Here is a 57,671-nt window from a genome sequence, read left to right on the forward strand (position 1 = left end):
GACATCATCGGCTTAGCCGCACCCAGCGCCACACCGCCATCATCCTCACGCTTGAAATAGATATTGAAGAACGCGGAGAACCGATGCCAGGCCACACCCCAATTGATGTTGCGGCCGACCACCACGACCCAGACCAGCGCCGCCATCAACTTGAAGAAGGCGAAGACCGATACCAGCGCGGCACTCGAAGGAAGCAGCTCTGCGATATACATACTGACGAAATCGCTGCTGGCATGGTGCTCACCGGTGTAGGCCAGCACCAATGACTTGGCACCCAGCATGCTGATGCCCTCGACGAGCACGATGGACTCGACGAAGTAGGCGGCGAGGAAGTTGGAGCCGGCGAACCGCGAAAGCCGTTCGGGTCGACGCGGGTGGTTCAGCTGCCGGATAACGATCAGCACCACAGCTCCGAGGATCGTGCCCAGGGCCAAGAGCTCATCGAGGAGGTGATAAACGAACGTGTCACCGACCCACGGCCACGTGAAGGTAGGGCTGAAGATTTGCCCCTGGGCCTGGAAGACCGTGACGAATCCGATCAGGAAGCCGACCATGACGAGCCAGTGCGCCCAGCCGACGGTCCGGACCTTCACCATGCGGGTGTGTGCGGCAAATTCCTTGACCATGGTGGCGAATCGAGGCAGGAACGGCTCGAACCGGTCGGGGGCCGGCTGCCCGAGCCGGATGATGCGCACCATCTTGCGGATTGCCAAGACAAACCCGGCCCACGCGGGGACACCGACCAGGATGGAGATGATGCCCAGCGTCATCTGCAGGGTACTCATGCAATGGCCTTTCAGTTAAGAAGGGACGCACTGTCGTTCGTCACTCGAGGAATCATAACCCCACGTAAGTTACTCATGAGTAATGGAGGTCGGGCACACCGCTACCGGGATCGTCGAGCGTAAATCGCCGGATCAATACCGCGCAATCTGCAAGTCTCGGCGAGTTCACCGGTCAGCAGCACATCGGTGTCCGCCAGCGCGCGCACGGTTTCCGCCCCGAGCAGCGTCATGAGTTGCCGGATCTGAATGATCCAGGTGTCGATGGTCGCGATCAGCGCATCGACGCCTGCTGTCTCGAGGATCGACAGGAAGTGTCCGGACACCCCCACCGCCCGGGCCCCGAGTGCAAGCCCACGAACGACATCGAGCGGCGTTCGCACGCCTCCGGAGGCGAGCAGTGTGACGCCTTGCGCCAGAGCAGCTTCGGCCCCGTCGACCAGGCAGGCCGGGGTGGACAAGCCCCAGTCGGCGAGCTGGCCGAAATCGGCTCCTGGTCGCCGCGCGTTCTCGATCAACGCGAAATTCGTTCCGCCGTTGCCGGATACGTCGACGATCCGCACCCCGAGACCGGCCAGCTGCGTAACAGTGTCGGCACTGATCCCGAACCCGACCTCCTTCACGATCACCGGCACGTCGAGCGTCTCAACCAGGCGAGCGATATTGCCCGGCCACGCCGAGAAATCGCGATCCCCCTCCGGCATCACGATCTCCTGGATCGCATTGACATGCACCTGCAGTGCGTCGGCCCGCACCAGTTCCACGGCCCGCGCCGCCATCTCCGGAGTGGTGTTGGCATTGATATTGGCGATGACATAACCCTCCGGGTTCTCGGCGCGCAGGACGCGGTAGGTCGCGGCCACCGAACTGTCCGCCAGGTATGCGCTCATCGAGCCCGACGCGATCGCCACGCCAGTCTCCCGGGCGGCAATCGCCAGCCCCTGGTTCACGGCACCGGTACGGGCACTGCCACCGGTCATCGCGTTGATGTAAAGCGGCACCGACCAGGTCGTGCCGCCCACCTCGGTGGCGAGCGAGACGGCATGATCCGCCGTGCCCCGCATGGCGTGGTGGACGAACGCGACATGGTCGAACGGAGCCGGGCGCTGCCCGGTAATCGACTCACGATGCTGCGCAACGGCCAGACGGACGTGATCGTCCTTGCGGCTGGCATAGCTCAACTGATGCTCTCTTTCCCTATCTCACGACACCTTTCGTACCCGAGGGGATCCCTTCGCGCGATTGCGGACCGATTGACGGAGGCAGATCCTCGGCGTGGTCGGGCAATGACCAGCATCGCCACCGCGGCCCCGGGCAAATTCATGGGACTTCGATTTACGCACATGAAACCCGAAGTAGGCCAAAGCATTACCGCACAAGTCGATGTCCACGACAAGCCCGAATGCGCGTTATCAAGCTCACCTGCTGGGAACCTCGTTTGTGAGCCCGCACGGCCGAACAGGTCCGCGCGCGCACCGAGCACGTCGACCTGCGAAAACTTGCCAAATCATGCTGTGCAACTGCGACTTTCGCTCAGTTGCACAGCCCCGGGGGTGTCCGTACAACCTGTGAATCGACAGAGTCTCGGCGTGGGTGACGATGGGTGATCACAACGACCGCGCCAAACGGTGTCGAGCCCCCTTGCCGGAAGCGTGCCCTGCAGGTAGCTTCAAGTGGTGATCTTGGAAGTCTGGGGGGGACAAGACATTTGGAAAAGTTCTCGAAATTGAACCGCGTAAAAACATCTCTGGCGATTGCATCGCTTGTGACTGTTGGCTCCCCCCGATCCGAGGGCGTAGACCAATCTCACATCGAGCGGCTGGTCGAGGCTGAGTGGCCTTTACCGCCCATCCTCGTTCATCGGCCCACAATGCGAGTGATCGACGGGTTTCACCGCACATTCGTCGCGCGGCTGAAGGGATTCACACATATTGATGCATATCTGGTGGACGGTTCGGAGGAATTGGCATTCACAATCGGAGTCAGGGAGAACACAACTCACGGTCTGCCGCTATCCCTGAACGATCGGCGCACTGCCGCGGAACGCATCATCACGACGCATCCGCACTGGTCGGATCGTTCGATCGCGACCACCGCAGGCCTGTCCGCCAAGACGGTCGCATCGATCCGCGGCCGTATCGACGGCGATCTGCGATCGAGCCATCGACTGGGCAGCGATGGCCGCCTCCGCCCGGTCGACACCAACTCGGCCCGGCGCACCGCCGCCGAGCTGATCATGGCCCGCCCCGGCGCGTCCCTGCGCAGCATCGCCCAGGAGGTGGGCCTGTCCCCGTCCACCGTTCGCGATGTACGTACCAGAATCGCACGCGGGGAAGACCCGGCCCTCCATTCAGTCGAGAACAAGCCCCTCGGCGCCGGACCGGCGCCGGAGAGCAAGCTCTCGCACACCCCTGATCGGCCGGCATCCACCCCCTACCCCGACAAGCCCGCTGATCTCGGTGCCCTGCTGGCCCTGCTGTCCCGGGACCCGGCGCTGCGCATGAGCGCCAGCGGTCGCGACCTCCTGCGCTGGATGCATCAGCGCGCGGTGAAAAGCAATGATGTCGAGAAGATTGCCGAGGCCATTCGGCCCCATACCCTGGACCATATAGTCGAATTTGCGAATCAATGCGCGGCAAATTGGTTGAGTATCGCCCAGGATCTGCAAAATCGTTCACAAAACGGCTCGCCGAATTACAAATCGGCTTGAGACCCGCAATATCCGCCCTCATTTGATTACGGAGTAGTCGGCATGTCGAAAATCGCAGTTCTGACGAGCGGCTTGCAGTACGATATCGTCGGAAAGAATCCGGAGCGTCAGGCGGCGATCGCCGCGGCGACCCTACATGTGACGGGGTTCTTGTCCGCCATGCGGAAACGTGGTCATCCCGTGTTTCACCTGCAGCTCCTCAATGAGCCGGACGATCCCCTCGCCGAGCGGTACGACGGCCGCGTCCCCGCTGTGCGAGGCACCGCGGGCGCCGAGTTGGTTCGCGAATTCCTCGACGACGAGGATATTATTCAGGAGCGCAGCAAAGACAGCGGATTCTATGAAACCGATCTGCACGCCAGGCTCCAGGCAATCGGGGTCGAGACCTTGATCCTCATCGGCCTGCAGACCCAGATCTGCATTCAGACGACGGCAGCCGACGCATTCTTTCGCGGATATATCATCGGGGTGCCGAGCGACTGCGTCTTCTCGGCCCTCGAGGACGACCGCCGGCGCGCACTCGAATGGCTCGAAGGCTACTGCGCTACGGTCGCGGAATCCGGGGAGATCCTTCGAATACTAGACGAGAACGGCGGTCTCCCCCGGAAGGAAACCAAGACACCGTGACTCTCACGACCCAGCGAATCCAACTCGACCACGGGACCGGCGCGACACTGTCGGGCGAGCTGGTGGAGTTTATCGCGCAAACCCTGGGCGATGTCTATGTGGGCGAGATGGAGGACAGCGCCATCCTCCCCGTCGAAGGCACCCACATCGCCATGACCACCGATAGTTTCGTGGTCGACCCGCCGTTCTTCGGCAACGGCGACATCGGAAAGATCGCGGTGTGCGGGACCGTCAACGACCTCGCGGTCTCCGGAGCGTCGCCCCGCTATCTCACGCTCGGATTGATCCTCGAGACAGGACTGCCCTTCGACCATCTGTTCCGTGTGCTGACCTCCGTCCGGGAGACCGCGCGCGAGGCGAATGTACAGATCGTGTGCGGCGATACCAAGGTGGTCCGCGCCGGGGAAGCGGATCAGCTGTACCTCAATACGAGTGGCGTCGGGTTCTTCGCGCGGGAGCCCCTGCGGATGGATTCCGTGCGCCCTGGGGACTCGGTCATCCTCTCCGGCATGCTCGGCAACCACACCGTGCACCTGCTGTCGATCCGGGAGGGCCTCGGCTTCGAAACCCGGATCCTCAGCGACTGCGCGCCACTCAACACCCTGATAGATCGATTGCTCGCCGCGGTGCCCGCCGGGTCGATTCGCTCGATGCGTGATGTCACGCGCGGCGGGCTCTCTGCCGTATTGCACGAGTACGCGGGCAAATTGGACAAAGGCATCGTGATCGAGGAGCCGGCCCTGCCCATCCAGCACGAGACCGCCATGGCGGCGGACATGCTGGGGATCAATCCTTTGCACTGCGCCAACGAGGGCTGCCTGGCGATCTTCATAGATCCCGAGGCGACCGCCGCCGCGCTCGCCGCACTGCGCGAGCACGAGTACGGACGGCACGCCGTGACGATCGGCGAGGTGACCGCCCGAGACGGTGCCGCGGTCATTCTCCGAGACGCCGCGGGTCGCGAATCCATCCTGCAACCTCTGCGCGGCGCAGAGCTGCCCCGGCTGTGCTGAGCCCTCGCCATGGCCGAACAGGCAACCTGGAAAATTAGGGTCACTGGAGTCGTTCAAGGCGTGGGCTATCGCCCGTTCGTCTACAAGCTGGCTCGTGAGCGGCAGTTGACCGGATGGGTTCGCAACGATCCCGAGGGCGTGCTCATCGAGGCCAGCGGCCACGAGTCGACGCTGCGGCTGTTCAGCGAGGAGCTGGCGAGCAAGGCGCCGGAGCTGGCCAGAGTCGAGGGGGTGCGGGCACTTACCAGATCGGCGGGCCCCTCGGCTGCCACCCGCTTCGACATCGTGGAGAGCGAGCACCGCGGGGCGAAAGTCGCTCTGGTACCCGCTGATACGCACGTGTGCGCCGACTGCCTGGCCGAGTTGCGCGATCCCACCGACCGTCGTTATCGGTACCCGTTCGTCAACTGCACGAACTGTGGTCCGCGATATTCGATCGTGCGGGCTCTCCCCTACGACCGCTCGCACACCACGATGGCTTCCTTCGTGATGTGCGAGCGGTGCGACCGCGAGTACCGGGATCCGATGAGCCGACGCTTTCATGCTCAGCCCAATGCCTGTCCGGAGTGTGGACCTCGGCTGTTCCTCGCTGACCGAGATGGAACGGTGTTCGAGGGTGAGCAGGCCTTGCGGCGGTGCGCACTGGAGTTGGTGGCGGGAGGCATCGCGGCGATCAAGAGCGTCGGAGGCTTTCACCTCGCGGTAAATGCGTCCAGCGCAGAGTCGGTGGCCTTGCTGCGCGAGCGCAAACGCCGGGATTCGAAGCCTTTCGCCGTCATGGTCCGGGATCTGACCACCGCGCATCGGATCGTGGAACTGTCCGCGGCGGAGGAAGCACTGCTGCGCTCGCCCGCGCGGCCGATCCTGTTGGCGCGCAAGCGCCCCGGATCGGTCCCGGAGGGCGTCGCTCCGAGGAATCCCAATCTGGGTCTGATGCTGCCCTCGGCGCCGCATCATCACCTGCTCCTCGACGAATCCGGCTTGGACGTGGTGGTCATGACGAGCGGAAACGTCTCGGGCTATCCCATCGTCCATCGAAACCAGGATGCCCTCCGGCAGCTCTTCGACATCGCGGATGTGATCCTCTACCACGACCGCGAGATCGAGATCAGGGTGGACGATTCCGTGGTCCGGTTGTCCGCACATCCCGAATTGCCCGGCCCACTGACGACATTCCTGCGCAGGGGGCGCGGTTACGCGCCGTATCCCGTGGACGTGGGCCGTCCGCTGGCGCCGCTCGTAGCCTATGGTGCCGAACTCAAGACGACGGTGGCGCTGTCCGCCGGTTCGCGGGTCTACCTCAGCCAGCACATCGGCGATCTGAAGAACGACGAAACCTTTGCCTCGCATCGCAAGACCGCGGCCCACCTGGCGTCGCTCTACGACCTGCGCCCCGAGGCCGGGGTTTACGACATGCATCCGCAGTTCCGCACCAGCAGTGCGCGCGAAGGCATCGGCGAACCGGGCGATCCCGTGTTCGTCCAGCATCATCACGCGCATATGGCCGCATGCATGGCGGAGAATCAGCTCGCCGGACAGGCCATCGGTGTGGTCTTCGATGGGGCCGGCTACGGCTCCGACGACACCATATGGGGCGGGGAGTTCCTGGTCGGAGGCTTCGAAAGGTTCGAGCGGGCAACGCATCTGCGGCGGTTGGCGCTGATCGGCGGTGACCGGGCGGTGTACGAACCGATCCGCACCGGGCTGTCGATCGCCGTGGACGCGTTCGGCGATATCGATACGGCCGTCAAGGCCTTCCCGGCGCTCGCCCAGCTCGATCGAGACCGGCGGCACGTGTATTCGACGATGCGGGCGCGAGGCATCAACTCCCCCCAGGTGACGAGCATGGGCCGGCTGTTCGATGGCGTGGCCGCCCTGCTGGACGTGTGCCCGCACGCCGAGTACGAAGCCCAGGGCCCGATCGAGCTGGAGGGCTTGCTCGACCGTGACCTCGACATGGCCGATGGCTACGAATTCGACTACGACACAGCAGAAGTCGACTTCAGACCGGTGATCCGCGCGATCGCGGAGGACCTCGCCGCCGACGTGCCGGTCGCCGAGATCAGCCGCAGGTTCCATTCCGGCGTGGTCACCATGGTGCGACGGCAGTGCACCGCGATCTCCCGCACGACGGGAATACGTCAGGTGGTGCTTTCCGGTGGCGTGTTCCTCAATGAATTCCTTCTGGTCAACTGCCTTGTGATGCTCGAGCGAGACGGATTCGAGGCGTACGGCCACCACCAGGTGCCCCCGAACGACGGAGGCATAGCCCTCGGCCAGGTGATGGTCGCCGCTAGCGGACGACCAGCAACGGCTGGATAGCGGCCGTGTGTGCCCTGTCGAGGGCACAACAACATCGATGCGGACAGCACAGCTGAACCGCTCACCGAAGCAGTGCCACCGCACATTCCGCCGCCCGCACTGGCCGACACGGCCGGTGCGGGCGGAGCGCGTCAGCGAGCGAAGAGTTCGCGTAAGGCTTGGGTGACGGTGGCCGGGGATTCCTCGGCCATGAAGTGGCCGCAGGTGACGGTGGTGTGGTTCAGGTCGGGGGCCCAGGTGCGCCAAAGGGATTCGGCGTCGAAGCCGAGTGCCGCACCCCAATCCTGTTGGAGGACCGACACTGGCATGCGGAGGTGGTTGCCCTCGGTGCGGTCGGCTCGGTCGTGGTCGAGGTCGATGCCTGCGGAGGCTCGGTAGTCGGCGACGATGCTCGGGACCGCGGCGGCGCTGGCCCGCAGGTAGGCGGTGCGGATTTCGGGTGGGATGGCGGCGGGGTCGCGGGTCCAGGTGTCGAGGAAGTGGGCGAAGAAGGCATCGGGGGTGGCGGCGATCATTTGTTCGGGGAGGCCTGGGGGTTGGGCCATCAGGTAGAGGTGGAAGCCGACGGCGGCGGTGACGCCGTGCATGACGTCCCACATGTCGAGGGTGGGTAGGACGTCGAGTGCGGCGAGGTGGGTGATGGTGTCGGGGTGGTCGAGGGCGGCTCGGATGGCGACCAGGGCGCCGCGGTCGTGGCCGGCCAGTGCGAAGCGGTCGTGGCCGAGGGCGCGGGCGGCCGTGATGATGTCGGCGGCCGTCGTGCGCTTGGCGTAGGTGCTGCCGTCGGGGTCGAGCGGCTTGTCGCTGTCGCCGTAGCCACGCAGGTCGGGGCAGATGACGGTGTGGTCGGCGGCCAGGTCGGCCGCGACGTGACGCCACATCAGGTGAGTCTGCGGGAAGCCGTGCAGCAGCACGACGGGGCTGCCCGTGCCGCCGACGGCGACATTGAGTTCGACCTGGTCGGCGACGGGAATCCGCTGATAGGTGAATCCGGTAATCTTCGGTGCCATGAGGTGTCCTTCCGGTGTTCGTGGGTGACGCCAGACAGTCTTTGCGGGTGCACTCAGCAACTGGTCAGCAGCGACTGAGTGCGATGGTGGACGCATGACGCGGTTGCGTTTCGGCGTCCTCGGTCCCATCAGCGCTCAGCGTGACGGGAAAGCACTCCCGTTGAAGGGTCCGCGGCATCGGGCGGTGCTTGCGCGATTGCTTGTCGCACGGGGCCGGATGGTCTCGATGGATCAGTTGATCGATGACCTGTGGGAGCGGCCGCCGCGGGGCGCGGTGGGGGCGATTCAGACGTTCGTCGCCGATCTGCGGCGGGTGCTTGAACCCGATCGTGCGCCCCGCACCCCGGCCGAGGTGCTGGTGACGGTCGCGCCCGGGTATGCGTTGCGCGCCGATACGGTGGACGCGGTCCGGTTCGAGGCCGCGGTGGTGCGTACCGCCGAACTGCTCGCGACCGAACAGTTCGATCGAGCGCTGACGACGATCGATGCGGCATCGGCGCTGTGGCAGGGCCCGGCGTATGCGGAATTCGCCGAACAGGGTTGGGCGCGTGCGGAAGTCGACCGGCTGGACGGGCTGCGCCTGCTGGCCGCCGAGCATCGCGCCGCCGCGCTGATCGACCTCGCGCGACCGGCCGAAGCCGTGCCCGCGCTGAATTCTTTGCTCGCCGAGCATTCTCTGCGTGAACACGCGTGGCAGTTGCTCGCCGTCGCGCTCTACCGATCCGGCAGGCAGGGTGACGCCCTGGCAGCGCTGCGGCGCATCCGTCACCTCTTGCGCACCGAATTGGGCGCCGATCCCGGTCCCGAACTCCAGCGCGTGGAAGCGGACATCCTCGCGCACGCGCCACACCTGTGCTCTGCGGCTCGAACTACGCCGCCTGGAAAGGGTTTCGTCGGGCGTCGATTGGAATTGGCCGCGGTACAGCATGCCGCCAATGACGCTGCCCGACACCGCCGCCTGCGGTTGGCATTGCTGGCGGGCGAGGCAGGAGCTGGCAAAAGCACTCTCGCCGAGGCGATTTCATCGGGGCTGGCCGACAATGGCTGGCTGACCGCGCGCGGCGAAAGTCCGGCTGATCTCGGTGTTCCGCCGGGCTGGGCTTGGACAAGGATGCTCGCGGCACTGGCCGCCGCCGGAGCGCCACCGCCGCAGGCACGCGGTCCTGCCGAGGTCGCAACCACAGATCCCGCCGAGGCGCGATTCCTGTTCCATCGTGCCGCCGCCGAATATCTGGAGTCGGTCTCCCAAAGCACCCCTGTTCTGCTGGTTTTCGACGACATCCACAACGCCGGTGCGGAAACCCTCGACCTGCTCGCCGCTCTCGTCACCGGAAATACGACCGGCCCGGTGCTCATTCTGGCGACGTACCGCAGCACCGAGATCAGCACCGACCTCACCGCCACGCTCGGCAAGGTCGCGCCTTTCGAACCGGTTCGCGTGTACCTGAGCGGTCTATCCGAAGCCGAGACCGCCGCCCTGGTGCGCGAGATCGCCGGGCCGGATATCGCCGAACGCGACGGCCCGCGAATTCATCGGCGTAGCAACGGAAATCCCTTCTTCGCCCGCGAGCTCGCCCGGCTGCTCCGCGATGCGGGACCCGATGCGCTGGACGACATCCCGGCAGGCGTCCGCGAGGTCATCCGACACCGCATGGCCCTGCTGCCGCAGTCCGCGCGGACTTTGGTCCAGCGGGCAGCCGTGCTCGGCGAAGACGTCGATCGCGAGATCCTCATCGACCTCGCGGGCGACCAGAGCCGCGCACTGGACGGCCTCGAAAGCTCGCTCACGGCAGGGTTTTTCACCGAAGATTCCGGCGGATTACTCCGCTTCACCCACACCCTGGTTCGCGACACCGTATACGGCGATATCAGCGGCCCACGCCGCGCCCAGTGGCACGGCGAGATCGGCGCACTACTCGAAACGATCAGTGCCACAGACGTTTCCGTACTCGCACACCATTTCGTCCGAGCGCGGAGCCGCGCCACCGCGGCGAGCGCCGCCCGATACGCCGGGGCCGCGGCACTCGAGGCCGAACGCGGATTCGCGCTCACCGAGGCAGTACGCCAATGGCGCGCGGCACTGGACGCCCTCGACCGAATGCCCGAACCCGATTTGCCCGCGCAACTCGATGCCACCATCGGACTCGCTAGGGCATTGGCGGTCACGGGCGACCTCGCCGAAGCCCGCCATTACCGCGGTTCGGCCATCGCGCAGGCCGGACGGTGCGCCGACGCGACGCAGGCGGCACGTGTGATCAGCGCATTCGATGTCCCCGCCGTGTGGACCACCAACGACGACCCCGAGCTGGCAAACCACGTCGTCACCGCCGCCGAACACACCCTTGCCGTCCTGCCCGCAGTTCACCGCGAGCTGCGCGCGAAGTTATCCACAACGATCGCCCTCGAGCTACGCGGCGCCGCCGATGACCGCGGACTCCGCGCGGCACGGGAAGCCGAGACCATCGCCAGGGAGCTCGATGACCCCGCGCTGCTGGCCTTCGCCCTCAACGGCCGCTTCATGCACACCTTCCAACGCGCAGGCATGAGCGCCGAGCGCGCCCGTATCGGCGACGAACTCATCGCGCTCGGCCAACACCGGCTGGCTACCTTCGAGATTCTCGGCAACCTCATCCGGATTCAATCAGACTGTGCCACTGGCAATTTCACTTCGGCATCGGCCCACGCGGCGGCCGCTGACCAACTGGGCGCCGACTACGAACTCCCGATGGTCGGCGTATTTACCCACTGGTACGCAGCCCTGCGCACCGCGATCACCGGCACCCAGCGCGACGCGGAAGCCGCCTATCGCGCCGCCGCCAAGTTGCTCACCGGCAGCGGGATGCCCGGAGTCGAACAGGGCCTCCTGCCCCTTGCCCTGCTCTGCCTGCGACTGCAACACGGCATGTCCGCCGACGACACCGCCGCGGCGTGGGGACCCTACGAACCATGGGTTCGCCCGATCATCCTGTTGGACAACGAGCTACGCGACGAAGCGGCCACAGCCCTGAAAGACGTGCCCGACTCGCCGCGAGACCTGCTCCTCGAACTACGCACCTGCCTGCTCGCCCGCGCCGCCCTCCGCCTCGCCGATGAACCGACGATGCGCCGCTGCTACAACCAATTACTCCCCGCCGCAACCGAACTGGCTGGAGCAGGCAGCGGCCTGATCACCCTCGAGCCCGTCGCCCACTACCTCGCCGAACTCGCCACTGCCCTCGACCGACCGGACGCCGCCGAACATCGGCAGCAAGCGCTCACCCTCGCCCGCCGAGCACAGTCGACCCACCTCATCGCGGCGCTCACGCCACTGTCATCTCCCCCATCTCGGACCAGCCGTCGCCGTCGATCGTCCGGCTGATGATCTTCGGCGTGGACGCGAGCGCCTGCGGCAACTCGGTCACCGCGGCCTTGAAATGATCGCTACCGACGTGCGCGCCACCTGCCGCCTCATCCCGGAATGCCTCTACCAGAACGAATTCGGCCGGATTGTCGACGCTGCGAGACCAGTCGAACCAGAGGTTCCCCGCTTCCGCGCGCGTGGCGGCGGTGAACGGGCCGACGAGCTCGAGCCACCTGTCCGTCCATTCCGGCTTGGTCGTGAACTTGACGACGATGAAGATCATGGCGCTCCTCCTGCGGTAGTGGGCTGCCGCGACGCCGTCCGGCTCCCCGGCGGGCAGCCGGACGGCGATCGATGCGAACAACCCATTGTCGGACGATCAGTAGCTGATGGCGGCCGAACAAGCCCACCACGCCTAACTCACGGAATGAGCTGCAGCGCTTGCTCGTCCAGTGGGGTACCGGAGTGCCAGGGCACGACCTTGCCGAATTGGATCAACTCGCCGTACTGATCCGGGTCGACGCCCGGCGTCAGCGCCAAATCGACTACGGCACTGGCGGCCTCGGCGGGGGTCTGCGCCTCGCTGTAGTCGCTGAACCACGGGCGGGAGGTCGCGGTGTCGACCATGCCTGGGCAGATCGAGGCGATCAAGGTGCCGGTGGCCAGGTCCTTGGCACGGCGCTCGGCGGCTACCGCGCGCACCGCGGCGACCTGGGCAACCTTCGAGGGGGTGTTCAGCCAGCGGGGCCAGCCCGCCTCTTCCGCCGTCTTCGAATGGATTGCGCTGCGCCAGGATTCGACGGCGTACTCGACCTGGTCCAGGGTGGCGTTGTCGAACAGTGGCTGGAGCTGCTCGGGCAGGTGACCGAGGGTGCCGAGCGAGCTGGCAACAACGAACAGGCGACCGCCGGGGCGCAGGATCGGGGCGAAGGTGCGCAGGATCGTATGGGTCGCGGTGTTGGCGACGTCGATGTACTCGTCGGCCATCGCGGACTGGGACTGATCCGGCAGTACCCGGGTGGTGGCGTTGGAGACGACGATGTCGACTCCGCCATGGCTCTCCCGCAGTTCGGCGGCAAGTGCCGTGATGCTTTCGGCGTCGGCGACGTCGAGGACTCGGCCCCGCACCTGGCTGCGCGTGCCGGGCGCGGCGGCGATCTCGGCCGCGGCGGCGGCGACCCGCTCCGGGTTGCGGCCGGTGAGCAATACCAGATCCGCCGGGTCCATCCGGGCCGCCAGCCCTTCGGCGAGAGCCCGGCCCAAACCTTGATTCGCCCCGGTCACCAGGGCAATGCGTGCGTTGTTCATGACTCGACTGTATGAACGCACCATCTATGAGTCCAGCGATATTTGGACACATATGGTATGCGTAAAAGTCATGGATTTCACCGATGTCTCACTGACCGCACTGCGGGTCTTTCGCGCCGTCGCCGAGCAGGGCACCTTCACCGCGGCGGCGGGCACGCTCGGCTACACACAATCCGCGGTGTCGCGGCAGATCGCGACTATCGAACGGGTGGCGGGCGCGGCGCTGCTGGAGCGGCACCGCGAAGGCGTAAAGCTCACGGCGGCAGGGCATCTCGTGTTGCGGCGGGCGACGGCGGTGCTCGATCAGATCGATGCGACCGCCCGCGAGTTGTCGGGACTGCCCGCACACACGGCGACGGTGCGGGTGGGCTGGTTCCCGAGCGCGGGGGCCGCCTTGCTGCCGAAGGCGATCGCGGCGCTACGCCAGAGCCATCCCGGCATCACCGTGCAGAGCCGGGAGGGCAGCACACCCGCGCTGGCTCGCGCACTCCGTGCAGGCAGCGTCGACCTGGCACTGCTCGCCTCGGAGCCGCCGTTCCGGCCGCCGGACACCGAGTCGCCCGCGCTGATCATGCGCACCCTGACCGAGCGCAGTCTGTGCGTCGCCGTGCCGGCTACCCACCCACTCGCGCGCGGCGACTATATCGACGTCGCCGACCTACACGGGCAGCAATGGATCGCCGGGCCGAACACCAGCGACGACCGGCTGATGGGCGTCTGGCCCGGCTTGGACGAGCGCCCCGAGATCGCGCACACCGCCCGAGACTGGCTGGCCAAACTCCAATTGGTCGCCGCCGGTTGCGGATTGACCACCATCCCGGCCGTGCTCGCCCCCGCCGCCCTCCCCAGCGTGCGCGTGCTTCCGGTCCGCGGCGGCCCGCAGGAGCAACGACGACTCCTACTCGCCCATCTTCCGTCCCCGCTCAGCGAGGCGGCGGCCAGAACCGCCGAAGCGCTGCGAACCGCCGCGATAGGACTGGACGTACCGCAGTAACCGCGCGGAGTGACGCACCCGTCTTCCGCCGATCAGCGCCGACGCGCGGTAGCGTGGGTTTGCTTACAATTCGCCATCGATCGATGTGGTAGATACACAACCGTCCTAAGCTGCCTTCAACTGGACGACCGTCCAGCACCAAGGAGAAGTCTTCGATGCGCGTTATTCGTGGTTGGAAGGGTTCTGTGGCGGTGGCCACGGTCTCGGCAAGTGTCCTACTCGGCCTGCATGCGGCACCGGCGGCCGCGGAAACCCCAGGGATGCTGATCTCGGCGACTCCGCAGGCCGACGGCTGGCGTCCGATGCCGAACGGGTCGGTGATCACCTACTGGATGGCCGGGTCGGATGGCACGCCGCAGCAGGCCAGCGGGGCGCTGTTCATTCCGAACGGCACGCCGCCGCCGGCCGGCTGGCCGGTCATCGCGTTCGATCACGGGACGACCGGGCTCGGGCGCGGCTGCGGTGGTGAATCGGATCCGAGCACGGCGCCGAACTCCCACTGGCATACCGAAGAAGACGACATCATGCTGCGCCTGATCGGGCAGGGCTTCGCGGTGGTGGCGCCGGACTACCTCGGCCTCGGCCTGTTCGATACCGGGCCGCACCCGTACCTGGAGCTGCGGACCGAGGCGACCGCGACCATCGACATGCTGCGCGCCGCGCGCGCCGCCCATCCCGAACTGTCCCGGACCTGGGCCGCGCTCGGCCCCTCACAGGGCGGGCAGGCGGCGCTGGGCACCGGCCACCTGCAGTCGAGTTACGCCCCCGACCTGGACTACCGCGGCACGGTCGCGATCGACCCGGAATCGGATGTCGAAAAGGTGCTGCCCATCGCGAGCCCCGCCATTCCGACGATCCCGGGCACCGCGGAAACGCTCGGCTTCCTGTCGAGCATCTTCGGCGGATTCCGGGCCGCGCGACCCGACATCGACTTCAACCAGTATCTGAGCCCGGCGGGGAGACAGTTGCTCGATGACATCGGCACCCTGTGCAAGCCGGAGATCGAAGCACGGGTGGCAGGCGTCGGCATCGGCGAGCTGCTGTCGAAGCCGTTGTCCGACAGCCGGATTCGCGCCGCGTACGAGTCCTACCTGACGGTGCCGACCACCGGCTACGACGCGCCGATCCTGTTGCTGGTCAACGTCACCGATACAACGGTCCCGTCCCCGTTGCACGCGGCGCTCGCCGCGCAGTTCGCCGCCAACGGCGTCGACTTCCAGACCGTCACGGGCACCGGTACGCACACTCAGCTCAACCCGCAAATGTGGTCTGCCATCGACGCTTTCCTGGCCCGCATCAAGTAGCGGCTCAGTCGCCATTCTTGCGTTTTCGCCTCAACGCGGGGCGTTGGCCGGGTCGGCGAGGGTCGGGGTGCGGCCTTCGCGATTGGCGCGGCGGGCGTCCTCGAAGAACTCACGGGAGAACATCGCGGACAGCACCGCGATGCCGCCGCGGTGCACGCGGAACTCGCTGGTCGTGCTGGTACCGGTGAGCCGGATGACGCGACCTGCGGCGTGCTGCGGGCGGGCGAAGTCCTTGACTCGGCCGCGGCCGGTCCACTGCAGCGCCGACTGGTCGATGACGGCGTCGTCGGGGACGAGCAGCTTGACCATGGCGTGGTCGAGGTTGGCGTGCACCTCGATGTCGCCGTCGCCGGCGAGCTGCGGCGAGCGCAGGTCGATGACGGCGCTGCCGTAGCGAACGGTGACGTCGAAGGCCGCGGCGTCGGTCCAGTCGCCGAGGCGCTTGGTGGTGCCGTGATCGACGTGGATCTGGGCGGGGGTGGTCTTGGTGGTCATGTCTGGAAGTCCTTTCGGGGTGGTTCCTCCTGCTGAAACAATAGTGACATAAGTACTAGTGTCTTGGCAACTAGTTTCTACAACCCTAGTTGTTCGGCAACCATTAGAATGGACTGCATGACGGCATCGGCGCAGTTCAAGCGCTCCCCCCTGGCGATGGTCGTGCTCGGCATCCTGAATCTCGAGCCGATGCACCCGTACGCCATCCAGCGCCGGATCAAGGAGTGGGGCAAGGACAAGGTCGTCAACGTGACCCAGCGCGCCGCGCTCTACAAGACGATCGGCAGGCTGCAGGAGGCCGGGCTGGTCGCGGTTCGCGAGACCGGACGCGATCAGCAGTACCCGGAGCGCACCATCTACGAGATCACCGACGCCGGCCGCGCCGCCTGCACCACCTGGCTGTCCGAGATGATCGCGGTGCCGCGCAACGAGTACCCCGACTTCCCGGCCGCGCTGTCGTTCCTCATGCTGCTCGGCCCGGACGGCGCCCGCACCGAATTGGCCCGCCGGGCAAAGACTTTGCGCGAACAGCTGACCGAGATGGACGCCGATGCCGAGCAGATGGCGACCATGGATCTGCCGCGCGTGGTGATGCTGGAGGACGAATACCTGCGCGCCGTCACCGCGGCCGAATTGCGCTGGGTCGACGGCGTTGTCGACGACCTCGCCGCGGGCACACTGACCTGGTCCTGGGAGTCCCTCGCCGCCTATCGCGGCGAATCCACCGAGGCGCAGTGATCCCCGCGCTGTGAGGTCGCCCAATGGTGGCGGTGTTTGCGGCGGGTGGTGGGGTGGTCGTCGTAAGGTACGGGCATGGTGCCCACCGAGAAGTCCGAGCTGGTGCAGTCGATTGTCGAGTCGTATCTGCTGGACGGGAACCGGCAGTACAGCCGCGCCGATGTGGCCGGGCAGGCGGGGACGAGCACGGCGCTGACCAAGCGATTGTGGACGGCGCTCGGCTTTCCGGCCGGGTTGGACGACGACGCCATCGACTACACCGAGGCCGACATCGCGGCGCTGCGGAACTTCCGCGACCTGAACATCCTGTCCTCCGCCGACGCCAGGCAGCAGGCGGCGACCGCGCGCACCCTCGGCCAGGGCATGGCCCGGCTGGCGGAATGGCAGGTCGACCTGGTGCTCGCCGAGATCGGCGAACGCATCGCCGCGGCCGATCCCGCCGCCGACCCCGAGGAAACCATCCGCACCGCCACCGAGGGCACCATCGCGACGCTCGAACATCTCAACACCTATGCCTGGCGCCGGCACCTCGCCGCCGCGCTGTCGCGGTCCCTCGATCCGGGCACCTCGGCCGGCGAGACCGTGCGCGAGCTGGCGGTCGGCTTCGCGGACATGGTCGGCTACACCCGGCTGACCAGGCACCTGCACCCCGACGAGCTCTCGCTGCTGCTGGAGTCGTTCGAATCCACCACCACCGCGGCGATCACCGAGAACGGCGGCTGGGTGGTCAAGAATGTCGGCGACGAGGTGATGTTCGCCGCGAACAGCGCGGCCAACGCGGCTCGTATCGCGCTGGCCATCCAGGAGTCGACGATGATGGTCGGCGGCACCCCGGAACTGCGCGTCGCCGTGGCATACGGCGAGGTGTTGCAGCGGTTCGGCGATCTGTACGGCTCGGTGGTGAACATCGCGTCCCGCCTCACCGGCGTCGCCCGGCCAGGCACGGTTCTCATCGACGACGAGGCCGCCGTCGCGCTCGACGGCGACCCCGAGTTCATCATCAAGAACCTGCGCAGCGTCCGGGTCCGCGGCTTCAATCGGCTGCGCCCGCACATCCTGCGCCGCAACGAGAAGAACGGCTGAGGCCACCGCGTTCGAGCCTGGCCGCTACCGCGACCTAAGCTCAGCCCAGTGGAAATGGACTGGTCCGAGCTACGCGCGCGATTCCTGGTCGACGAGGACGACGCGATCCTGGCGTTGCACAAGCCCGCCGGAATCTCGGTCACCGGAGAGCGGCACGACGCCGATCTCGTCGAGCTGGCGGCCGCCGCGGGCGAGACGCTATACCCGGTGCACCGGATCGATAAGGTGACCTCCGGGCTGGTGCTGCTCGCCAAGGAGCTCGACGCGCACGGCCAGTTGACCAGGCAGTTCAACAAGCAGACGGCGGCGAAGGCGTATCTGGCCATCGTCGCGGGGAGCGAGCTGCCCGACGCCGGCGTGATCGACCTGCCGCTGAGCGTCGGGCGCAAGAACCGGGTCCGGATCGCGGCGCCGCGGGAGAGCATTCGCCGCGCGGCGGACCGCTGGTTCGTTGAGGACGCCGATCTGCTCGATGCCAAGAACTATCCGTCGCGCACCGACTTCGTGACGGTGCTGCGCCGCGACGAGTACGCGGTGCTCGCACTGCGCCCGATCACCGGGCGCCGCCACCAGATTCGGGTGCAGCTGGCGTGGATCGGCCACCCGATCGTCGGCGATCCACTCTTCGACAAGTCGGGCGCGCACGAGCGGACCTACCTGCACTCGTGGCGACTCGGCCTGACGGCGGACTGGCGCACGCCGCCGGAACTCGCGCTGGCGGCGACGCCCGACGCGGAGTTCTGGCGGCCGATCCAGGCCGAGCCGCGCGAGGCCGACGAATTGCTCCGCCGCGCAGGCGAATTGCTGAACGGTACCGGCTAGCTCAGCGCGTCCACTCCGGCGACCTGCCGAGCATCGCGATGATCTGGTCGAGCCGATCCTCGGTCGAGGACTCCACCTCCGGGCCGAACGCGGCGCCGGGGGCAAGCCGGATGTCGCCACCAGGAACCGCCTGCGCCACCGGGAACGCGGCCTCGACCACGTCGGCGTCGAAATGCACGGGCAGCCCCAAAGTCTTTGCCACATCCCAGGAATGGACGACGTAGTCGATGAAGTGGAAGCTCACCGCCTGCGCACCGGAGAACTCGTAGTCGGCGCTGAACTCCGCCAGCGGGAACTTCCGGTCGAGCACGCCGGGCTCCGCGAACGCCGCGAGGACATGCTCGGCGGCGGCTCGATAGCTCGCCACCGGGTCCGCGCCGAGTGGGCGCGGCTTCCACCGGGTCGGGTCGCCGTCGCCACGGGACGCCGCGGCGAATCCGTAGTGCTGGGCGATCATGTGCGTCAGCAGCCCGTGCAGCGTCCAATCGGCGCACGGCGTCGGCTTGCTCAGGTCCGCGCTGGTCATCTGCTCGACCAGACCGATGCTCGTCTGCACCGCCCGCGCGTTCAGCGCGATGAGGTCGACTGTGCTCTGCAACGTGTCAAGGGTGCGCAGTTCAGCGCTGATATTCGGTTCGGTCGCCATTGTCGGCTTCTCTCTGCTGGATCCCAAATGATAAGTACGAGCCTATCGTATGCATGCGCTTATTATCTATCAAGCAGTATTTTGCTTGCATGCCCGAAGCTCCGCGTCCCGATCTCGCCGCCATGCTGGCGCCGCTCATCCGGGCGCTGATCGCGGCGGAAATGCCTGTGCTCGAACGGCATGAGCTCTCGATGTGGGGCTACTCGGTACTGCTCGGGCTCGGCAAGGAACCGGTGTACACGCAGGCCGCGCTGGCCAAGGCGATCAATGCCGACAAGACCCGGATCATCGGGGTGCTCGACGAGTTGCAGCAGGGCGGGCTGATCCGGCGCGAACCGGATCCGGCGGATCGGCGGGTCAATCTGGTGTCGATCACCCCGGCCGGGCGCAGCCTGCGCGATCGGGTGCAGGCCGACATCCAGCGACAGGAGAATCAGCTGCTCGAGCAGCTCCCGGTGGCGGATCGCCGGGCCTTCCTGCGGTCGTTGCAGACGCTGGCCGCGCAGGCCGGCGAACAAGCCCAGTGAGCGGGCACACAGACCGCCAGGCAGGTTTCCGCTGGTGGTGAGCCTCATGGCGACGCGTAACACGCAGGTCAACTAGCCTTAATAGGTGTCGCGCACGGGAGGCGGGCACACTCTGACGCAATGGAGCGATCCCCCAGAGAAAGCGAATGCCGATGATCCTGGTGGCTCAGGTCAGCGACACACATTTCGATCTCGGCGCCCGCAACGCCGAACGGGTCGAGCGGGTCATGACCTTTCTCGTCGGCTTACGCCGCAGGCCGGACGCGATCCTGGTGACCGGTGACGTCACCGATTCCGGCAAGTCCGAGCAATACGCCGAGGCCAGACTCGCGTTCGACATCGACATTCCGGTGTACGCGATCCCCGGTAATCACGACGATCGCGCCGCGTTTCGCAGCACGCTGCTCGGCGAATCCGCCTCGACCGCACCGATCAACCACGCGCACCGCATCGGGGATCTGACCGTCGCACTGCTGGATTCGAGCATTCCCGGCGAGCCGAGCGGACGGATCGCCGACGAGACCTACACGTGGCTGCACGGCGTGCTCGCTACCGCCCCGGCCGACAAACCGATCCTGCTCGCGCTGCATCACCCGCCCGCGTACCTGTTCAGCCCCGTCGTCGACGAGATATCGCTAGCGGAGCCAGAGAAGTTCGCCGAACTGGTCGCCGGCGACAAGCGCATCATCGCGGTGCTCACCGGCCACGCGCATTCCTCGGCGACAACGACATTCGCCGGGCGCCCACTGCTGGTCGCGCCGAGCACCGCGTCGGTCCTCGGCGGCCTCTGGGAGCTAGACCTACCCGATCACGTCATGGACTACGCGCCCGATCCCGCCGTCGCACTGCATATGATCGATGAAAAGCACAGCCTGACAACGCATTTCCGCAGCATCCCGATGGGCGGCTGGCTCGGCGTCGCGCCTACCTGACCCGAACACCGGCGGCGGGTTCGTTTAGCGGTCCTGGGTCCGGGCAGTCGAGGAATGACAGTTTCCCTCGATGCGAAGGAACTCCGATGACCGATCTAGCCGCCTCAGTAGTGCGTAATACCTTCGCCGCGGGAGCCAAGCTACGCCATGCCAGGGTCTTTCACCCCGACGGCCTGGACCTGGCAGGCAGGCTGCACGCGGAAAGCGAGTACGAGCACCTGTTCGGCGCGGGTGAACGTGCCGTCATCGCGCGCCTGTCGAAGGGCACCGGCACGCCGGGCAGCCTGCCCGATGTGCTCGGCTTCGCGTTCCGGGTGCTCGATCGGCACAACGAGCCTTGGGATTTCGCGCTGGCGACCACGGGTGGCGGATCGCTGGGCCGGTTCGTGATCCTCCCGTCCCGCGGCTGGGCGCACGCCCGATACGGCAGCCTGATGCCGTATCGGGTCGGCAAGACCATGCCGCTGTGGTTCTTCGCCGAACCCGACACCGGCCAGCCCACCTCCGCGTCACTGGCCGCGCTGACCGAGCACCTGCAAGAGCAGCCGATCTCGTTCGAGCTGCTGGCAGGCGGGATCACGGGACAGCCGGTACGCCTCGGTTCGCTGACGCTGCGACTCGCGGAGCCCGCCGAGCACCGGACAGACTTCTTCGACCCCATGCTCAACCACCCGGACGGGGTGGAGTTGCTACCGAAGATCGTCGGCAAGGTGCGCGAATTCGCCTACGCGGGCAGCAGGAACGGGCGCGGCGAGGCCGAGTGAGTCAGCGGCGGGCAGCGCGTTCGCGCCGATAGGACGCGGGTGTCGCGCCGGTCCAGCGTTTGAACGCGTAGATGAAGGTCGAGGATTCGGCGTAGCCGAGCCGGATCGCGACATCGCTCACCGAAAGCGGTGTGGCGGAAAGCATTTCCTCGGCGAGTGCGCGGCGTACCTCGTCGAGCAGGGCGCGATAGCTGGTGCCCGCCGCGTCGAGGTGGCGACGCAGGGTGCGCGTGCTCATGTTGAGATCGCTTGCGACGGAGTCGATTCCGGGCGGCCCGGCGAATCCGTCGAGGCCGCCGGGGACCAGTAGTTCGCGCACCTCGGCGGCGATGCCGGTGCGGGCGCGACGGCGGTGCACCAAGTCGCGGCACTGCGCAAGGCACATGGCCCAGGTCTGTTCATTCGCCTGCGGCAGCGGCTGATCCAGCACCGCGGGATCGATCGCGAACAGGTTGCGCGGCCGCCCGAACAGTGGGCGCACCCCGGTGACCTCCTCGATCCGATCCGCGTAATCCGGTTCCGGAAACCGGAACTCGGCCCTGGCCAGCGGCAGGTGCCTGCCGAGCAGGTCGCTCATCACCTGATGCATGGCGGTGACGTCGCGTTCGACCAGGAACTGCCGCACATCGGCCGGAATCAGCTCGTCGTGCACCCAGGCGATGAACTCGCCCTCGCGCCATTCGGCGACGGGCAGGCTGAAGGTGAAGCTCAACTCCAGATACCGCAGCGCGAACGAGATCGCCTCGCCGAGCGTCGGGCTGCTGACGCAGGCGAACCCGAAGATGCCGAAGGTGGTGATCCGATAGCGGCGACCGACCTCGACGCCGAGCGCGGGCCAGTCGGCGAGTGCCCGCACCAGATTGCGGACCACCGTGAGTTCGATGTGCGCGTCGATCTGCGCGTCCGGGTCGCGCAGCGCGGGCTCGGACAGCCCCGTTCCGGCGAGCATCCGCCCGACCGGCACGCCGTGCTCGGCCGCGTAGCCGACCATCAGCGCCACGCTGGCTATCCCGCGCGGAAAGTTCCAGTCGCGGATTCCCGGATCCTGTACCCGCTCCACACCGTCATTATGGCCGAATTTCTCGATCGGTTATCCCGACGCCCCCTAGAGTGGAATTATCTTCGGTCCTGTGAGGAGTGTCACATGTCGACAGGTAACCGGCCATCGGTCCTCATCATCGGCGCGGGCTTCGGCGGCATCGGCATGGCGATCGAACTGCGCCGCAACGGTTTTCACGACCTCACCATCCTGGAGCGAGCCGCCGACCTCGGCGGGGTGTGGCGGGAGAACACCTATCCCGGCGCCGCCTGCGACGTGCCGTCCCCGCTGTACTCGTTCTCCTTCGAGCCGAAACCGGACTGGCCGCAGCGCTACTCCGGCCGCGACGCCATCCACGCCTATCTGCGCGGTGTCGCGCAGCGCAACGGCGTGCTCGACACGATCCGGTTCGGCGCCGAGGTGACCGCCGCCGAATTCGACGACGCGTCCGGGCGCTGGACCGTCCGCACCACGGACGGCACGGCGCGCACCGTGGACGTCTTGATCTCGGCGGTCGGCCAGCTGTCGCGGCCCGCGCTGCCGGACCTTCCCGGCCTCGACACCTTCGCCGGTCCGGCATTCCACTCCGCCACCTGGGACCACAGGGTCGAGCTGAGCGGCAAGCGCGTCGCCTGCATCGGCACCGGTGCCAGTGCCATCCAGTACATCCCGGAGATTCAGCCGAAGGTCGCCCAGCTCACCCTGTTCCAGCGCACTCCGGCCTGGGTGATCCCCAAGTTCGACACCGACTACTCGCCGATTCAGCACACTCTGTTCGCCAGGCTGCCGGGCGCGCTGCTGGTCGAGCGCTTCGGCTGGTGGGCGATCGCGGATTTCGTGTCCCTCGGTCTGGTCGAATTCCCGGCCATCGCACGGTTGGTGGCGAAAATCGCCAGCCGCCACCTGCGCAAGCAGGTGGACGATCCGGCGTTGCTTGCCAAGCTCACTCCCGACTATCCGATCGGTTGCAAACGCGCCCTGTTCTCCAACGACTACTACCCCGCGTTGACGCGGCCGAACGTCGCAGTCGAGACCACCGCGATCACCGAGGTGCGGCCGGAAGGCGTGCGCACCGCCGACGGCACCATGCACGAGGTAGACGTGATCATCTACGGCACCGGGTTCAAGGGCACCGAATTCCTTTGGCCGATGGACATTTACGGCCGCGCCGGCCACAAGCTGTCCGACGCCTGGAGCGAAGGCGCACACGCTTACTACGGCATCGCGGTGCCGGACTTCCCGAATCTGTTCCTGGTCTACGGTCCGAACACCAACCTCAGCGCGGGCTCGATCATCTACATGATCGAATCGCAGACCCGCTACATCCGGCAGGCCGTCGAGCTGCTCGCGCAACGCCGAGGGCACTGCCTGGAGGTCCGCGCCGACAAGGAAGAACAGTTCAACACCGCCCTGCAGCAACGCCTCGCCCGTACACCGTGGAACTTCTGCACCAGCTGGTACCGCAACGCCGCGGGCCGCATCACCAACAACTGGCCGGGCTCGCAGACCAGTTACCGTCGTCACCTCCGCAAGCTCGACCCCGCCGACTACACGCTCACCTAGCAGCGCTCGCGAGGACGAATGTCCGAGGCCGCGCGGCCGCTTGACGGCGCGCCGAGTGCGCACACTGGCAGACTTGTGCCGTGACTGGACGCCCGATAGCTGACGGAACGGCCGAACACGGGCCGCTACGACCGATCGAGCTGGCCGTCGGCGCCGTGCTCGGCGGTGCCACCGTCGGCTTGGTCACCGTCGGCTCGGTCATACCATTCGCGGCCGCGCTGAACCTGGTGGCCGCGGTGCCGATGGGGCTGATCGCGCAGCGCTACCGGCTGCGCGCGCTGATCGCCGCGGCCGTCGCGGCGACGGTGGTCACCTTTGTCGCGACCGGCCTGCTCGCCACCACCGGGCTGGTGGCGACCGCGACGATCGCGGGCATCATCGGCACCACGAAACGGCGCGGCGGCGGGTTCGTCTCGGTGCTCGGCCTTGCCACCGTCGCGGGCCTGGTGTGGGCCGGCTTGGCGGTCGGCCTGCTGCAGTTGTTCTCCGCCGGACGGAATCTGCTGTTCGACACCCTCCGCAACACCTCGCGCGGCATCCAGGAACTCGCGGCGCGCCAGCAGCAGCTCGAGCCGCTCGGGCGCGCGGTCGCCGATCTCACCGATTCCGTGCTGCGCTGGTGGTGGGCCTGGGTCGCGGGCGGGGTCGCGTCGGGCATGGTGGCGACCGCGATCTTCTCCTGGTTCGTGCTCGGCTCGGTGCTGGACCGGCTGACCTGGCTGCCCGGTCAGGACCGGCTCGACGCGCCGCCGGACGAGCGGGCGATCGCGCCGCTGCCGGTGACGTTGCGCGGGGCGGCCTTCCGCTATCCGGGCACGGTGCGCGACGCGCTGCGCGAGATCGACCTCACCGTGCGGGTCGGTGAATTCGTCGCGGTCGTCGGGCACAACGGCTCCGGGAAGTCGACGCTGACCCGCCTGCTCGCCGGGCTCCCACCCACCGAGGGAACGGTCGAGCGGCCGGGCTCCGCCGGACTGGGACATCAGGGCGGCACCGCACTGGTGTTGCAGCGACCCGAGAGTCAGACCCTCGGCGTGCTCGTCGCCGACGACGTGGTGTGGGGCCTGTCGACCGAGCTCGCCGCCGAGGTCGATGTCGACGCGCTGCTCGGCGAGGTCGGCCTGGACGGCATGGGCGACAAGGAAACCGCCACGCTGTCCGGCGGCCAGCAGCAGCGGCTCGCCGTCGCCGCGGCGCTCGCCAGGAAACCCGCGCTGCTCATCGCCGACGAGGCCACCTCGATGATCGATCCGGACGGACGGCGCGAGCTCGTCGAACTGCTTGCGGCCCTGCCGAAACGGCATGAGATGGCGGTGGTGCTGGTGACCCACCACGAGGCCGACGCGGCCGCGGCGGACCGGGTGGTGCACCTGGCCCAGGGCCGCGCGGTCGAGCGGCTGGCCGCCTGGCCGCGGCCGGTGCGGGACGAGCGGCGCAGGCCGATGGGCGACACCATCCTCGAACTGCGCGATGTGCAGTACACCTATAACCGCGGAACACCGTGGGAGGCAGCGGCTCTGCACTCGGTCGACCTGACGGTGCGCCGCGGCGAGACGCTGCTCATCGTCGGCGGCAACGGGTCGGGCAAGTCCACCCTCGCCTGGATCATGGCCGGATTGATCGCGCCGAGTTCGGGCCGGTGCGAACTCGCGGGCAAGGCGGTCACCAAGCAGATCGGCCGAGTCGAGTTGGCGTTCCAGCACTCCCGGCTGCAACTACAGAAGCAGACGGTCGGCGCGGAGATCGCGGACTGGGGCGGCCGGGCCACCGGGTCCGGCGCCGTCGGGCGGGCGCTCGACGCCGTCGGCCTGGATCGAACGCTGGCCGCGCGGTCCATCGAGGAGCTCAGCGGCGGCCAGGCCAAACGGGTGGTGCTCGCCGCGATCGTCGCCAGTCACGCGCAGGTGGTGGTGCTGGACGAGCCGCTGGCCGGACTGGATCCGGTGGGCCGCGCGGACATCGTGGAACTGCTTGCCCGGCTGCGGGATTCCGGATTGACGCTGATCGTCATCTCACACGATGTGCAGGACATGTCCGCAGTGGTCGATCGGACAGTGCACCTGCGGTCCGGACGGCTGCTCGCGGCCGATTCGGTGGCCGACGCCGCCCCCACTGACGTCGCGCACAAACACGATGCACGCCCTGCCGCACCGCTGCGGCAGCCGGGAGACGCCGCGTGGCGGCTCGAGCGCGGAGGTCGATCATGACTATGGTGCTGTTTCGCCGGGTTCCGGTGTCGAGCCCGATCCACAACCTGTGGGCGGGCACCAAGATGATCAGCGCGTTCCTGATCAGTTTCCTGCTGATGTTCCTGCCGACCTGGCCGGTGCTCGGCGTGATGATCGTGTTCCTGGTGTCGATCGGGGTGCTCGCCCGGCTGCCGCTCGGCACGCTGCCGCGGCTGCCGTGGTGGTTCTGGGCGTTGCTCGCCCTCGGGGCGCTGCTCAACGCGCCGGTCGGCACCCAAGCCGTGGTGCGCTACGCGCAGACGGTGGTGTTCGGCTTGATCATGGTGGCCGCGTCGTTCGTCGTCGCCTGGACGACGCCGATGAGCGATATCGCCCCCGCGCTGGCCAAGCTCGGCGCGCCGCTGCGCAAACTCCGGGTGCCGGTGGACGAATGGGCCGTCGTCGTCGCCCTTACCCTGCGCGGCTTGCCGCTGCTGATGGACGAGATCCGGGTGCTGCGTGCGGCCCGCAAACTGCGCCCGAAGGACAGCCCGCTCTACCTGGCCACCGAGAACCCGCTCATCGACATCCTCACCGCCGCGATGGCCGTATCCACCCGCCGCGCAGGCGAACTCGGCGAGGCGATCACCGCGCGCGGCGGCACCGGCGAACTCGCCGCCTACCCCAGTTCACCCGGCCGCGGCGATGCCATCGCGCTGGTCATCGTCGTCGCGGTCTGCGCGGGCGCCTTCGCGCTCGGCTTCGCGCTGCTGTAGTCGCTAGGCAGCGCCTAACGCACGGGCCGGCCGTCGCGGGCGATACTTGCCGGGTGGACGACGGCGACGAGGTACCGGCTTGGCAGCGGCGGACCGCCGGTGAGTCACGGCTGGCGGCGACGGCTGCCGTGCTGGCCATTATCGGGCTGCAGATGGTGTTGCCGGATCGATTCTTGCCCGAGCCTGGATGGTTGCTGCCCGGGTTGGAAACGCTGCTTTTGGTGGTCGTCGTGGTCGCGAACCCGGCGCGGGTAAACCGGGAAGAGACCTGGCTGCGGTGGCTCGGGCTCGGCTTGGTCGGGCTACTCGGGGTGGCGACGGCGTACTCGGCGGATCGACTGGTGGTCGGACTGATCGACGGGACGCTCAGTGACGATCCGGCCCGGCTGCTCGGGTCCGGCGGCGCGGTCTGGCTGACCAATGTGGTGGTGTTCGGCCTCGGCTACTGGGAGTTCGATCGCGGCGGCCCCGCGGCCCGGGCGCACGCCCGAAAGCCCTTGCCCGACTTCATGTTCGTGCAGATGCAGAACCCCGAATTGACGAGCCCGGAATGGGAGCCGCAGTTCGTGGACTACCTGTATCTGTCGTTCACCAACGCCACCGCGTTCAGCCCGACCGACGTGATGCCGATGTCGCGCTGGGCGAAGGCGTTGATGATGGCGCAGTCGGCCATCTCGCTGATTCTGGCGGCCTTGGTGATCGCGCGCGCGATCAATGTGCTGCATTGATCCGGCCCGAATAGCTAACCGCTATAACCGGATTCACGGTCTTCAAAGGGTGCCTATGCCCCTTATTTCAGGGGCTAAACCTATTTTCTAGAGGTAGAGTTATCTGCGGAGTAGCTGTTCTCCGGATCACATCAAGACCGCGCATCACAGTGGGGGAAAGGAATTCGACGTGCGCGGCGTTCTCTACTGCTTGAAACCTGATGAAGAATGGAACACCCGAATGATTCTCCGCACAATCACCGCGGCCGCCGTGCCGCTCGTCGCCGCCATCGCGGTCGGCGCGGGCACGGCACACGCTCAGCCTGCCGTGGTGCCGACCCCCGGGATCGGCTATGAGGCAAAACTGGTGGGGGACACGATCGTCACCACGCTGACCGGCGGATCGTTCGAAGTGGCCGGCAATGTCGTCGACGTCAAAGACGAGGCCGGAAACACGGTGGTCAGCATGCCGCTGGCGTTCCGGCAGGACGGGCTGGAGTTCCCGCTGCCGCACGCGGTTCGCGACGCGGGCCGGGTGCTGGAGCTGACCGTGGTCAAGGACGTCGCGCAGGCGCGTCCGGTCACCGCTACCCCGATCGCCTCGCCGTTCGAGAACCAGCGCGCGCAGGACTCGTTCCTGTCGCAGTTCGGTATCGCGACCGCGATCGGCGGATTCATCGGCACCATCATCGGTGCCCTGGTCGGACTCACCGGCATCCTCGGCGGACCGACCGTGATCGCCAGCGTGCTGGCCGGGGCGGCCGTCGGCGGGATCATCGGCACCATCGTCGCGGGCGGCCCGACGCTGATCGTGGCGGGCATCGACCTGATCAGCACGCTCACCGCGCCGCCGGGGTCCACCAAGTGGATGGACGAGACCGGGCGCGCCAAGAACTGACGCGCACCTACCGACGCGGCCCGTACCGAATCCTCAGCGATTCGGTACGGGCCGCGTCGTTGTTGGGCCTGCCAAGGCAATCGCGTTACCGCTCGAACCCCGTTACCGCTCGTGGCAGCCGGGCGCTACCGGCACACCCGCCACCCGGTCCGCGAGGTAGGACATCGCGCCGAACGACTCGACGACGGCGGTCGGATTGTGGCCGGGCACTAGCGAATGCACCGAGGTGATGGCGGCACCCTGGGCGCAATACCGGCCGAGCAGGTCGGTGAACCCGGCGACGGGGACCACGTCGTCGCTGGTGCTGTGGTACAGGTACATCGGGACAACCGGCGCCGGGGTGCCGAGTTCGTGCGGGTCGGTCGCCGCGCGGAAGGCCGGTTGCCCCAACAGGTTCGGGACGGCGGCGTAGTCGTCGACGCGCGCGTTGACGTACTTACCCACCAGGTCTGGACCGCAGGCCGCGCTGTCGGCGGCGATCATCGCGCGGCCACGATCGTTGAGCAGGTCCATGATTCCGGCGCCCGGATTATCGCGCGTGGCCGCGATGACGATCAGCATGGCCAGCCCCGCCTGCATGGTGGCGTCCACGTGTTGGGCGATGGCGGGCCAATTCGACGGAACGCCGCCGGCGGCAATGCCCGCGAAATGAATGTCCGGCGCGTACCGCGGCTGCATCTGCGCGGCCCACAGGGTGGCGAAGGCGCCACCCGAATAGCCCCACGCGGCAAGGGGAGTCGCTGGGCCGAGCCCGGCGGCGGCCAGGTCGCGGGCGGCGCGGATACCGTCCAGCACGCCGCGTCCGGAATTGACGCCGTCGAGGAACCGGGACTGCGGGCCCTCGTGATCGCTGGTTACCACGGCCCAGCCGCGGCGCAGCGCGTCGGCCATGAACGGGGTGTCGATCAATGCCTGCGTGCCGCCGGGGTCCCCGCCGCCGCGCAGCGCGTAGGACGGCGCGCAGCGGGAACCGAGGCTGTCCTCGGCGATCTGGTACGAGAGCAGCGGACGCGGGCCGGGCCCGGGCCACGGCAGCATCGGCACCATGACCGTGGCCACGTCGGCGACCGCGGTGCCGCTCGCGTCGGTGCTGCGATATTTCACCTGCCACGTCGAAACCGGCAGCGGCAGACCGAACAACGCGGTCTGGCGCGAGTCGACGATTGCGCCCTCGGGAAAGGCGGCGAGGTCGGCGGGCGCGGCGTAGAACGGGTCCGCGTCGGGCGGTGGCACCTGGGCGTGCGCGTTCGGCGCCGTGCTCAGCGACGAGGCCAGGACCAACGCGGCCGCTATGGTCGCCGACGAGCCGACCCTCGCTAGCGCCGCGCCGAGGCGCCGGACCGGCGTGTCGGATGTTGCCGTGCTGCCGAGGAGCGACGTCCCCCTACCGATTCCGTCCGGAGTCGCCATGGCAGGCAACCTACCTTGCCGGTGGCCGAACCCGTCGGCACTCGCTCGACGTTTCGCCGACACCCCTAATTTGTTGCCGGAACGACACATTCGGCCGACTCGCACCAGTAGCGCAGGCCCATCGACCCCGCCCGTTCCGTGGCTGCTGCGCATGGAGGCCTCCCCCAAATCCGGCGAGGCGCGACGGAGGGCGCCGGGTGCAACGCTGCGCCGACGCACTCCGGCCTCGGGGCACTCACGGTACTGGCAGATCAGCGGACTCGGCAGCGGTCATCCATGGTCAGCCCGATCGCCGCGAATGTCCTTCGGCCGTCGGCCGGAGAGGTCGAAAGTGCCCTTGGCGCAGTCGACTTGCCGGGCTACGTGCCGGGCCATGTCCTCGACGGAAGGTCACTTCTCCTGGCGGAGGGCCTTCTTGGCGGCTTCCTGGGCGGAATCGACCTGGCCGGCGAACTTGCCATCGGTCTTCTGGTCGACGAGATCGCCCGCCTTGTCGATGACGGTCTCCACCTTGTCCGCGTGCTGCTGGGCCAGGTCCATCGCCTTGTTCGCCAGGTTCTTGAAGTCCACCGTGTACTCCTTGTTCGAGAGGGGTCCCGCCGCGGATCACTGTAATAGGCGCTGTTGAACCGAGTCTCCCGCCGCTCAGTCCGTAGCGCCGAGCCATGCCGGGTGCCATAGGCGGCCGGTTTCGGTCCAGTTCATGAAGCGCACCGTGCCATGGATTTTCGGCGTCACCCAGACCGCCTCCTTGCGTTCCTCGGCGGTCAGGTCGTTGTCGAAGGGGCTGGTCTTGCGCTCTGTGCTGCCGAGGCGCTTGGCCAACTCCACCATGGTGGTCTCGTTGAATCCGGTGCCGACTCGGCCCACATAGATCAGCCTGCCCTCGTACGGAATGCCGACCAGCAGCGACTTGAAGTTCCGTGCGTCGCTGCGCCGCCAGCCGCCGATGACCACCTCCTGGGTGCGCCAGTTGCGCTGCTTCACCCACGAGTGGCCGCGCTTGCCGGGCAGATACACCGAATCCTTGCGCTTGGCCACCACGCCCTCCATGCCGTGGTCCTGGCTGTAGCGCACCGCGTCGGCGCCGGTACCGTCCAGCCGAGGCGGCACGATCATCGACGGCGCGGTCCCGGCGAGCGCCTCCAGCACCCGGCGTCGATCCGAATAGCGTTTGCGGACAAGCGAAGTGCCGTCCAGATACAGCACGTCGAAGGCGACGAACACGGCCCGCGCCGCATCCGCCTGCAGCAGGCCGAGATTGGCGACGCCGTGGTCGTCGAACACCACCGCCTCGCCGTCCAATACCACGCTGTGCCCGGCCAATTCGTCGGCGAGCGCCGCGATCCCCGGATACCTCGCCGTGACCACATTGCCCACTCGGCTGCGCAAAGTCAGGGTGCCGGACTCTATTTCGGCGATCAGCCGGAAGCCGTCCCACTTCGTCTCGAAGCACCATTCGCCGGCATCCTGCTCGGCGACATCGCCGGGGGTGGCGAGCATGGGCGCGAGTCCGCGCGGGAACGGCGACGGCCCGCTCGATATGCGAATTATCCGGCCGGACGGCGTACTCGGCTCCGCGCCAAGCCTTTTCGCCTTGTCCTCGGCGCCGTTCGGATCGGCACCGTGCTGCTCGCGCATCAGGTGCATCAGCCACTGGTTGCCGTTGGTCTGGATCAGCGCGTAGCGGCCGGTGAGCCGCTGGCCGTGGAATTCGACGATCACCTCGTCGTCGCGCCACTTCTCGGTGTCGTAGGTGCCGGAATCCCAGATCGTCATCTCCCCCGCACCGTACTGCCCCTGCGGGATGGCGCCGTGGAAGTCCAGGTATTCCAGCGGGTGGTCCTCGGTGTGCACGGCGAGCCGATTCTGGTCCGTGCTGGTCGGCGGGCCCTTCGGCACCGCCCAGGACACCAGCACGCCGCCGCGCTCCAGCCGCACATCCCAATGCAGCCGCCGCGCATGATGTTCCTGCACGACGAAGCGATTGCCCTCCCCCGGCTCCGGCCGGTCGGCGGGGACGGGCTCGGGGGTGCGCGCGGGATCGCGCATCGACCGATACTTCGCCAGCGCGTCGGCACCGGACTCCGCCGACCCGGTGGCACCCTCCGGCAGCGGCGGATCGAGCTCGGCGAGCAGGTCGCCGTCGTCCTGCCAGCGGGCGAGGACCTCGTCGAAGCGCAAGTGCCGCAGCTTCTTCCGGCGTTCGATTTCCGTCCAGGAGCGCGGGGCCGCCGCGGTGGGTTCGGCGCGCCCGCGCAGCGAGTAAGGCGCGATCGTGGTCTTCGACGCGTTGTTCTGGCTCCAGTCCAGGAATATCTTGCCGCCGCGCACCGACTTCGCCATCGTCGCGGTCACCAGATCCGGATGTAGCCGTTCGAGATTCGTGGCCACCTGTTTGGCCACCGTGGAGGCGCCGCTGGAGCTCATCTCGCGCTCGAGCGGCACGTAGATGTGAATTCCCTTGCTACCACTGGTCACCGGGAACGCGCGCAGGCCGATGTCCTCGATCATGTCGCGTACCGCGAGCGCGACCCGTGCGCACTCGGCCAATTCGGCACCTGGTCCCGGATCGAGGTCGAACACGAGCCTGGTCGCCGGGCCCACCGCGTCGCCGTCGAAACGCCATTGCTGCACATGGGCTTCCAGCGCTGCCTGCTGCCCGAGCCAGGCCAGCCCGGCCTCGGAATCGATGACCGGATAGGTGACCTTGCGGTCGGAATGCTGGACGGTGTGCCGCTCGAGCCAGGACGGCGCGTGCGCGGGCAGGTTCTTTTCGAAAAAGGACGGCTCGTCGACCCCGTTGGGCCAGCGCTTCCTGGTGACCGGGCGCCCGGCCAGGTGCGGGAGCATGGCCTGCGCGATCGCCGAGTAATAGGCGATGACTTCGCCTTTGGTGGTGCCGGTGGCCGGATACAGCACTTTGTCGAGGTTGCTGAGCTCAACCTCGATGCCACCGAAGCTCCGGCGCGCTGCCATGAGAACGATTTTAGAGGCGGGGACCGACAGGTTGCGGGTCCCCGCCGCTCGTCAGATCTGCGGGCCCGACGGGTCGGTACCCGGGGTATCGGTGGCGCTCGGCGTCTCCGGCGTGGTGCCCGGCGCACCCGCACCGCCCGGCTGGCCAGGCGCACCAGGCTGATCCTCCGGCGGGACCACCTTCTTGGCGGCCTCCTTGCCCTTCGCGATCTTGTCCGAGTACTTGCCCTGAGTCTTCTGATCGATGAAGTCGCCGCCCTTGTCGATGGCGTCGTTGATCTTGTCCGCGTTCTTGGCCGCCGCGTCCTTGCCCTTGCCGACGAGGCCCTTCAGAGTATCCGCGAAGCTCATAGCGTTCGTTCCTTCCTCTAGCCCACTAGCACCGATGTCGTCAACCCACATCCTCCCACCACGAATCCCGCGGTGGGGCGCTACCGGGCTCGACCCGCTGGCCGGGCATGGGCACCGCGATGGCGGTACCTGCCGTTTCGGCCGCGGTCACCATCCGCCGCACCGGCTCCGACCATCCGTGGAACGCCAGATTGAAGGTCGCCCAGTGGATCGGCACCAACAGGCCGTGGCCGGGCTCGCCCGCGCACAGATCCGCGTGCGCGCGCACCGCCTCCTCCGGGTTCATGTGCACATCGCGCCAGCGCTCGTCGTAGGCGCCGATCGGCAGCAGCGTCAGATCGAACGGGCCAAGCGCCGCACCGGCTTCCGCGAACGCCTTGGTGTACCCGGTGTCGCCGCCGAAGTACGCCCGCTTGGTCGGGCCGACGATGGACCAGGACGCCCACAGCGTGGTGTTGCGGATCAGGCCGCGCCCGGAGAAGTGCCGCGCCTCGGTACAGGTGAGCACCAGATCAGAACCCTCGTGCGCCCGGCCGAGCGCGGTCAGCGAAACCGAACCGCCCCAATCCAATTCGATGATCCGATGCTCCGGCACACCCCAGTGCCGCAGGTGCGCGCCGATGCCGACCGGGACCAGGAACGGCGCGGTCTGGCGCAGCACGAGCTCCCGGACGGTGTCCTTGTCCAGATGGTCGTAATGATCGTGCGAGATGATCACCGCGTCGAGCGCGGGCAGCTCCGACAGCGGCGTCGGCATCGGATGCATCCGGCTCGGGCCGACCAGCGCGGACGGCGAAACCCGTTCGCTCCACACCGGATCGGTGAGCACCCGATAGCCATCGATCTCGATGAGCGCGGTGGCGTGCCCGAACCAGGTGACGGCCAGGCCGGCGGCTGTCTCCGGCAGCTGCGGCGTCTGCAACGGGATCACCCCGGTAGGACGGCCCGCGTTGCGCCTGGTGAGCGCCGAAACCAGCAGCGACGGTGCCGATCCGGCGGCCAGCTGGCTGCTCGGCTCGGTGTTGTGGAACTGACGGTCGCGGTAGGTGGTCGCGCCGGTCGCGTACGGCTGGATGGCGGAGATCGAGGCGCCCATCGCGGACGGTATCCCCCACGCCGCGCGAACCACCCAGGTGAGGCCGAGCGCGCCCGCCGCGGTGCCGACAATGCTGCGAATATTCATCATCGCCCCGTAAACTTCGCGGCGCGCTTCTCTTGTCTGGCCAATCGGCCCTCCTGCGCGTCGGCACTGGACCAGGCGGCCTCGAGCGCGGCGCGCTGCTGCGCGTTGTCCGGCTCGCGGGTGCCGTCGTCGTTGAGCACCAGCTTCATGTGCCGCAGCGACAGCGGCGCGAGCTCGGCGATCTGCTTGGCCCATGCCTGCGCGTCGGCCAGCGAGCCGAGCCGGTTGGCGAAGCCGAAGCTGTAGGTGTCGGCCGCCGACACCTGCTCCGCGCCGAGCAGGATGGTCCTGGCCGGGCCGCCGCCGATCAGCGACGCCAGCCTGCGCACCGTCCATTGGTCCACCGAGATGCCCAGCTTGGCCGCGGGAATCGCGATGTAGGCCTCCGGCGAGATGACCCGCAGGTCCGAGGCGAGGGCCAGCTGCACGCCCGCGCCGAGCGCGCCGCCGTTGATCGCCGAGATCACCGGCACCGGCACGGCCTCGATGGTGTGCAGCATCTCCAGCAGGCCGTCGAGGAACTCGTCGGAATAGACGCCGGAAAGATCCGCGCCCGCGCTGAAGATCGGGCCGCGTCCGGTGAGCACGATCACCCGCGCGTCATCGGCGACGGCGGCAAGCACGGCTTCGCGCAGCAGCGTAATGAGCTCGAGGTTGAGCGCGTTGCGCCGTTCCTCTCGCTGCAGTTCGATGGTCACCACGTCACCGTCTCGGCTAACTCCGAGCATGCGACCTCCCCAACTGAACGATCCGTCTAGTTACATTCACTTTGCCACAGCCGACGGCGCAGACCGCTCAAGCGGATACGATCTTCGGCTGTGCCGACAGACTTCGACCTCCTGGTGATCGGCGCTGGTCAGGCCGGACTGTCAGCTGGCTATCACCTGCGGCGGCTCGGGCTACGCCCCGAACAGGACTTTCTCATCGTGGACCATGCACCCGGTCCGGGCGGGGCCTGGCAATTCCGCTGGCCGTCGCTCACCCTGACCACGGTCAATCGGGTGCACGACCTCCCGGGCATGTCGTTCGCGGAAACATTGCCGCCCGGATCGGAGTCGGCTCCCGCGGCGACCGCGGTGCCGCACTACTACGAGCTTTACGAAAAGCACTTCGATCTGCGGGTACGCCGACAGGTCTCGGTGAAAGTGGTGTGTGACCGGACCGAGGACGGGAGCCCGGCCGAGCACGGACCGATCCTCAACGCGGAGACCGACTCGGCGGGCACCATCCGGGTGCGCGGCCTGATCAACGGGACCGGCACCTGGGAACATCCCTTCATCCCGCGTTATCGCGGCGCGGAGACCTTCGCCGGACGGCAGCTGCACACCCACGACTACCGCACCGCGGCGGAGTTCGCAGGCAAGCACGTGGTGGTGGTCGGCGGCGGCATCTCGGCGGTGCAGTTGCTCGACGAGATCTCCCAGGTCACCTCGACCACCTGGGTGACGCGGACCGAACCGATCTTCCGCGACGCGTCGTTCGGCCCCGAGGACGGCCGCGCGGCGGTCGCCAAGGTGGAGGACCGAGTGCGCCGGGGGTTGCCGCCGGGTTCGGTGGTCTCGGTGACCGGGCTGCGGCTCGACGACCGCCTCCGGGCCGCGCAGACCCGCGGCGCGCTGCATCGACTACCGATGTTCGACCACATCGAACCGGACGGCGTGCGCTGGGCGGACGGCTCCTTCCAGCACGCGGAGGTGATCCTGTGGGCCACCGGATTCCGCAGCGCCCTGGACCATTTGGCACCGCTGCGACTACGCGGCCCCGGCGGCGGCATCACCATGACCGGCCGCCTCGCCACCCAGGTAGCCACCGACCCCCGCATCCACCTGATCGGCTACGGCCCATCGGCAAGCACCATCGGCGCCAACCGCGCAGGACGCGCCGCGGCCGCAGAGCTGACCACCTACCTGGGGCTCGGTTAGTTCAGGCCTGCGGTCATGGTGTCTGGGTTGGCGCCGACGCGGGTGTTGGTGTTCAGGGCGTTGATGGCGTCCATTTGGTCGCGGGTTAGTTCGAAGGCGAAGACGTCGATGTTTTCCGCTATCCGGGACGGGGTGACCGACTTGGGGATGACGATGTTGCCGAGTTGGAGGTGCCAGCGGATGATGACCTGGGCGGGGGTGCGGCCGACTGCGGCGGCGACCGAGGCGATGGTTTTGTCGTCGAGCAAGGTGCCCTGGCCGAGCGGGCTCCACGCCTCGGTGGCGATGGCATGGCCCGCGTGGAAGTCGCGCAGTTCGCGCTGAGCCAGCCGCGGATGTAGCTCGATCTGGTTCACCACCGGGGTCTCACCCGTCTCGCCGGTGAGCCGCTCCAGGTGGGCGGTGGTGAAGTTGGAGACCCCGATCGACTTGATCCGGCCCTGTGACTTCAGCGCCTGGAAGGCACGGAAGGTGTCGACGTAGCGATCGGCCACCGCCACCGGCCAGTGGATCAGGTACAGGTCGAGGTAGTCCAGGCCGAGCTTCTTCATGCTGGTGTCGAAGGCGCGCAGCGTCGAATCGAAACCCTGCTCGGAGTTCCACAACTTGGTGGTGACATAGATCTCGTCGCGTGGCAGGCCGAACTCGCGGATCGCGCGACCGGTGCCTTCCTCGTTCCCATAGACCGCCGCGGTGTCGATACTGCGGTAACCGGCCTCCAGCGCCGCGGTGACCACCGGGGTCACATCGTCGTCTGGCACCTGGAAAACGCCGAAGCCCAGCTGCGGGATCACGTTGCCGTCGTTCAGGACGATCGATGGGATGGCGTTGGTCTCGCTTCTGAAGGTCACCCTGCGACGGTAGAAGTGTGGCGGCGAGCCGTCAACGCTGCCCCTTGGCGTGTTGACCCCCAATTTACCGCTCGACCTGCACTTTCTCGCCGACCGGCAGTGACGGCCACGACTCGATAAGCCGCGCTACGCGACTCGGTAAGCCGCGCTACGCACCGAGATCGGCCACCGAGTCGAAGGCACCAACGGCCTAGGCGATGTCGCAGCACATCGAGTCGGCGGAGTTACCGGGAACAATATTTGAGTGCATTATGAGGGCATCTCGGTAGCATTGAGGGCATGGCGACTACCAAGACCCCCAAGGCCAAGTCGAAGACCACCAAAGCGGTCCGCAAGGCCGTACCGACAAACCTCAACGTGCGCAACCTTGACCCGTCGACCAAAGCGTCCATTCAGCGCCGCGCCAACCGTAACGGCCGGTCCATGGAAGCCGAGGTTCGCGCCATCCTCACGCGCGCAGCCGATGACGACGCCGATCCGGCCCCGGTGGTCAACCCGCTTTCCGGCGCGGCATTGCTGGGACGGCTGGCCCAACTACGGCAAGCACTCGATGGAGAGGTACCGGAAATCGGAGCACGGCACGAAGATTCGGCGACGTAGTGCTGATACTCGACACGAACGTTATTTCGGCAGCGATGATTCCGGAGAAGAATCCAGTCGTCGCGGCATGGCTGGCCACCCTCACCGACTTCTACACAACATCCATCACAGTCATGGAAGTGACAAAGGGCATCTACCCTATGGCAGAAGGCCGTAAACGTGACACGCTGATGGCTGCGGCTGACGCTGTGTTCGCCCCGCTGCTTCAGGCCGATCGCATCCTTACCTTCGACTACTCGGCCGCGTTCTGCTACGCCCATCTGATGTTGAAACGGCCGAAACCAACTGCCGGTGAAGTAACCGACGCACAGGTAGCCGCTATCGCCCTGGCCCATGACGCCATGCTGGTGACACAGAATGTGAAAGATTTCGCCGAACGCGGTGTGCGCGTGTTCGATCCGTCCACCGGCACCGAGCACTGATCGGCACACGACATCTCCGACAGGATATGCACTCCGAATTCGGTCGGCTGCGTTCGATTTACCCGCCGAAGCCCGCATTCGGATGTCGCGGGCCAATCGCGACATAGTGCCGGTTCAGCCCTTCGGTAGGCCGAGTCTGCGGTAGCGCTGTTTGCGGAGGGATTGGAGTTCGGTGTCGGGGCGGTCGCGGAGGTGGGTGAGTTCGTCGGCGATGGCGGCGCCCATGCGGCGGGCGAAGTCCACCGGTTCGTCGGCCGCGTCGGGGAATTCGGGCACGATGCGGTCGACCACGCCGTCGGCGAGCAGATCGGCGGCGCGGATGCGTTGCGATTGCGCCAGTTCCGGGGCGTGGTCGGTGTCGCGGTAGACGATGGCGCTGGCACCCTCCGGCGGCAGCGGGGCCAGCCAGCCGTGGGCGGCGGCCAGCACGCGGTCCGCGGGCAGCAGGGCCAGCGCGCCGCCGCCGGTGCCCTGGCCGAGCAGCACCGAGACGGTCGGCGTGGCCAAGGTCACCAAATCCGCGATGCAGCGGGCGATCTCGGGGGCCAATCCGCGCTCCTCGGCCTCCTTCGACAGGGCGGCGCCCGCCGTGTCGATCACCAGGACGAGCGGCAACCGCAACTCTTCAGCAAGCGCCATGCTGCGCCGCGCTTCACGCAGCGCGGCGGGCCCCATGGAGTACCCGCCCTGCTGCCCGGCGCGGTCGTGTCCGAACACCACGCACGGCTGGCCGCGGAAACGCGCCAGCGCGTGCACCACGGTGCGGTCGGACTCGCCCTGCCCGGTGCCGCTCAGCGGAACCCGTTGTGTCACATGGCGAAGCAGGTCACGAATGCCAGGACGGTCTGGGCGTCGCGATATGACCACCGACTCCCACGCCGAAACAACCGCGGCCGCCTGCTTCTGGTCGTGAATCGGAACTTGTTCGCCCGCAATTGAATTCGACATTCCGCCGAAGACACTGAGCGCGCGATGCGCGATGCGGCGGAAGATCGAGATCGTGACGACACCGTCGATAACGCCACGGCGGTAAAGGTTTTCGGCCGTCTGCACGCCCTCGGGAAACGGCTGGCCGTACAGGGCTTGATAGACGCGAGGTCCGAGGAAGCCGATCAGCGCGCCGGGTTCGGCAAAAGTCATGTGGCCCAAGGAACCCCACGAGGCGAACACGCCGCCCATGGTGGGGTTGCGCAGGTAGACCAGATAGGGATGGCCCGCCGCCTTGTGCGCGGCGACGGCACCGGCGATCTTCACCATCTGCACGAACGCGACGGTGCCCTCCTGCATGCGGGTGCCACCGGAGGTCGGCGAAGCGACGAGTGGCAGCCCGAGTTCGGTGGCCCGTTCGACCGCCGTGACGATCCGTTCGGCCGCGGCGACGCCGATCGAACCCGCCAAAAAGCCGAACTCGCAGGCGATTACGGCGACGCGCCGCCCGCGCAGCAGTCCCTCGCCGGTGAGCACCGACTCATCGGTGCCCGCCGCGACCGCAGCCTTGTGCAACGCCTCGCGGTATCGCGGGGTCGCGGCCACCGTGATCGGTGGCCGGTCCCAGCTGACATACGAGTCGGTGTCGAGCAGTTGCCCGAGCAGCTCGCGCGCAGAACTCTTCACCGAGGGAGCTTAACTACTCGGTATCGAACGGATGCGGACCTTTCGAGCGACCCGCAAGCACTCGCTGCCGACCCTTTCGAGCGACCTGCAAGCAGTCGCTACGGATGCCGCGCGAGTAACTCAGTAACCCTGCATCACCTTGCGCAACGCGTACTCGGTGAGCGCGACCAAGGCCTGCTTGGCCGGCTCGCGCCGCCGGGCGTCGATGGACAGGATCGGCACGTCCGCAGGCACCGCGAGGGCCTGCCGGATGTCCTCGATCGGGTATCGGGGCGCGTCGTCGAATTCGTTGAGCGCCACCAGGAATGGTAGGCCGCGCGCTTCGAAGTAGTCGACGGCCGCGAAGCTGTCCTCGAGCCTGCGGGTGTCGACCAGCACCACGGCGCCGATGGCACCGCGGATCAGGTCGTCCCACATGAACCAGAATCGGTACTGGCCCGGCGTACCGAAGAGATACAGCACCAGGTCGTCGGCGAGGCTGATCCGGCCGAAGTCCATCGCCACGGTGGTGGTCGACTTCATCGGAATGCCCGTCAAATTATCGATTCCGGTACTGGCATTGGTTACCAATGCCTCGGTGCGCAGCGGAACAATCTCCGAGACAGCACCGACCATCGTGGTCTTACCGACACCGAAACCACCGGCGACAACGATCTTCGCCGACGTTGGCTTGCTGGTGCGGGTGTCGACCTGCGCCGTCGAATCAAATACGCCGGAGTCCACTGAGAACCCTTTCGATCAGCTCGCGACGTTCATCGTCGCTGGAATCGTCTTTCAAAGTCGCCGAAACGCGTACATGCCCGGCCTCGATCAGGTCGGCAACCAGCACGCGAGCCACCCCGATGGGGATACCCAATCGGGCTGCTACCTCGGCGACGGACGGCGATTCTCTGCACAACTCCACGATTGACGTCTCGATGTTGGTCAGTTCGAACTGCCGCTCCAGGGCGACCGGATGCGATGCGACGAGTGCCTCCAACGCCAACTCGACCGCGGGCCTCGTTCGGCCTGCGGTCAACGAGTATGGGCGAACGAGACTGGGCTCGGCGCTCCCCAAGCGGTGATCTTCTATGTCCATCCCACCATCAGGAACCCATCGTGACGCGTGGCGTGGCCTGGACTGTCTGGCCGACCCGCTCGACCAACAACGCCATCTCGTAGCCGACCTGACCGATGTCGCACGACGTATTGGTCAACACGGCAAGGTACGAGCCGTCGCCGACAGCCATGAGTAGCAGGTAGCCGTGCTCCATCTCGACGACGGACTGCAGCACGGTGCCGCCCTCGAACAGGTTCGAGACACCGACCGAGAGGCTGGCCAGTCCGGCGGTGACGGCCGACAGCTGCTCGGCACGGTCGACGGGCAGCTGAGCACTCGCGGCCATGAGTAGGCCGTCAGCCGAGACCAGGACGGCATGGGCTACGCCAGGAACCTCGTTGGCGAAGTTCGAAACCAGCCAATCCAGCTGACGATTCGTACCACCTAGATCGGGGTTCATCGGTCTCCTTTATCTCCGGTTAAGTTCATTGCTCTCATTGCGCGGCCATCCCGGACGCCCTGCTGATGGCGACTCAGGCTGGACCTGATTGTTTCTGGATCACGGCTCGGTGCCCGATCCACCGCACCGTTGACGGCGCCCGGGACCAGCCTTCCGCCCGGATTGCGTTGCGGCAACCCAGCCGCCGTCCTTGTTTCGGATTGTGCCTCGCTGGCCGCGCGGGCCGCCTGCCAACCTTCATCACCCGGTGATTCGAAGGAGGCGGCCACGGTGGACCTGTCCATATTCGGGTCTGACAGCCATGCCGACATCATTTCCGCGAAAATTGGTGTTCCGCCCATGACGGAATCGCCGGTTTCGACTGCGGGCTGGAGCCTCGTCTGGAAGAACGACGCGGTCCTCGTCGGGTTGGCTCGGTAACTGTGCCTGCCTGGATCGCCTCCTGCGGCCTCCGCGTCCTTCGGCTGTTCGTCGTTGCCGGGCAGCGTACCCCGACCCCGTTGCGACAGACCAAGACCCGGCGATGTGTCCCGCTGCGGCAGACCCTCGCCCGGTTCGCGCTGCGGCAGGTTCGGCGGCACCTGGGTGCCCGGCTGGCGCTGCGGCAGTCCGGTCGGCGTCACGTCCCGCTGCGGCAGGCTCGCCGCCGCGGCGTGCCGCTGTGGCAGCCCGCCCGCGCTCGGATCGCGTTGCGGCAGACTCGAATCGCGTTGCGGCAAACCACCCGCGCTCGGCTCACGTTGCGGCAGACCACCGGCCGTCGGCTCACGTTGCGGCAGACCACCGGCACTCGGGTCACGCTGCGGCAGACCACCCGAAGCGGACTCCCGCTGCGGCAACCCGCCCGCGCTCGGATCGCGTTGCGGCAGACTCGAATCGCGTTGCGGCAAACCACCCGCGTTCGGATCACGCTGTGGCAGGCCACCGGACGCGGACTCGCGCTGCGGCAGCCCGTTCTCGCCACGCTGACGTCGCGGCAGGCCACCCGCTGTCGGCTCCCGCTGCGGTAGCCCGCCCGCGCTCGGATCGCGTTGCGGCAGCCCACCGGACGCGGACTCGCGCTGCGGCAGATCACCGGCACTCGGATCACGCTGCGGCAGCCCACCGGCGTTCGGATCGCGCTGGGGCAGACCACCGGCGTTCGGATCGCGCTGGGGCAAGCCCTCACGCTGCGGCAGCCCATTCGGCCCGGTCTGCCGTGGCGGCAACCCACCCGAACCGCTGTCCCGCTGCGGCAGCCCACCCGCGCTCGGGTCACGCTGCGGCAGTCCGCCGGGGGCGGAATCCCGTTGCGGCAGCCCGTTCTCGCCACGCTGCCGCTGCGGCAGCCCGCTCGGCGGCTGCGCAAGGCCACTGATGCTCGGCTGCGGCACGCCGTTGCTGCCCGGCTGACGCTTGGGCAGCTCGCCCGAATTCGCGTCCCGCGGCGGCAGACCCGTCACGGTCGGCTCGGCTGGGCCGCCCGGCTGGCGCGGCGGCGGCGGACCGCCGGGGTTGAGGTTGCGCTTGGGTAGGTTCGCGGCGGCGAGCTTGCCGCGCTGCGGTCCGCTGGCCTGCTGACCCGGTGCGGGTCGCAGCGTCGGACCCGCCTGCTGCGCGTTCGACTGCAGCCCGGACGCCATCGAATTGCCCGGCTGCCGCTGCGGCAGCCCACCACCGGCCGGAATCGGCCCGCTGGACGTGGCATTCGGATTGCTGACCGGGATCGGCCCGCTGACGCCGGGATCGACGGTCACCATGACGTTGCCGCCGGGAGTACGGGTGACCGACCGCATCTGCATCGACGACGGGGCGGACGGCCGCGGCCGCTCGGGTGTCTGCGGGGACGGGGTGACGGGCTGGGCCGTGATCGGCTTGCCCGCCACGATCAGCGCACCGGGAACGTGCACGGTCACCGTGACACCGGGATCGCGCGCGGTGTCGAAGGTGGGCCGCAGCCGCACCGTGAGACCGTGCCGCTCGGCCAGCCTGCCGACCACGAAAAGACCCATGTGCCTGGCGGTATCGGGGCCCGGCTCGGCGGTCTGTTCCAACCGCCGGTTGATATCGGCCATCTCCGACGGCGGCATACCGATACCTCGGTCGGCCACCTCGATGAGCATGCCCTGGTCGTGCGCCTGCGCGAAGGTGAACTTCACGTCGGTCTCCGGCGGGGAGGCACGCAGCGCGTTGTCCAGCAGCTCGGCGAACAGGTGCGCCATGTCGGAGGCGGCGGGCTCGACCAGCGAACCACGTGGCGTGGCACCCAGTTTCACTCGCTCGTAGTCCTCGACCTCGGAGATCGCGGCGCGCAGCACGTCGGCGATCTCGACCGGCGCGGACTTGGCGCGGCGCTGCCTGGTGCCGGCCAGGATGAGCAGGTTGTCGCCGTTTCGGCGCATGCGGGCGGCGAGATGGTCCAGCCGGAAAAGGTTTTCCAGCAGGCGTGGATCCTTCTCGTCGTACTCCATCGCCTCGATCAGGCTGAGCTGATGGTCGACCAGCGACTTGGATCGCCGGGCCAGCGTCTCGAACATGTCGTTGACCTGTGAACGCATCTGCGCCTGGTCGCTCGCCAGACGCAGCGCCTGGCCGTGGATGTCGTCGACGGCGCGGGCCAGCTGGCCGATCTCCTCGGTGCTGCGCACCGGCATCGGCTCGAGCGGAACCTCTTCCGGTGAGGCGCCGGTGCGGAGCTGGGCCACCTCGTGCGGCAGATCGCTTTCGGCGACCCGCAGCGCCGCGAGGCGAAGCCGGTGCAGCGGCACGATCATCGAGCGCGCGACGAACACGGCGAGCAACAGCGCGGCGAGGATGGTGGCCACGACGACGGCGGTGTAGGTCCACGCGTCGCGCTGAGCGGTGGACACCAGCGAGTTCATCGCGCCGTCGATGTCCTTGGTCGCCCGGCTCACCACGAGCTCGTACACCGCGAGGCTGTCGGTCAGCGATTTCTTCAATTCACCGACCGGAACCGTGCCTGCCTGCGACTCCGGACTGTTCAGCAGCGCAACGCGGGTGTCGATGCCCGCGCGCAGATCGGCGATCGACGTGTCGCCGTCGGAGAACCGATGCGACAGCACACCGAGCAGCGAGCGCTCGGTATTGGCCGCGGTGAGGAAGCCGGGTGTGCCGACCTTCGGGTTCTTCAACACATCCGGGAACGCGGCGACCTCGCCGACCAGCGTGGCCCGAGTGTTGAGCGAGTCGACCAGACGCAATTTGGCGGTGTCGACGGCGGTGTCGCTGACCTGACCGACCGTCGTCTCGACGATCCGCACGCTGTCGTTGCGCACCCGGTCGATCAGACCGATGGCGTCGGAAGTCGGCCCGGTGCTGACGTTCTTGCCTTGCTGGCGAACAGCTTTTGCCTGGGTGAGCATGCTGTCCAAGGCCGGGCGGGCACCGGAGACACCGCTCAACTTGTCAGCGGCCTTCTCCGCGTTGGCAATCGCCTTGTCGAGATCGGCGAGGTTCTGATCCGTCACCACGGACACATTCGCCGCGATGGCGATCATCTGCGAACCGACCACCGTCGCCGTCTGCGCGCTGAGCGCGGTGACGGCCGGGATGGCCTGGACGTTCTCCGCGACGTCGGCGAGCCGACCCGAGTTGGTGAACTCCGATGAAATCCTGGACACGCCAAGGCCTACCGCGACTGCCAGGGGGACGGCGAGAACTGCCGTCACCTTCCAGCGCAGGTCCCAGTTGCCGAGCGCCCAGCGCCTTCTGCCGGACCTAGCGGCCTCACGCATCTCCCACTCACTTTCCAAACTGGCCCCAACCACGCGCCATCAGCGAACCTCCACACGCATACTGGCTCGACAGGCGGAGCTGGCCGAGAACTGCGGCTGGCCGAGAAATTGCGTCTACGACGGCCCAAATAAGTGACATCAGATTCTAACGGATCAATAACTTCTTGGGTGACTCCGAGTAAGCATGCGATCCTTGACCTGGCCGTTCCAGGCAAAACCAAAGGTCACAACACCCACCCGGGCGTCGCGTGAAGTCTGCCACAATCAACCAGATCTATCGAGGCGGGCATCGAGGCGAGGCTAGGGAGTCACGGGTTTGAACGTGCGGCACGAGTACCGACCGGTCTATCAGACCAGCTTGGTCGACCCCGCCGAGTTCTGGGCCGGGGCGGCTGAAGCGATCGACTGGGTGGTGCCACCAACCCAGATCATCGACCCGGCCGCTCGCCCGGTGGCCAGGTGGTTCACCGACGCTCGCCTCAACACCTCCTTCAACACCCTCGACCGGCATGTGCACGGTGGCTCCGCGGCGGAGGGGGGCTTAGCTGATCAGCCCGCCTTAATATACGACTCCGCTATGACCGGCACCAGAGGCGTTTTCACCTACGCCGAATTGCTCGAAAAGGTAGCCAGATTCGCGGGCGCGATGAGCCGCCTCGGGGTCGTCGCGGGCGACCGCGTCATCATCTACCTGCCGATGATCCCCGAAGCCGTGATCGCCATGCTGGCCTGCGCGCGGATCGGCGCGGTGCACTCGGTGGTGTTCGGCGGCTTCGCGGCACCCGAGCTCGCCGCGCGCATCGACGACGCGGAACCCGTGTTGATCATCACAGCATCGGGCGGCCTGGAACCGGGCAAACAGCTCGAATATCCGCCGATTGTGTTGCAAGCCTTGGACCTCGCCGAGACCACCGCGCCGCGCACGGTGATCGTGAAGCAGCGGCCGCAGTTCCCGACGATCCACTTCTCCGCGCCGCAGGCCGCGACCGAATCGCTGCCGAGTTCCGCACAGACCGTCGCGGCCCAATGGCTCGATTGGGACGACGCTGTCCGAGATGCGCCACTGGCCGAGCCGGTCCCGGTCGCCGCGACCGATCCGCTCTACATCCTGTACACCTCGGGCACCACCGGGAAACCCAAAGGGGTGGTTCGGGACAACGGCGGACACGCGGTTGCCCTCGCCTGGTCCATGCGCAATATCTACGACATCGGCCCGGGCCAGGTGATGTGGACGGCCTCCGATGTCGGCTGGGTCGTCGGACACTCCTACATCGTCTACGCGCCGCTGCTGGTCGGCGCGACCACGCTGTTGTACGAAGGCAAGCCGATCGGCACACCCGATGCGGGCGCCTACTGGCGGGTGGTCGCCGAACACAATGTTCGCGTGCTGTTCACCGCGCCGACCGCGCTGCGCGCCATCCGCAAGGCCGATCCGGAGGCCGAGCTGGCACACCGCCACGACCTGTCGTCGCTGCGCGCGCTGTTCTGCGCGGGCGAACGACTAGATCCCGCGACCTATGCCTGGGCCGACGAGGTGCTGCTCGCCGATCGCACCGACTGCCCCGTGGTCGACCACTGGTGGCAGACCGAGACCGGTTGGCCGATCTGCGCGAACCCTCTTGGCCTGCAACAACTTCCGATCAAGGCGGGCTCAGCCTCGGTACCGGTGCCCGGTTTCCGGCTGCGGGTGCTCGATTCCGAGGGCAACCCGGTGCCGCCGAATACCGAGGGCAACATCGTGATCGGGCTGCCGCTGCCGCCCGGCACGCTCACCGGACTGTGGAACGACGACGCGCGCTACCAGCGTTCGTATCTGTCCGCCTACCCCGGCCACTACCTCACCGGCGACTCCGGTTACTTCGACGAGGACGGCTACCTCTACGTGCTCGGCCGCAGCGACGATGTGATCAATATGGCCGGGCACCGGTTGTCGGCGGGCAGCATCGAGGCGGCCATCGCGGGCCACGAGGCGGTGGCCGAGTGCGCGGTGATCGGGCTGCCCGACGAGCTCAAGGGGCACCGGCCGCTGGCGTACGTGGTGCTCAAGTCGGGGGTCGAGGTGGACCCGGCGCGGCTGCGCGACGAGCTGATCGAACGGGTGCGCTCGCAGATCGGCGCGATCGCCACGCTGCACGACGCCGTGATCGTCACCGCGCTGCCGAAGACCAGGTCGGGCAAGATCCTGCGGAAGACCATCCGGCAGATCACCGCCGGTGAGCCGTACGAAATTCCGTCCACCATCGAGGATCCCGCGGTGCTCGACGCGTTGGAGGAGCAGATCCACAACGCGAACCGAGTTGAGCCGGTGGCGACACCGGACGTGGGCTCACCCGCCTGACCTTCCTTGCGAAATCGTTCTCCCGCTTAGGGATTGGCGTGTGCTCAGAGATTCCTTAGAGAACGTTCACACAGGTGCCAGTGCGGCGGCCTAGCGTCGAGGACGCTAGGCACTAACCCCTCGACGAACTGGAGTCACACCCATGAAGCGTTCTGTTGGCCGTCCCGCCGTCGCCGCACTCGCCGCGGGCGGACTGGCCACCGTTGCCGTGTTGCTCAGCCCCGCGATCGCGTCGGCAGGCCCGATGGAGCTCGCCGGTCCGCTGCTGAGTTCGGACTGTTCGTTCACCCAGGTCGACGCCGCGCTGCACGACAAGGCGCCCCAGCTCGCCAAGATGCTCGACGCGAACCCGTCGCAGAAGGCCGAGCTGCAGCGCAAGTTCGATCAGCCGGTCGAGCAGCGCCGCGCGGAACTGCAGCAGGCCATCGACAACAACCCGGACGCGGTACAGCAGGCCCAGAACGACCCGCGCTACGGCCAGTTGCGCGAGACCATCCAGGCCGTCGCCGATTCTTGCCACAACTACTAACTGCTGTCTCTTCCCTGAAGATCACCGGTCGACTGATCTCGTGAGTACATGGGTAACTCGCTGGGTACCGGCTGACCTGCCCGCCGTCTCACCGCCGGACGCCGACGCCACAGTCGCGACACGCGAGTCTGGCCTGAAGTCTCGGAGAGGCGGGGGAGCAGAATGACTGATGTGACACCTATGACCCCGACCGTCCTCGTCGTCGATGACGACGAGGACGTGCTCGCGTCGGTCGAGCGCGGGCTGCGGCTTTCCGGCTTCCATGTGCTGGTGGCCAGGGACGGCGGGCAGGCGCTGCGCAGCGTGAACGAGCACGCGCCGGACGCGATCGTGCTCGATATGAACATGCCGGTGCTCGACGGTGCCGGGGTGGTGACCGCGTTGCGCGCGATGGGCAACGAGGTACCGATCTGCGTGCTCAGCGCGCGGGCCTCGGTGGACGACCGCATCTCGGGGCTGGAGTCGGGGGCCGACGATTATCTGGTCAAGCCGTTCGTGCTTGCCGAACTCGTCGCGCGGATCAAGGCGCTGCTGCGCAGGCGGACCGACACCCAGTCGCCGACCACGCCGGGCGCGATCACCGTCGGACCGCTGGAGGTCGATGTCGCGGGCTATCGCGCGCTGCTCAACGGCATCGAAATCGAGCTCACCAAGCGGGAATTCGAGCTGCTGTCCACGTTGGCGCGCAATGTCGGCGTGGTGCTGAGCCGGGAGCGGCTGCTGGAACTGGTGTGGGGCTACGACTTCGCGGCCGACACCAATGTGGTCGACGTCTTCGTCGGTTATCTGCGGCGCAAGCTGGAGGTGGATGGCGCGCCCCGGTTGCTGCACACGATCCGCGGGGTCGGTTTCGTGCTGCGGGCACCGAAGTGACGCCGGCACCCGCGTCGAAAACCCGTCGGCGCCCGGCCTTTTCACTACGCACCCGGGTCGCGGGCGCGGCGGCGGCCGGCGCGGTGGTGATCGTCTCGGTGATCAGCGTGATCAGCATCCACGCGATCGAGCGCAACAATATCCGGCAATCCGATCAGCAGCTCGCGGTCGCCGCGCGCATCGTGCCGATCGAACCGGTCATCATCGTCCGGGTCATCGGTTTCGTGCCCGGGCTGACCAACGACATCGCGGTCACCGTCCGGATGGACGGCAACGTCATCGCGAGCACGCCGACCCAATTGCCCGATCTGGCACCGGGTTCGCGGACGGTCACGGTCGGCGGCACGCCCTACCGGATCCTCTCCACCACCGAGAACCAGCCGCCCGGCCGGGTGGTGTCGATGGGCATCCCGGCCGCGTCGGCGGCCGCCGCGACCGCCGAGCAGCAGCGCTGGGTGCTCGGCGGCGCGTTGTTCGCCATCGCCGCCGCCGCGGCGCTCGGCTGGCTGCTGGCCGGGCGTGCGGTGCGTCCGATCGTGCGGCTCACCCGTCAGGTCGACGCGCGCAGCGGGCTGCCCGATCCGCGGAACCCGCAGACACCGGTGGACGGGTCGGGCGTGCGCGAGGCGGAACGGCTTGCCGACGCGGTGAATACCATGCTGCAGCGAGTGGACCAGGCACAATCGGCGACCGCCGCCGCGCTGGAGACCGCGCGCGATTTCGCCGCCGTTTCCGCACACGAGCTGCGCACGCCGCTCACCGCCATGCGCACCGATCTGGAGGTCTTGCGCACCCTGGACCTGGACGAGGCACAGCGCGCGGAGATCCTCGCCGACCTGCAACGCAGCCAGGGCCGGGTGGAGACCACCCTCGCCGCGCTGGAACGGCTGGCCACCGGCGACCTCACCAACGAACGCGACCACGTCGCCACCGATGTCGGCGACCTGTGCGACCAGGCCGCGCACGACGCCATGCGGCACTTCCCCGGGTTGAAGGTCCGCATCGACAGCGATACCGAGCTGGTCACCCGCGGCCTGCCCGCGGGCCTGCGCCTCGCGGTGGACAACGCGCTGGCCAACTCGGTCAAGCACGGCCGCGCCACCGAGGCGCTGGTGTCCGCGCACCGAGCACCGAACGGCCACATCGTCATCAGCGTCGACGACAACGGTCACGGCATCCCACCGCACGAGCGCCAGGCCGTCTTCGACCGCTTCTTCCGCGGCAGCCAGGCCAGCAAGGGCGGCTCCGGCCTCGGCCTCGCCCTGGTCGCTCAACAGGCCCAATTGCACGGCGGCCAAGCCTATTTCGACGATGGCACGCTGGGCGGCATCCGCCTCGTCCTCGACCTGCCCGCCCCCGCTACCCGCTGAGCGGCGCGCCCGCGGTCCTTAGCGAACTCTCATAGAATCGCCAGCGCAGGGGTTATGCGGGGGTTCTATGGTCGGGCTGTGATCGGAAAACGCGCCCGCTGGGGTCTTCTCGCCGTTGCTCTTGTCAGTGTCGGCGCGCTCGGCGCCGGGCTCACCGCGTGCAGCCGATCGGACCACGGGCCCACCGGTATCGCCCTGGTCAACGCTGATGCGGGGCCGACGGGGGCGAAGGTGATCAAGGCGTTGCAGGACGCGGGCGGTTACGAATGGACCGCGGCCAAGCCTGGCGAGGCAAGCACCGACGACTACGCCGCGGTGATCACCCTGCCCGCCGACCTCACCGAATCCATGGGCACGCTGGCCGGGACGCAGCCGCGCCGGGCCAAGGTCACCGTGGACACGCACCGGGGCGCGGACTCTGATCTGGTGAACGGCGCGGTCACCGAGGTAACGCACCGGGTCGGCGCGGCGGGGGTGGATGCCGCGCTGTCCGCGGTCGGGCAGGCGCGCAGCCAAATGACGCAGGCGCAGTTCACCGCGCAGTTGCTGAAGGCCGGGGTGAGCGCGGCCGCCGCGGGCACCGAGCAGTTCAGCTCGGGCGCGGGCCAGCTGCTCGGCTTCCTGAACTTCGCCAAAGAGGGTTCGGCACAACTGACTTCGGCCATCGCGCTGCTCAACTCGACCGTCGACGGCGCGACCGCGCAGGCGAATCAGCTTGCCGCCGCACTGGATTCGACCGGCATCACGATCGCGCAGGTGGAGCAGACGGCGAATACGGTGAGCTCGGGCCTGGACCAGATTCTGCCGCCGCTGCGCGCGCTGCCCTTCGCCGACGATCCGGCGCTGGCCGACATCATCAAGAAGCTCGAAGCCCTGCATGGCATTTCGGGTCAGGCCGGGTCGCAGCTCAGCGGCCTCGGCTCGCTGGTGGGCGGCGCGGTCGACCCGAACACCGATCTCGGCACCCTGCTACACACCGTGGTCGACCGGTTGACCAGTGCCAGTGCGCAATTGAACGAAGGCGCGAAGCTGGCCACGGACCTGCCCCGGCTCGCCGACGAGGGCGGGACCCAATTGGTCAGCGCCATCAGCCAACTCACCGGCGGCGTCACCCAGCTGCAGACCATCGTCGGCAACCTGAGCGCGCAGACCGACAAGGCCGTCGAGGCACTCCCCCAGCGCAGCAGCGCCCAACAGTCTGCGCTGGCACTCGCGCTGACCGATCCGGTCGAGGTTGTCCGACAATAGAAATGGCCCGCACCCCGGAGATCTGGAGCACGGACCACCCAAACCAGCCACCGCACGCGCGAGTCTTACGAGCGCCGTTCGCGGCCCGTCTCGCGTCCCAGCTGTCGAAGCGCATGCGCCGCAGGCGCGAGTCTCGACAGCTGGGACGCGAGGCACCAGGGGGCCGCGAACACCCGCGGCCACGCGGCAAATTACTGAGCGTCCAGCAGGTCGATGATGAAGACGAGTGTCTTGCCCGCGAGGGGGTGTCCCGCGCCGGCCGGGCCGTAGGCCAGGGCGGGCGGGATGGTGAGCTGACGGCGGCCGCCGACCTTCATGCCGGGGATGCCGTCCTGCCAGCCCTGTATCAGGCCGCGCAGCGGGAAGTTGATGGCCTCGCCGCGGTTCCAGGAGGAGTCGAATTCTTCGCCGGTATCGAATTCCACGCCGACGTAGTGCACCTCGACGTTGCCGCCGGGCACGGCTTCCTTGCCTTCGCCTTCGATGATGTCCTTGATCACCAGCTCGGCAGGCGCGGGGCCGCCCTGGAACTCGATCTCCGGCTTGGTCATTCGGCTTATCCCCTTCGATAGGTGATGGTGGGTGTAACGGTGGAACTAACGATTGGTGATCTCGCGGTAGTCGCGAGCGCCGTAGCCGGTGTAGATCTGCCGCGGGCGGCCGATTTTCAGTGGCTCGCTGTGCATTTCGCGCCAGTGCGCGATCCAGCCCGGCAGTCGGCCCATCGCGAACAGCACGGTGAACATGCGGGTCGGGAAGCCCATCGCCTTGTAGATCACGCCGGTGTAGAAGTCGACGTTCGGGTACAGGCGGCGCTCGACGAAGTACTCGTCGGTGAGCGCGGCCTCTTCCAGCGCCTGCGCGATGTCGAACAGCTCGTCGTTGCCGAGCTTGTTGAGGATGGCGTCGGCGTGCTTCTTGGCGATCGCGGCGCGCGGGTCGTAGTTGCGGTAGACGCGGTGCCCGAAGCCCATGAGCTTCACGCCGTCTTCCTTGTTCTTGACCTTGCGGATGAATTCCTTGACGTCGCCGCCGTCGGCCTTGATGCCGTCGAGCATCTCCAGCACGGCCTGGTTCGCGCCGCCGTGCAGCGGGCCCCACAGGGCGTTGATGCCGCCGGATACCGAGGTGAACAGGTTGGCGTCGGAGGAGCCGACCAGCCGGACCGTCGAGGTGGAGCAGTTCTGCTCGTGGTCGGCGTGCAGGATGAGCAGCATGTCCAGCGCCGCGGCGACCTCGGGGTCGACCTCGTACGGCTCGGCCGGGAACCCGAAGGTCATCCGCAGGAAGTTCTCCACGAGGCTCAGCGAGTTGTCCGGGTAGAGGAACGGCTGGCCGACGGACTTCTTGTACGAGTAGGCCGCGATGGTCGGCAGCTTGGCCAGCAGCCGGATGGTGGACAGCTCGACCTGCTCGGGGTCGCGCGGATCCAGCGAATCCTGGTAGTAGGCCGACAGCGCGTTCACCGCGGAGGACAGCACCGGCATCGGGTGCGCGTTGCGCGGGAAACCGTCGAAGAACCGCTTCAGATCCTCGTGCAGCAGAGTGTGCCTGCGGATCCGGTCGGTGAAGTCGTCGAGCTGAGTCTGCGTGGGCAGCTCCCCGTAGATCAGCAGGTAGCTGACCTCGATGAAGGTCGACGTCCCGGCCAGCTGGTCGATCGGGTAACCGCGGTAACGCAGGATGCCCGCCTCACCGTCGATGTAGGTGATCGCCGACTTGGTCGGGGCGGTGTTCATGAAGCCCGGGTCGTAGGTGACGTATCCCGTGCTGGCCAGGAGCTTTCCCAGCTCGATTCCGTCGTTGCCTTCAGCGGCCTTGGCGACCGTCATCGGGAACTCCCCGCCGGGGTAGGTAAGCACCGGCTTGGCGTCTTCGTCGACGTTGATGATGTTCTCAGCGGGCACGGAAGGATCCCTCTCAGGCTAGAACCGTAGGCACCGTCGCGGTCGGCGCACGATGCACTTCTGTCAACGCTAGACGTTCACCGACACGGACAATCAGGAGGGTAGTCCTGCGGCACCTCACATTCACCTCGTGGGCGAGTGAGGTCCTGGCGACGCGTCGCACGCCGGTTGCCGAATATTCGCCGAGCTCATGGTGCCACTATTTCCGCATGTGCGCGGCCTACCCGGTAGCGCACGAATGCCGGGAACGCGACGGCGGCGACCAGCACGCCGATCACCACCAGACCGCCACCGCCCGCCGCGGCAACGGCAGTACCCAGACTGGCCGCCGCAAAACCGTGGGCAACATCACCGATGCGCGGCCCACCTGCGACAACCACGATGAACACGCCCTGCAGCCTGCCGCGCATCTCGTCGGTGGCGACCTGCTGCAGCATGGTCACCCGCAGCGCCGCCGAGATCATGTCCACCGCGCCGCCGAAGGCCGAGCAGATCAGCGCGAGCCACAGCCCGACGCCGAGGCCGAGCCCGTGCCCGGTGAATCCGACGGCAACACCGAAGCCGACCATGGCCACACCCCACAGCGCGATGCAGACGAGCACGGCAAGGCCCTGGCGCCGGATCCGCGGTATCCAGCCGGAGAAGATGCCGCCGAGCACCGCGCCCGCCGACATGGACGCGAACAGCAGGCCGAGCGCGACCCCGCCGGTGGTCGGGTCGCCGAACGTCTCGTGCGCGATCTGCGGGAACAGCGCGCGCGGCATGCCGAACACCATGGCGATCACGTCCACCGCGAACGACGCGAGCAGGATCCGTTGCGTGGCCAGATAGCTGAAACCGTCCAGCACAGTACGGAATCCGGCCTTGCGCGCGGATCCGGTCGGCGGCAGCGCGGGCAGCCGCCACACCGCCCAGATCGTGGCGAGCAAGGCGATGGAGTCGATCAGGTAGAGGGTGGACAGCCCGACCACCGGGATCAGCACACCCGCCAGCACCGGTCCGGCGATGGCGCCGAACTGCATCACCGTCATGCTCAGCGAATTGGCCGCGGCCAGTTGGTCTTCCGGCAGCAGTCGCGGGATGGTGGCGCTACGCGTCGGCTGATTCACCGCGAAGAACGCCTGCTGCATCGCGAACAGGCCGAGCACCACCCACACGTTGTCGATGCCCGACGCGGCCTGCGCCCAGAAGGCCACCGCGGTCAGCCCGGTGCCCGCGTTGGTGATGAGCATCAGCTTGCGCCGGTCCATCACGTCCGCGAGCGCACCACCCCACAGCCCGAACACGACCAGCGGCACCAGGCCGAACAGTCCGGCCAGGCCCACATAGCCCGAGCTGCCGGTGATCTGGAAGATCTGCTGCGGCACCGCGACGATGGACAGCTGCGCCCCGATGATGGTGACGACACCCGAGGTCCACAGGCGCCGATAGTCGGGATTTCGCAGCGGTGTCGTGTCGGCCAGCAGTCTCACCGGCGGCAGCGTAACCGAGTCGGGAAATACCGTCAGGGCTGTAGTCGCTGCACCGTCATCGCGTCCTTCTCGATGAGCACCCGAATCCGGTTGTGCAGCCTGCCGCGGCGGCCCTGCCAGAACTCCACCTCGTCCGGGCGGAGCAGGAAGCCACCCCAGTGCGGCGGCACCGGAATCTCGTCGACGTCGTCGAAGCGCGCGACCGTCTCGGCCATCATGCGGTCCATCTCGGCACGCGACCCGATCGGCTTGGACTGGCGCGAGGCCCACGCGCCGAGCTGCGAATCGCGCGGGCGGGAGCGCCAGTACACCGCGGTGGTCTCGGCGGCGACCCGCTCGATCGCGCCGCGCACGTGCACCTGCCTGCCGAGCGCGGGCCAGACGAAGGTGACGGCGGCGAACGGGACCGAGGCCAGCTGGCCGCCCTTGGCCGAGTCGTAGTTGGTGTAAAAAGTCACACCCTCGGGGGAAAGTCCCTTACACAGCACCGTCCTGGCGACCGGTCGCGGCGTGCCGTCGGCCAGTGACACGGTGGCCAGCACCATGGCATTCGGCTCCGCGACGCCGACCGCGGTCGCCTGCTCGATCCAGTGGCGCAACAACGGCTCCCAGCCGCCGGCCAGCCATGTTTCGTCCAAATCGACGTCTTCGCCGCTGCCGAACGGGGCGCCCGCATAGTCGGCGCGCATGCCGGCGAGGTCGGTGCTCGACGGGATATCGGCCGTCTCCTGGCCGCCGGGTGAATTGTCCAGGTCACGCATGGGCCAGACGTTACTCCGCGGTAGCAAGGATCTAAGGTGATGGTGATCGGCATGTGCTCGGCGAGCCTCATCAACCCCTGATCGACGCGAGCATCATGCGGCCCGAAGTTGCAAGGAGAAGTCACACCATGACTACCACCCCCGCGGTGCCTACCGGGCAGACCGCCGTACCCAGCGATTTCGTCAGTGGCCTCGAGGGCGTGGTGGCTTTCACCACCAACATCGCCGAGCCCGACAAGGACGGCGGCGCGCTGCGCTACCGCGGTGTCGATATCGAGAACCTGGTCGAGGGCCAGGTGACCTTCGGTGACGTCTGGGCCCTGCTGGTCGACGGCGAGTTCGGCCGCGGCCTGCCGCCCGCCGAGCCCTTCCCGCTGCCGGTGCACACCGGCGACGTGCGCGTCGACGTGCAGGCGGGCCTGGCCATGCTCGCCCCGATCTGGGGCTACCAGCCGCTGCTCGACATCGATGACGAGACCGCGCGAGACAACCTGGCCCGCGCCTCGGTGATGGCGCTGTCCTACGTCGCGCAGTCCGCCCGCGGCATCTACCAGCCCGCGGTGCCGCAGAAGAAGATCGACGAGTGCACCACGGTCACCGAGCGGTTCATGACCCGCTGGAAGGGTGACCCGGACCCGAAGCACACCGAGGCGATCGACGCCTACTGGGTGTCCGCCGCCGAGCACGGCATGAACGCCTCCACCTTCACCGCGCGGGTGATCGCCTCGACCGGTGCCGATGTCGCGGCCTCGCTGTCCGGCGCGATCGGCGCCATGTCCGGCCCGCTGCACGGTGGCGCGCCCGCCCGCGTGCTGCCGATGATCGAAGAGGTCGAAAAGACCGGCGACGCACGGGCACTGGTCAAGGGCATCCTGGACCGCAAGGAAAAGCTGATGGGCTTCGGGCACCGGGTGTACCGGGCCGAGGACCCGCGCGCCCGCGTGCTGCGCGCCACCGCCAAGCGACTCGCCGCCCCGCGTTACGAGGTGGCCGCCGCGCTGGAGCAGGCCGCGCTCGCCGAACTGCGCGAGCGTCGCCCGGACCGGGCGATCGAGACCAATGTCGAGTTCTGGGCGGCGGTGATCCTCGACTTCGCCGAGGTGCCCGCGCACATGATGCCCGCCATGTTCACCTGTGGCCGCACCGCGGGCTGGTGTGCGCACATCCTCGAGCAGAAGCAGCTCGGCAAGCTGGTGCGTCCGGCGGCCATCTACACCGGACCGGCGCCGCGCCGCCCGGAGGATGTCGCGGGCTGGGCAGCCATCTCGCACGCGTAGCAATAGACACATAGCATTGCCGCGAGCCGGATGTCCTGCACCACTGGGACGTTCGGCTCGCGTAGCATCCGGGGCTGACTTCGAAAAGAGGGGTTGACGGATGTTCGAAAGAGGGCTGTCACGGCGGCGGATGTTCGGCGTCGGCGCGGTGCTTGCCGGGTTCGCCGCCACCGGATGTGGCACGACACACGGCAATACGGCCGCCGCCGAGCCGAGTTCGACCAGTCCCGACCCGGTCGCGGGCAATTCCCCGGTGGTCGCCAAGGCCGCGCCCGTGCCGCAGGACAACTCCCCCGCCGCGGTGGCCGCCCGGCACGCGGGCGAGCAGCCGCGGCAGTGGGGCGTCGAGATGCCGGGCATCATCAGCACGTTCGCGGCCACCGGCAAGCAGATGGCGCTGACCTTCGACGCGTGCGGCGGGCCAGGCAACAACGACATGGATGAATCGTTGGTGAACTTCCTGATCGCCCACCAGATTCCGGCCACCCTGTTCCTGAACAAGCGCTGGATCGACGCCAACCAGGCACGGGCCGCCCAGCTGGCCATGAACCCGCTGTTCGAGCTGGCCAATCACGGTGTGGCACACCGGCCGCTGTCGGTGAACGGGCGCGCCGCCTATGGGATCAACGGCACCGGCTCGGCGCAGGAGGCGGTCGACGAGGTCTGGGCCAATCACGAGCGGCTGCGTGGACTGGTCGGCCGGGCGCCGCGGTTCTTCCGGGCGGGCACCGCGCACTACGACGAGGTCGCGGTCGCCATCGCG

Annotated in this window: 51 protein-coding genes and 1 pseudogene (1 of these 52 running past the window's edge); 28 read left to right on the forward strand and 24 right to left on the reverse strand. The window is 67.6% G+C overall.

Annotation, left to right across the window (positions count from 1 at the left end):
• Positions 1-785: pseudogene (locus ACIBCN_RS30615) on the reverse strand (Fe-S oxidoreductase); the annotation flags it as partial.
• 101 nt (positions 786-886) lie between these two features.
• Positions 887-1,963, reverse strand: coding sequence for a type 2 isopentenyl-diphosphate Delta-isomerase (fni, locus tag ACIBCN_RS30620; RefSeq protein WP_396995188.1), 1,077 nt, complete (start codon positions 1,961-1,963; stop codon positions 887-889).
• 689 nt (positions 1,964-2,652) lie between these two features.
• On the opposite strand from fni, the gene ACIBCN_RS30625 reads away from it, so the two are divergent.
• Genes ACIBCN_RS30625 through hypF form a run of 4 tightly spaced genes read left to right on the forward strand, consistent with a single transcriptional unit; the run spans position 2,653 to position 7,454 of the window.
• Complete coding sequence (locus ACIBCN_RS30625) at positions 2,653-3,492, forward strand: hypothetical protein (RefSeq protein ID WP_396995189.1); 840 nt, start codon at positions 2,653-2,655, stop codon at positions 3,490-3,492.
• A 42-nt stretch (positions 3,493-3,534) separates the two neighbouring features.
• Entirely contained in the window at positions 3,535-4,119 is a 585-nt protein-coding gene (locus ACIBCN_RS30630; RefSeq protein ID WP_396995190.1) for an isochorismatase family cysteine hydrolase, read from the forward strand.
• Positions 4,116-5,132, forward strand: a complete 1,017-nt coding sequence (gene hypE / locus ACIBCN_RS30635; RefSeq protein ID WP_396995191.1) for a hydrogenase expression/formation protein HypE — start codon at positions 4,116-4,118, stop codon at positions 5,130-5,132. Before ACIBCN_RS30630 ends, hypE begins: the two co-directional genes overlap by 4 nt.
• 9 nt (positions 5,133-5,141) lie before the next feature.
• Complete coding sequence (hypF, locus tag ACIBCN_RS30640) at positions 5,142-7,454, forward strand: carbamoyltransferase HypF (protein WP_396995192.1); 2,313 nt, start codon at positions 5,142-5,144, stop codon at positions 7,452-7,454.
• Positions 7,455-7,585: 131 nt separating this feature from the next.
• Here hypF and ACIBCN_RS30645 read toward each other — a convergent pair whose 3' ends face one another.
• Entirely contained in the window at positions 7,586-8,464 is an 879-nt protein-coding gene (locus ACIBCN_RS30645) for an alpha/beta fold hydrolase (protein ID WP_396995193.1), read from the reverse strand.
• Between the two features lie 94 nt (positions 8,465-8,558).
• Between ACIBCN_RS30645 and ACIBCN_RS30650 the strand changes: the two genes are divergently transcribed.
• The gene (locus ACIBCN_RS30650) at positions 8,559-11,822 is read left to right on the forward strand and encodes a BTAD domain-containing putative transcriptional regulator (protein WP_396995194.1); all 3,264 of its coding nucleotides are present in this window, start codon (positions 8,559-8,561) and stop codon (positions 11,820-11,822) included.
• Here ACIBCN_RS30650 and ACIBCN_RS30655 read toward each other — a convergent pair.
• A complete protein-coding gene (locus ACIBCN_RS30655) occupies positions 11,764-12,087 on the reverse strand; it encodes a putative quinol monooxygenase (protein ID WP_396995517.1) in 324 nt (107 codons plus the stop codon). The genes ACIBCN_RS30650 and ACIBCN_RS30655 overlap by 59 nt on opposite strands.
• 137 nt (positions 12,088-12,224) lie before the next feature.
• Positions 12,225-13,112 (reverse strand): SDR family NAD(P)-dependent oxidoreductase, encoded by an 888-nt coding sequence (locus tag ACIBCN_RS30660; RefSeq protein ID WP_396995195.1) that lies wholly within the window; start codon positions 13,110-13,112, stop codon positions 12,225-12,227.
• A 70-nt stretch (positions 13,113-13,182) separates the two neighbouring features.
• Between ACIBCN_RS30660 and ACIBCN_RS30665 the strand changes: the two genes are divergently transcribed.
• The gene (locus tag ACIBCN_RS30665; protein ID WP_396995196.1) at positions 13,183-14,106 is read left to right on the forward strand and encodes a LysR family transcriptional regulator; all 924 of its coding nucleotides are present in this window, start codon (positions 13,183-13,185) and stop codon (positions 14,104-14,106) included.
• A gap of 155 nt (positions 14,107-14,261) precedes the next feature.
• Positions 14,262-15,410 (forward strand): lipase family protein, encoded by a 1,149-nt coding sequence (locus ACIBCN_RS30670; protein WP_396995197.1) that lies wholly within the window; start codon positions 14,262-14,264, stop codon positions 15,408-15,410.
• Positions 15,411-15,440: 30 nt separating this feature from the next.
• Here the strand turns inward: ACIBCN_RS30670 and ACIBCN_RS30675 are convergent, their stop codons facing one another.
• A complete protein-coding gene (locus tag ACIBCN_RS30675) occupies positions 15,441-15,905 on the reverse strand; it encodes a hypothetical protein (protein WP_396995198.1) in 465 nt (154 codons plus the stop codon).
• A gap of 117 nt (positions 15,906-16,022) precedes the next feature.
• On the opposite strand from ACIBCN_RS30675, the gene ACIBCN_RS30680 reads away from it, so the two are divergent.
• From ACIBCN_RS30680 to ACIBCN_RS30690, 3 genes are all read left to right on the forward strand, one after another.
• A complete protein-coding gene (locus tag ACIBCN_RS30680; protein ID WP_396995199.1) occupies positions 16,023-16,643 on the forward strand; it encodes a PadR family transcriptional regulator in 621 nt (206 codons plus the stop codon).
• Positions 16,644-16,718: 75 nt separating this feature from the next.
• Positions 16,719-17,726, forward strand: a complete 1,008-nt coding sequence (locus ACIBCN_RS30685; RefSeq protein ID WP_396995200.1) for an adenylate/guanylate cyclase domain-containing protein — start codon at positions 16,719-16,721, stop codon at positions 17,724-17,726.
• 54 nt (positions 17,727-17,780) lie between these two features.
• On the forward strand, positions 17,781-18,548 hold the full coding sequence (locus ACIBCN_RS30690) for an RluA family pseudouridine synthase (RefSeq protein ID WP_396995518.1): 768 nt from the start codon (positions 17,781-17,783) through the stop codon (positions 18,546-18,548).
• Position 18,549: 1 nt separating this feature from the next.
• On the opposite strand, the gene ACIBCN_RS30695 is transcribed toward ACIBCN_RS30690, so the two are convergent.
• Positions 18,550-19,194 (reverse strand): TIGR03086 family metal-binding protein, encoded by a 645-nt coding sequence (locus tag ACIBCN_RS30695; RefSeq protein WP_396995201.1) that lies wholly within the window; start codon positions 19,192-19,194, stop codon positions 18,550-18,552.
• Between the two features lie 89 nt (positions 19,195-19,283).
• On the opposite strand from ACIBCN_RS30695, the gene ACIBCN_RS30700 reads away from it, so the two are divergent.
• The 3 genes from ACIBCN_RS30700 to ACIBCN_RS30710 all read left to right on the forward strand — a co-directional run bounded on the left by ACIBCN_RS30700 (position 19,284) and on the right by ACIBCN_RS30710 (position 21,417).
• Complete coding sequence (locus tag ACIBCN_RS30700) at positions 19,284-19,721, forward strand: MarR family winged helix-turn-helix transcriptional regulator (protein ID WP_396995202.1); 438 nt, start codon at positions 19,284-19,286, stop codon at positions 19,719-19,721.
• Positions 19,722-19,867: 146 nt separating this feature from the next.
• Positions 19,868-20,653, forward strand: a complete 786-nt coding sequence (locus ACIBCN_RS30705; RefSeq protein ID WP_396995203.1) for a metallophosphoesterase — start codon at positions 19,868-19,870, stop codon at positions 20,651-20,653.
• Between the two features lie 86 nt (positions 20,654-20,739).
• Positions 20,740-21,417 (forward strand): phosphodiesterase, encoded by a 678-nt coding sequence (locus ACIBCN_RS30710; protein ID WP_396995204.1) that lies wholly within the window; start codon positions 20,740-20,742, stop codon positions 21,415-21,417.
• A 1-nt stretch (position 21,418) separates the two neighbouring features.
• Here ACIBCN_RS30710 and ACIBCN_RS30715 read toward each other — a convergent pair whose 3' ends face one another.
• Entirely contained in the window at positions 21,419-22,477 is a 1,059-nt protein-coding gene (locus tag ACIBCN_RS30715; protein WP_396995205.1) for an AraC family transcriptional regulator, read from the reverse strand.
• 84 nt (positions 22,478-22,561) lie between these two features.
• Between ACIBCN_RS30715 and ACIBCN_RS30720 the strand changes: the two genes are divergently transcribed.
• The 5 genes from ACIBCN_RS30720 to ACIBCN_RS30740 all read left to right on the forward strand — a co-directional run bounded on the left by ACIBCN_RS30720 (position 22,562) and on the right by ACIBCN_RS30740 (position 28,568).
• Complete coding sequence (locus ACIBCN_RS30720; protein ID WP_396995206.1) at positions 22,562-24,019, forward strand: flavin-containing monooxygenase; 1,458 nt, start codon at positions 22,562-22,564, stop codon at positions 24,017-24,019.
• An 80-nt stretch (positions 24,020-24,099) separates the two neighbouring features.
• Positions 24,100-26,226: an ATP-binding cassette domain-containing protein gene (locus ACIBCN_RS30725; RefSeq protein WP_396995207.1), complete on the forward strand. Its 2,127-nt coding sequence runs from the start codon at positions 24,100-24,102 to the stop codon at positions 26,224-26,226.
• Entirely contained in the window at positions 26,223-26,963 is a 741-nt protein-coding gene (locus tag ACIBCN_RS30730; protein ID WP_396995208.1) for an energy-coupling factor transporter transmembrane component T family protein, read from the forward strand. Before ACIBCN_RS30725 ends, ACIBCN_RS30730 begins: the two co-directional genes overlap by 4 nt.
• A 53-nt stretch (positions 26,964-27,016) precedes the next feature.
• Complete coding sequence (locus ACIBCN_RS30735) at positions 27,017-27,691, forward strand: hypothetical protein (RefSeq protein WP_396995209.1); 675 nt, start codon at positions 27,017-27,019, stop codon at positions 27,689-27,691.
• A 220-nt stretch (positions 27,692-27,911) separates the two neighbouring features.
• Positions 27,912-28,568 (forward strand): ammonium transporter, encoded by a 657-nt coding sequence (locus ACIBCN_RS30740; RefSeq protein ID WP_396995210.1) that lies wholly within the window; start codon positions 27,912-27,914, stop codon positions 28,566-28,568.
• Positions 28,569-28,670: 102 nt separating this feature from the next.
• Here the strand turns inward: ACIBCN_RS30740 and ACIBCN_RS30745 are convergent, their stop codons facing one another.
• From ACIBCN_RS30745 to ACIBCN_RS30770, 6 genes are all read right to left on the reverse strand, one after another.
• Complete coding sequence (locus tag ACIBCN_RS30745) at positions 28,671-29,978, reverse strand: lipase family protein (protein WP_396995211.1); 1,308 nt, start codon at positions 29,976-29,978, stop codon at positions 28,671-28,673.
• Between the two features lie 390 nt (positions 29,979-30,368).
• Entirely contained in the window at positions 30,369-30,548 is a 180-nt protein-coding gene (locus ACIBCN_RS30750; protein ID WP_396995212.1) for an antitoxin, read from the reverse strand.
• Positions 30,549-30,623: 75 nt separating this feature from the next.
• Entirely contained in the window at positions 30,624-32,957 is a 2,334-nt protein-coding gene (locus tag ACIBCN_RS30755) for an ATP-dependent DNA ligase (protein WP_396995213.1), read from the reverse strand.
• Positions 32,958-33,008: 51 nt separating this feature from the next.
• A complete protein-coding gene (locus ACIBCN_RS30760; RefSeq protein WP_396995214.1) occupies positions 33,009-33,308 on the reverse strand; it encodes an antitoxin in 300 nt (99 codons plus the stop codon).
• 40 nt (positions 33,309-33,348) lie between these two features.
• Positions 33,349-34,491, reverse strand: a complete 1,143-nt coding sequence (locus tag ACIBCN_RS30765; RefSeq protein ID WP_396995519.1) for an MBL fold metallo-hydrolase — start codon at positions 34,489-34,491, stop codon at positions 33,349-33,351.
• Positions 34,491-35,219, reverse strand: a complete 729-nt coding sequence (locus ACIBCN_RS30770; protein WP_396995215.1) for an enoyl-CoA hydratase — start codon at positions 35,217-35,219, stop codon at positions 34,491-34,493. The genes ACIBCN_RS30765 and ACIBCN_RS30770 overlap by 1 nt, the downstream gene beginning before the upstream one ends.
• A 90-nt stretch (positions 35,220-35,309) precedes the next feature.
• Between ACIBCN_RS30770 and ACIBCN_RS30775 the strand changes: the two genes are divergently transcribed.
• Positions 35,310-36,413, forward strand: a complete 1,104-nt coding sequence (locus ACIBCN_RS30775) for an NAD(P)-binding domain-containing protein (protein ID WP_396995216.1) — start codon at positions 35,310-35,312, stop codon at positions 36,411-36,413.
• On the opposite strand, the gene ACIBCN_RS30780 is transcribed toward ACIBCN_RS30775, so the two are convergent.
• Positions 36,410-37,264, reverse strand: a complete 855-nt coding sequence (locus ACIBCN_RS30780; protein WP_396995217.1) for an aldo/keto reductase — start codon at positions 37,262-37,264, stop codon at positions 36,410-36,412. The two genes, ACIBCN_RS30775 and ACIBCN_RS30780, sit on opposite strands and share 4 nt — an antisense overlap.
• A 279-nt stretch (positions 37,265-37,543) precedes the next feature.
• On the opposite strand from ACIBCN_RS30780, the gene ACIBCN_RS30785 reads away from it, so the two are divergent.
• Positions 37,544-37,864, forward strand: a complete 321-nt coding sequence (locus tag ACIBCN_RS30785) for a FitA-like ribbon-helix-helix domain-containing protein (RefSeq protein WP_396995218.1) — start codon at positions 37,544-37,546, stop codon at positions 37,862-37,864.
• A complete protein-coding gene (locus ACIBCN_RS30790; protein ID WP_396995219.1) occupies positions 37,864-38,286 on the forward strand; it encodes a type II toxin-antitoxin system VapC family toxin in 423 nt (140 codons plus the stop codon). The genes ACIBCN_RS30785 and ACIBCN_RS30790 overlap by 1 nt, the downstream gene beginning before the upstream one ends.
• Before the next feature lie 114 nt (positions 38,287-38,400).
• Here ACIBCN_RS30790 and ACIBCN_RS30795 read toward each other — a convergent pair whose 3' ends face one another.
• The 5 genes from ACIBCN_RS30795 to ACIBCN_RS30815 form a co-directional block, all read right to left on the reverse strand.
• Positions 38,401-39,900: a carboxyl transferase domain-containing protein gene (locus ACIBCN_RS30795; RefSeq protein WP_396995220.1), complete on the reverse strand. Its 1,500-nt coding sequence runs from the start codon at positions 39,898-39,900 to the stop codon at positions 38,401-38,403.
• A 120-nt stretch (positions 39,901-40,020) separates the two neighbouring features.
• On the reverse strand, positions 40,021-40,623 hold the full coding sequence (locus ACIBCN_RS30800; RefSeq protein ID WP_014981574.1) for an ATP/GTP-binding protein: 603 nt from the start codon (positions 40,621-40,623) through the stop codon (positions 40,021-40,023).
• Positions 40,604-40,978, reverse strand: coding sequence for a DUF742 domain-containing protein (locus ACIBCN_RS30805; protein ID WP_040731099.1), 375 nt, complete (start codon positions 40,976-40,978; stop codon positions 40,604-40,606). The genes ACIBCN_RS30800 and ACIBCN_RS30805 overlap by 20 nt, the downstream gene beginning before the upstream one ends.
• A gap of 7 nt (positions 40,979-40,985) precedes the next feature.
• Complete coding sequence (locus ACIBCN_RS30810; RefSeq protein ID WP_011207200.1) at positions 40,986-41,399, reverse strand: roadblock/LC7 domain-containing protein; 414 nt, start codon at positions 41,397-41,399, stop codon at positions 40,986-40,988.
• Positions 41,396-45,133, reverse strand: a complete 3,738-nt coding sequence (locus tag ACIBCN_RS30815; RefSeq protein ID WP_396995221.1) for an ATP-binding protein — start codon at positions 45,131-45,133, stop codon at positions 41,396-41,398. Before ACIBCN_RS30815 ends, ACIBCN_RS30810 begins: the two co-directional genes overlap by 4 nt.
• Before the next feature lie 316 nt (positions 45,134-45,449).
• Here ACIBCN_RS30815 and ACIBCN_RS30820 point away from each other — a divergent pair, with 316 nt between their 5' ends.
• The 5 genes from ACIBCN_RS30820 to ACIBCN_RS30840 all read left to right on the forward strand — a co-directional run bounded on the left by ACIBCN_RS30820 (position 45,450) and on the right by ACIBCN_RS30840 (position 51,491).
• Complete coding sequence (locus ACIBCN_RS30820; RefSeq protein WP_396995222.1) at positions 45,450-47,471, forward strand: AMP-binding protein; 2,022 nt, start codon at positions 45,450-45,452, stop codon at positions 47,469-47,471.
• Between the two features lie 142 nt (positions 47,472-47,613).
• Positions 47,614-48,000, forward strand: coding sequence for a hemophore-related protein (locus ACIBCN_RS30825; protein WP_396995223.1), 387 nt, complete (start codon positions 47,614-47,616; stop codon positions 47,998-48,000).
• Positions 48,001-48,162: 162 nt separating this feature from the next.
• Entirely contained in the window at positions 48,163-48,873 is a 711-nt protein-coding gene (locus ACIBCN_RS30830) for a response regulator transcription factor (protein WP_396995224.1), read from the forward strand.
• The gene (locus tag ACIBCN_RS30835) at positions 48,870-50,243 is read left to right on the forward strand and encodes a sensor histidine kinase (protein ID WP_396995225.1); all 1,374 of its coding nucleotides are present in this window, start codon (positions 48,870-48,872) and stop codon (positions 50,241-50,243) included. The genes ACIBCN_RS30830 and ACIBCN_RS30835 overlap by 4 nt, the downstream gene beginning before the upstream one ends.
• Positions 50,244-50,321: 78 nt before the next feature.
• Entirely contained in the window at positions 50,322-51,491 is a 1,170-nt protein-coding gene (locus ACIBCN_RS30840; protein WP_396995226.1) for a hypothetical protein, read from the forward strand.
• A gap of 191 nt (positions 51,492-51,682) precedes the next feature.
• Here ACIBCN_RS30840 and ACIBCN_RS30845 read toward each other — a convergent pair whose 3' ends face one another.
• From ACIBCN_RS30845 to pdxH, 4 genes are all read right to left on the reverse strand, one after another.
• Entirely contained in the window at positions 51,683-52,042 is a 360-nt protein-coding gene (locus tag ACIBCN_RS30845) for an FKBP-type peptidyl-prolyl cis-trans isomerase (protein ID WP_396995227.1), read from the reverse strand.
• A gap of 45 nt (positions 52,043-52,087) precedes the next feature.
• A complete protein-coding gene (locus ACIBCN_RS30850; protein WP_379282228.1) occupies positions 52,088-53,398 on the reverse strand; it encodes a citrate synthase in 1,311 nt (436 codons plus the stop codon).
• 188 nt (positions 53,399-53,586) lie between these two features.
• Positions 53,587-54,870: an MFS transporter gene (locus ACIBCN_RS30855; protein WP_396995228.1), complete on the reverse strand. Its 1,284-nt coding sequence runs from the start codon at positions 54,868-54,870 to the stop codon at positions 53,587-53,589.
• Between the two features lie 32 nt (positions 54,871-54,902).
• Positions 54,903-55,631, reverse strand: a complete 729-nt coding sequence (gene pdxH / locus ACIBCN_RS30860; RefSeq protein ID WP_396995229.1) for a pyridoxamine 5'-phosphate oxidase — start codon at positions 55,629-55,631, stop codon at positions 54,903-54,905.
• Between the two features lie 128 nt (positions 55,632-55,759).
• Between pdxH and ACIBCN_RS30865 the strand changes: the two genes are divergently transcribed.
• Positions 55,760-56,908 carry a citrate synthase 2 gene (locus ACIBCN_RS30865; RefSeq protein ID WP_396995230.1) on the forward strand — a complete coding sequence of 383 codons (1,149 nt, stop codon included), beginning with the start codon at positions 55,760-55,762 and terminating at the stop codon, positions 56,906-56,908.
• 100 nt (positions 56,909-57,008) lie between these two features.
• A protein-coding gene (locus ACIBCN_RS30870; RefSeq protein ID WP_396995231.1) for a polysaccharide deacetylase family protein crosses the window boundary here: on the forward strand, positions 57,009-57,671 show its 5' portion. The gene runs 213 nt beyond the window's last position; 663 of the gene's 876 nt are visible here — the first part of the coding sequence; the start codon lies at positions 57,009-57,011; the stop codon falls past the right edge of the window.

This window comes from Nocardia sp. NPDC051052 (assembly GCF_044456045.1).
Classification (GTDB): Bacteria; Actinomycetota; Actinomycetes; order Mycobacteriales; family Mycobacteriaceae; genus Nocardia.

What these genes read in the sequence shown, in the direction of transcription:
- ACIBCN_RS30625 (WP_396995189.1), top strand. Translation starts at nt 2,653, where the DNA reads ATGCGAGTGATCGACGGGTTTCACCGCACATTCGTCGCGCGGCTGAAG.
- ACIBCN_RS30630 (WP_396995190.1), top strand. Translation starts at nt 3,535, where the DNA reads ATGTCGAAAATCGCAGTTCTGACGAGCGGCTTGCAGTACGATATCGTC.
- hypF (WP_396995192.1), top strand. Translation starts at nt 5,142, where the DNA reads ATGGCCGAACAGGCAACCTGGAAAATTAGGGTCACTGGAGTCGTTCAA.
- ACIBCN_RS30645 (WP_396995193.1), bottom strand. Translation starts at nt 8,464, where the DNA reads ATGGCACCGAAGATTACCGGATTCACCTATCAGCGGATTCCCGTCGCC.
- ACIBCN_RS30650 (WP_396995194.1), top strand. Translation starts at nt 8,559, where the DNA reads ATGACGCGGTTGCGTTTCGGCGTCCTCGGTCCCATCAGCGCTCAGCGT.
- ACIBCN_RS30655 (WP_396995517.1), bottom strand. Translation starts at nt 12,087, where the DNA reads ATGATCTTCATCGTCGTCAAGTTCACGACCAAGCCGGAATGGACGGAC.
- ACIBCN_RS30660 (WP_396995195.1), bottom strand. Translation starts at nt 13,112, where the DNA reads ATGAACAACGCACGCATTGCCCTGGTGACCGGGGCGAATCAAGGTTTG.
- ACIBCN_RS30665 (WP_396995196.1), top strand. Translation starts at nt 13,183, where the DNA reads ATGGATTTCACCGATGTCTCACTGACCGCACTGCGGGTCTTTCGCGCC.
- ACIBCN_RS30670 (WP_396995197.1), top strand. Translation starts at nt 14,262, where the DNA reads ATGCGCGTTATTCGTGGTTGGAAGGGTTCTGTGGCGGTGGCCACGGTC.
- ACIBCN_RS30675 (WP_396995198.1), bottom strand. Translation starts at nt 15,905, where the DNA reads ATGACCACCAAGACCACCCCCGCCCAGATCCACGTCGATCACGGCACC.
- ACIBCN_RS30680 (WP_396995199.1), top strand. Translation starts at nt 16,023, where the DNA reads ATGACGGCATCGGCGCAGTTCAAGCGCTCCCCCCTGGCGATGGTCGTG.
- ACIBCN_RS30685 (WP_396995200.1), top strand. Translation starts at nt 16,719, where the DNA reads ATGGTGCCCACCGAGAAGTCCGAGCTGGTGCAGTCGATTGTCGAGTCG.
- ACIBCN_RS30690 (WP_396995518.1), top strand. Translation starts at nt 17,781, where the DNA reads ATGGACTGGTCCGAGCTACGCGCGCGATTCCTGGTCGACGAGGACGAC.
- ACIBCN_RS30695 (WP_396995201.1), bottom strand. Translation starts at nt 19,194, where the DNA reads ATGGCGACCGAACCGAATATCAGCGCTGAACTGCGCACCCTTGACACG.
- ACIBCN_RS30700 (WP_396995202.1), top strand. Translation starts at nt 19,284, where the DNA reads ATGCCCGAAGCTCCGCGTCCCGATCTCGCCGCCATGCTGGCGCCGCTC.
- ACIBCN_RS30705 (WP_396995203.1), top strand. Translation starts at nt 19,868, where the DNA reads ATGCCGATGATCCTGGTGGCTCAGGTCAGCGACACACATTTCGATCTC.
- ACIBCN_RS30710 (WP_396995204.1), top strand. Translation starts at nt 20,740, where the DNA reads ATGACCGATCTAGCCGCCTCAGTAGTGCGTAATACCTTCGCCGCGGGA.
- ACIBCN_RS30720 (WP_396995206.1), top strand. Translation starts at nt 22,562, where the DNA reads ATGTCGACAGGTAACCGGCCATCGGTCCTCATCATCGGCGCGGGCTTC.
- ACIBCN_RS30730 (WP_396995208.1), top strand. Translation starts at nt 26,223, where the DNA reads ATGACTATGGTGCTGTTTCGCCGGGTTCCGGTGTCGAGCCCGATCCAC.
- ACIBCN_RS30740 (WP_396995210.1), top strand. Translation starts at nt 27,912, where the DNA reads ATGATTCTCCGCACAATCACCGCGGCCGCCGTGCCGCTCGTCGCCGCC.
- ACIBCN_RS30745 (WP_396995211.1), bottom strand. Translation starts at nt 29,978, where the DNA reads ATGGCGACTCCGGACGGAATCGGTAGGGGGACGTCGCTCCTCGGCAGC.
- ACIBCN_RS30755 (WP_396995213.1), bottom strand. Translation starts at nt 32,957, where the DNA reads ATGGCAGCGCGCCGGAGCTTCGGTGGCATCGAGGTTGAGCTCAGCAAC.
- ACIBCN_RS30760 (WP_396995214.1), bottom strand. Translation starts at nt 33,308, where the DNA reads ATGAGCTTCGCGGATACTCTGAAGGGCCTCGTCGGCAAGGGCAAGGAC.
- ACIBCN_RS30765 (WP_396995519.1), bottom strand. Translation starts at nt 34,491, where the DNA reads ATGAATATTCGCAGCATTGTCGGCACCGCGGCGGGCGCGCTCGGCCTC.
- ACIBCN_RS30770 (WP_396995215.1), bottom strand. Translation starts at nt 35,219, where the DNA reads ATGCTCGGAGTTAGCCGAGACGGTGACGTGGTGACCATCGAACTGCAG.
- ACIBCN_RS30785 (WP_396995218.1), top strand. Translation starts at nt 37,544, where the DNA reads ATGGCGACTACCAAGACCCCCAAGGCCAAGTCGAAGACCACCAAAGCG.
- ACIBCN_RS30805 (WP_040731099.1), bottom strand. Translation starts at nt 40,978, where the DNA reads ATGGACATAGAAGATCACCGCTTGGGGAGCGCCGAGCCCAGTCTCGTT.
- ACIBCN_RS30810 (WP_011207200.1), bottom strand. Translation starts at nt 41,399, where the DNA reads ATGAACCCCGATCTAGGTGGTACGAATCGTCAGCTGGATTGGCTGGTT.
- ACIBCN_RS30815 (WP_396995221.1), bottom strand. Translation starts at nt 45,133, where the DNA reads ATGCGTGAGGCCGCTAGGTCCGGCAGAAGGCGCTGGGCGCTCGGCAAC.
- ACIBCN_RS30825 (WP_396995223.1), top strand. Translation starts at nt 47,614, where the DNA reads ATGAAGCGTTCTGTTGGCCGTCCCGCCGTCGCCGCACTCGCCGCGGGC.
- ACIBCN_RS30830 (WP_396995224.1), top strand. Translation starts at nt 48,163, where the DNA reads ATGACTGATGTGACACCTATGACCCCGACCGTCCTCGTCGTCGATGAC.
- ACIBCN_RS30845 (WP_396995227.1), bottom strand. Translation starts at nt 52,042, where the DNA reads ATGACCAAGCCGGAGATCGAGTTCCAGGGCGGCCCCGCGCCTGCCGAG.
- pdxH (WP_396995229.1), bottom strand. Translation starts at nt 55,631, where the DNA reads ATGCGTGACCTGGACAATTCACCCGGCGGCCAGGAGACGGCCGATATC.
- ACIBCN_RS30865 (WP_396995230.1), top strand. Translation starts at nt 55,760, where the DNA reads ATGACTACCACCCCCGCGGTGCCTACCGGGCAGACCGCCGTACCCAGC.